40 protein-coding genes and 1 pseudogene are annotated in these 49,305 nt (G+C 59.4%); 24 read left to right on the forward strand and 17 right to left on the reverse strand.

Annotated features, from left to right (window positions below; translation table 11 throughout):
• A partial coding sequence (nadD, locus tag ACIOU6_RS07065; protein WP_401135037.1) for a nicotinate-nucleotide adenylyltransferase occupies positions 1–540 on the reverse strand: 540 nt, incomplete at its 3' end.
• A gap of 25 nt (positions 541–565) precedes the next feature.
• Positions 566–1,837, reverse strand: coding sequence for a glutamate-5-semialdehyde dehydrogenase (locus tag ACIOU6_RS07070; RefSeq protein ID WP_401134949.1), 1,272 nt, complete (start codon positions 1,835–1,837; stop codon positions 566–568).
• A 177-nt stretch (positions 1,838–2,014) separates the two neighbouring features.
• Between ACIOU6_RS07070 and ACIOU6_RS07075 the strand changes: the two genes are divergently transcribed.
• From ACIOU6_RS07075 to ACIOU6_RS07100, 6 genes are all read left to right on the forward strand, one after another.
• Positions 2,015–2,713: a DNA-3-methyladenine glycosylase gene (locus ACIOU6_RS07075; RefSeq protein ID WP_221730192.1), complete on the forward strand. Its 699-nt coding sequence runs from the start codon at positions 2,015–2,017 to the stop codon at positions 2,711–2,713.
• 81 nt (positions 2,714–2,794) lie between these two features.
• Complete coding sequence (locus ACIOU6_RS07080) at positions 2,795–4,111, forward strand: bifunctional DedA family/phosphatase PAP2 family protein (RefSeq protein WP_401134952.1); 1,317 nt, start codon at positions 2,795–2,797, stop codon at positions 4,109–4,111.
• A 679-nt stretch (positions 4,112–4,790) separates the two neighbouring features.
• Entirely contained in the window at positions 4,791–6,485 is a 1,695-nt protein-coding gene (locus ACIOU6_RS07085) for a hypothetical protein (RefSeq protein ID WP_401134955.1), read from the forward strand.
• Positions 6,486–6,565: 80 nt separating this feature from the next.
• Positions 6,566–10,063 carry a calcium-binding protein gene (locus ACIOU6_RS07090; RefSeq protein ID WP_401134957.1) on the forward strand — a complete coding sequence of 1,166 codons (3,498 nt, stop codon included), beginning with the start codon at positions 6,566–6,568 and terminating at the stop codon, positions 10,061–10,063.
• Positions 10,064–10,171: 108 nt separating this feature from the next.
• Complete coding sequence (locus ACIOU6_RS07095) at positions 10,172–12,136, forward strand: hypothetical protein (RefSeq protein WP_401134960.1); 1,965 nt, start codon at positions 10,172–10,174, stop codon at positions 12,134–12,136.
• Between the two features lie 131 nt (positions 12,137–12,267).
• The gene (locus tag ACIOU6_RS07100) at positions 12,268–14,217 is read left to right on the forward strand and encodes a hypothetical protein (RefSeq protein ID WP_401134962.1); all 1,950 of its coding nucleotides are present in this window, start codon (positions 12,268–12,270) and stop codon (positions 14,215–14,217) included.
• Between the two features lie 66 nt (positions 14,218–14,283).
• On the opposite strand, the gene ACIOU6_RS07105 is transcribed toward ACIOU6_RS07100, so the two are convergent.
• The 5 genes from ACIOU6_RS07105 to ACIOU6_RS07125 all read right to left on the reverse strand — a co-directional run bounded on the left by ACIOU6_RS07105 (position 14,284) and on the right by ACIOU6_RS07125 (position 16,953).
• Positions 14,284–14,862 (reverse strand): hypothetical protein, encoded by a 579-nt coding sequence (locus ACIOU6_RS07105; RefSeq protein WP_401134964.1) that lies wholly within the window; start codon positions 14,860–14,862, stop codon positions 14,284–14,286.
• A gap of 66 nt (positions 14,863–14,928) precedes the next feature.
• A complete protein-coding gene (locus ACIOU6_RS07110; protein WP_401134966.1) occupies positions 14,929–15,183 on the reverse strand; it encodes a hypothetical protein in 255 nt (84 codons plus the stop codon).
• Positions 15,184–15,273: 90 nt separating this feature from the next.
• A complete protein-coding gene (locus ACIOU6_RS07115) occupies positions 15,274–15,864 on the reverse strand; it encodes an LON peptidase substrate-binding domain-containing protein (protein ID WP_221730199.1) in 591 nt (196 codons plus the stop codon).
• Between the two features lie 10 nt (positions 15,865–15,874).
• Positions 15,875–16,591, reverse strand: a complete 717-nt coding sequence (locus ACIOU6_RS07120) for an LrgB family protein (protein ID WP_221730200.1) — start codon at positions 16,589–16,591, stop codon at positions 15,875–15,877.
• Positions 16,591–16,953 (reverse strand): CidA/LrgA family protein, encoded by a 363-nt coding sequence (locus tag ACIOU6_RS07125; protein WP_221730201.1) that lies wholly within the window; start codon positions 16,951–16,953, stop codon positions 16,591–16,593. Before ACIOU6_RS07125 ends, ACIOU6_RS07120 begins: the two co-directional genes overlap by 1 nt.
• A 193-nt stretch (positions 16,954–17,146) precedes the next feature.
• Between ACIOU6_RS07125 and ACIOU6_RS07130 the strand changes: the two genes are divergently transcribed.
• From ACIOU6_RS07130 to ACIOU6_RS07140, 3 genes are all read left to right on the forward strand, one after another.
• Positions 17,147–17,602 carry a MaoC family dehydratase gene (locus tag ACIOU6_RS07130; RefSeq protein WP_401134971.1) on the forward strand — a complete coding sequence of 152 codons (456 nt, stop codon included), beginning with the start codon at positions 17,147–17,149 and terminating at the stop codon, positions 17,600–17,602.
• A gap of 111 nt (positions 17,603–17,713) precedes the next feature.
• Entirely contained in the window at positions 17,714–19,441 is a 1,728-nt protein-coding gene (locus ACIOU6_RS07135) for a C13 family peptidase (RefSeq protein WP_221730202.1), read from the forward strand.
• A gap of 27 nt (positions 19,442–19,468) precedes the next feature.
• Positions 19,469–20,110 (forward strand): oxidoreductase, encoded by a 642-nt coding sequence (locus ACIOU6_RS07140; RefSeq protein WP_401134973.1) that lies wholly within the window; start codon positions 19,469–19,471, stop codon positions 20,108–20,110.
• Positions 20,111–20,243: 133 nt separating this feature from the next.
• Here ACIOU6_RS07140 and ACIOU6_RS07145 read toward each other — a convergent pair whose 3' ends face one another.
• From ACIOU6_RS07145 to ACIOU6_RS07160, 4 genes are all read right to left on the reverse strand, one after another.
• A complete protein-coding gene (locus tag ACIOU6_RS07145) occupies positions 20,244–20,528 on the reverse strand; it encodes a YceK/YidQ family lipoprotein (protein WP_221730204.1) in 285 nt (94 codons plus the stop codon).
• A complete protein-coding gene (ubiX, locus tag ACIOU6_RS07150; protein ID WP_221730205.1) occupies positions 20,521–21,168 on the reverse strand; it encodes a flavin prenyltransferase UbiX in 648 nt (215 codons plus the stop codon). Before ubiX ends, ACIOU6_RS07145 begins: the two co-directional genes overlap by 8 nt.
• Positions 21,165–22,514: a UDP-N-acetylmuramate:L-alanyl-gamma-D-glutamyl-meso-diaminopimelate ligase gene (mpl, locus tag ACIOU6_RS07155; protein WP_221730206.1), complete on the reverse strand. Its 1,350-nt coding sequence runs from the start codon at positions 22,512–22,514 to the stop codon at positions 21,165–21,167. The genes ubiX and mpl overlap by 4 nt, the downstream gene beginning before the upstream one ends.
• A 146-nt stretch (positions 22,515–22,660) precedes the next feature.
• Positions 22,661–24,568, reverse strand: a complete 1,908-nt coding sequence (locus ACIOU6_RS07160) for a sigma-54-dependent Fis family transcriptional regulator (RefSeq protein WP_401134978.1) — start codon at positions 24,566–24,568, stop codon at positions 22,661–22,663.
• A gap of 302 nt (positions 24,569–24,870) precedes the next feature.
• Between ACIOU6_RS07160 and ACIOU6_RS07165 the strand changes: the two genes are divergently transcribed.
• The 11 genes and pseudogenes from ACIOU6_RS07165 to ACIOU6_RS07215 all read left to right on the forward strand — a co-directional run bounded on the left by ACIOU6_RS07165 (position 24,871) and on the right by ACIOU6_RS07215 (position 35,368).
• On the forward strand, positions 24,871–26,391 hold the full coding sequence (locus ACIOU6_RS07165; protein ID WP_401134981.1) for an aldehyde dehydrogenase family protein: 1,521 nt from the start codon (positions 24,871–24,873) through the stop codon (positions 26,389–26,391).
• A 305-nt stretch (positions 26,392–26,696) separates the two neighbouring features.
• Positions 26,697–28,067, forward strand: a complete 1,371-nt coding sequence (gene eat / locus ACIOU6_RS07170) for an ethanolamine permease (protein ID WP_401134984.1) — start codon at positions 26,697–26,699, stop codon at positions 28,065–28,067.
• Between the two features lie 190 nt (positions 28,068–28,257).
• A complete protein-coding gene (locus ACIOU6_RS07175; protein ID WP_221730210.1) occupies positions 28,258–29,652 on the forward strand; it encodes an ethanolamine ammonia-lyase subunit EutB in 1,395 nt (464 codons plus the stop codon).
• Between the two features lie 5 nt (positions 29,653–29,657).
• Positions 29,658–30,482 (forward strand): ethanolamine ammonia-lyase subunit EutC, encoded by an 825-nt coding sequence (gene eutC, locus ACIOU6_RS07180; RefSeq protein ID WP_401134986.1) that lies wholly within the window; start codon positions 29,658–29,660, stop codon positions 30,480–30,482.
• Positions 30,483–30,597: 115 nt separating this feature from the next.
• Positions 30,598–31,059, forward strand: coding sequence for an N-acetyltransferase (locus ACIOU6_RS07185; RefSeq protein ID WP_221730212.1), 462 nt, complete (start codon positions 30,598–30,600; stop codon positions 31,057–31,059).
• 276 nt (positions 31,060–31,335) lie between these two features.
• The gene (locus ACIOU6_RS07190) at positions 31,336–31,986 is read left to right on the forward strand and encodes a DedA family protein (RefSeq protein ID WP_339431325.1); all 651 of its coding nucleotides are present in this window, start codon (positions 31,336–31,338) and stop codon (positions 31,984–31,986) included.
• Between the two features lie 4 nt (positions 31,987–31,990).
• Positions 31,991–32,803 carry a zinc-dependent peptidase gene (locus tag ACIOU6_RS07195; RefSeq protein WP_221730214.1) on the forward strand — a complete coding sequence of 271 codons (813 nt, stop codon included), beginning with the start codon at positions 31,991–31,993 and terminating at the stop codon, positions 32,801–32,803.
• Between the two features lie 112 nt (positions 32,804–32,915).
• The gene (gene ppa, locus ACIOU6_RS07200; RefSeq protein ID WP_003205933.1) at positions 32,916–33,443 is read left to right on the forward strand and encodes an inorganic diphosphatase; all 528 of its coding nucleotides are present in this window, start codon (positions 32,916–32,918) and stop codon (positions 33,441–33,443) included.
• Between the two features lie 222 nt (positions 33,444–33,665).
• Positions 33,666–34,412 carry a S24 family peptidase gene (locus tag ACIOU6_RS07205; protein ID WP_339493924.1) on the forward strand — a complete coding sequence of 249 codons (747 nt, stop codon included), beginning with the start codon at positions 33,666–33,668 and terminating at the stop codon, positions 34,410–34,412.
• A gap of 429 nt (positions 34,413–34,841) precedes the next feature.
• A complete protein-coding gene (locus ACIOU6_RS07210; protein WP_401135039.1) occupies positions 34,842–35,081 on the forward strand; it encodes a type II toxin-antitoxin system RelB/DinJ family antitoxin in 240 nt (79 codons plus the stop codon).
• Positions 35,071–35,368: pseudogene (locus tag ACIOU6_RS07215) on the forward strand (type II toxin-antitoxin system RelE/ParE family toxin). The gene ACIOU6_RS07210 and the pseudogene ACIOU6_RS07215 overlap by 11 nt, the downstream one beginning before the upstream one ends.
• A gap of 60 nt (positions 35,369–35,428) precedes the next feature.
• Here ACIOU6_RS07215 and ACIOU6_RS07220 read toward each other — a convergent pair.
• The 6 genes from ACIOU6_RS07220 to ACIOU6_RS07245 are packed head-to-tail and all read right to left on the reverse strand — an operon-like array spanning position 35,429 to position 45,614.
• Positions 35,429–36,241: a YfaP family protein gene (locus tag ACIOU6_RS07220; protein ID WP_221730231.1), complete on the reverse strand. Its 813-nt coding sequence runs from the start codon at positions 36,239–36,241 to the stop codon at positions 35,429–35,431.
• 3 nt (positions 36,242–36,244) lie between these two features.
• Positions 36,245–37,864 (reverse strand): DUF2300 domain-containing protein, encoded by a 1,620-nt coding sequence (locus tag ACIOU6_RS07225; protein ID WP_401134992.1) that lies wholly within the window; start codon positions 37,862–37,864, stop codon positions 36,245–36,247.
• A gap of 1 nt (position 37,865) precedes the next feature.
• Positions 37,866–42,440: an alpha-2-macroglobulin family protein gene (locus ACIOU6_RS07230; protein ID WP_401134994.1), complete on the reverse strand. Its 4,575-nt coding sequence runs from the start codon at positions 42,438–42,440 to the stop codon at positions 37,866–37,868.
• Entirely contained in the window at positions 42,437–43,087 is a 651-nt protein-coding gene (locus ACIOU6_RS07235; protein ID WP_401135041.1) for a DUF1175 domain-containing protein, read from the reverse strand. Before ACIOU6_RS07235 ends, ACIOU6_RS07230 begins: the two co-directional genes overlap by 4 nt.
• Positions 43,072–44,784: a DUF2138 domain-containing protein gene (locus tag ACIOU6_RS07240; RefSeq protein WP_221730233.1), complete on the reverse strand. Its 1,713-nt coding sequence runs from the start codon at positions 44,782–44,784 to the stop codon at positions 43,072–43,074. The genes ACIOU6_RS07235 and ACIOU6_RS07240 overlap by 16 nt, the downstream gene beginning before the upstream one ends.
• 38 nt (positions 44,785–44,822) lie before the next feature.
• A complete protein-coding gene (locus tag ACIOU6_RS07245; RefSeq protein WP_401134997.1) occupies positions 44,823–45,614 on the reverse strand; it encodes a YfaP family protein in 792 nt (263 codons plus the stop codon).
• A gap of 428 nt (positions 45,615–46,042) precedes the next feature.
• Between ACIOU6_RS07245 and ACIOU6_RS07250 the strand changes: the two genes are divergently transcribed.
• The 4 genes from ACIOU6_RS07250 to ispA all read left to right on the forward strand — a co-directional run bounded on the left by ACIOU6_RS07250 (position 46,043) and on the right by ispA (position 49,163).
• Positions 46,043–47,350, forward strand: a complete 1,308-nt coding sequence (locus ACIOU6_RS07250; protein ID WP_339464748.1) for an AAA family ATPase — start codon at positions 46,043–46,045, stop codon at positions 47,348–47,350.
• Entirely contained in the window at positions 47,343–47,933 is a 591-nt protein-coding gene (locus ACIOU6_RS07255) for a retron system putative HNH endonuclease (protein ID WP_339431313.1), read from the forward strand. The genes ACIOU6_RS07250 and ACIOU6_RS07255 overlap by 8 nt, the downstream gene beginning before the upstream one ends.
• Positions 47,934–48,036: 103 nt before the next feature.
• Positions 48,037–48,279 carry an exodeoxyribonuclease VII small subunit gene (locus ACIOU6_RS07260; RefSeq protein ID WP_003228627.1) on the forward strand — a complete coding sequence of 81 codons (243 nt, stop codon included), beginning with the start codon at positions 48,037–48,039 and terminating at the stop codon, positions 48,277–48,279.
• Entirely contained in the window at positions 48,276–49,163 is an 888-nt protein-coding gene (gene ispA / locus ACIOU6_RS07265) for a (2E,6E)-farnesyl diphosphate synthase (protein WP_401135001.1), read from the forward strand. Before ACIOU6_RS07260 ends, ispA begins: the two co-directional genes overlap by 4 nt.
• Positions 49,164–49,305 lie beyond the last annotated feature (142 nt).

The following is a 49,305-nucleotide window of genomic DNA, read 5'->3' on the forward strand; positions in this document are numbered from 1 at the left end:
TCTCTGCAATACGAATTCACTCTGTCCGCTGTGCCCTTTCTGTGCCAGCGGGTCGCTCACCGAACGCGCTGCCAGCAGGTTGCGCAAGGCATCCGGCGGTTCGCTGTCGGCGTCCGGGCGCTGTAGCACCAGGATGTGGCAATGCTGGAGCAACTCTTCCCAGCGATGCCAAGTGGGCAGGCCGCAAAATGCGTCCCAGCCCAAAAGCAGAAAAACCTGGGTCTCGGCGGCCATTTCGGCACGCATCAACTCCAGGGTATCAATGGTGTAGGACGGTTTGTCCCGCTGCAATTCGCGGGCGTCCACCACCAGCGGCGGCACTCCGGCCACCGCGCACTCGACCATCGCCAAGCGATCCTGCGCCGACACCTGCGGTGTATCGCGATGCGGCGGCCGCGCGCTCGGCGTCAGACGCAACTCATCCAGCGCCAGCGCTTCGGCCACTTCCAGCCCGCCGCGCAAATGGCCAATGTGCACCGGATCGAAGGTGCCGCCCAATATGCCAATGCGCAGTGGGCGGGGCTCGTTGCCCGATTGCATCGCGGTCAGGTCGAGGTCGGCCAAGTCAGACCGTCGCCTGGCCGCGTAACTGGCCATCACCGACCACGATGTACTTCTCGCAGGTCAATCCCTCGAGGCCCACCGGGCCGCGGGCGTGCAGCTTATCAGTAGAAATGCCGATCTCGGCACCCAATCCGTATTCAAATCCATCGGCGAAGCAGGTCGGCGTGTTGATCATCACCGACGCCGAATCGACTTCAGCCACAAACCGCCGCGTGTCTGCAAGGTTTTCGCTGACGATCGAGTCGGTGTGATGGGAGCCGTAATGGTTGATGTGTTCAATGGCCTGATCAAGCCCGTCGACCACACGAATCGACAGGATCGGCGCCAGATACTCGGTGTTCCAGTCGTCGTCACTGGCCGGCACGGCGTCGATGATCGCCCGGGTGCGCTCGCAACCGCGCAGTTCGACGCCTTTTTCGCGGAACTGGGCAGCCATCGATGGCAGAAAATCCTTGGCAACGGTTTGATCGACCAGCAAGGTCTCCATCGCGCCGCAGATGCCATACCGATAGGTCTTGGCGTTGAAGGCGATGCGCTGGGCTTTGGCCAGGTCGGCGTGTTCGCTGACATAGACGTGGCAGATGCCGTCCAGATGCTTGATCACCGGCACGCGTGCATCGCGGCTGATGCGCTCGATCAGACCACGGCCGCCGCGCGGCACGATCACGTCGACGTACTCGGGCATGGTGATCATCGCGCCAACGGCAGCGCGGTCAGTGGTTTCGACCACTTGCACCACGCCAGCAGGCAATTGCGCCTCGGCCAGACCGCGCTGGATGCACGCGGCAATCGCACGGTTGGAATGAATCGCTTCGGAGCCGCCGCGCAGGATGGTCGCATTGCCGGACTTCAGGCACAGGCTGGCGGCGTCGATGGTCACGTTGGGACGGGATTCGTAGATGATCCCGATCACGCCCAGCGGCACGCGCATCTTGCCGACCTGAATGCCCGACGGGCGAAAGCTCATGTCACGGATGGCGCCGACCGGGTCTGGCAGCGCAGCAACCTGACGCAGGCCGACGATCATGCCGTCAATGCGTGCTGGGGTGAGTTCCAGGCGCTCCAGCAATGCGGGCTCCAGACCATTGGCGCGACCGGCAGCCAGATCCTGTTCGTTGGCTGCCGCCAGCTCGGCGCGTGCGGCGTCCAAAGCATTGGCAGCAGCCTGCAGGGCGCGGTTTTTCTGCGCGGTGCTGGCACGGCCGATGACCCGGGAAGCTTCGCGGGCGGCGCGACCCAATCGGGTCATGTAGTCAAGAACGGACTCAGTCATGGTCTGCTGGGGTCTTGGCGAAGAGGAAAGCGGCAGATTATAGCTGTCGCGTCCCGGGACTAACAGCGGTGACGGGCGGATGGTCGAAATGAACAGTGATTGGCCGATGTTCAGGCGTAATTAAGCCTTGGATTGTTATCATCACGACCCCCTCTGCCTGGATAAATATCGCCTGTCATGCCCAACCAGACCGCTCGTACCCGCGCCGAACACCTGCCGCAGGGACTCCCGGACGCTTTTTTCGACCGCGATGCCCAAGTACTGGCCAAGGATCTGCTCGGCAAAGTCATCCGCCATCGCGTTGGTGATTTGTGGCTGAGCGCGCGCATCATTGAAACCGAAGCGTATTACTGCGCGGAAAAAGGCAGTCATGCATCGCTCGGCTACACAGAAAAGCGTAAGGCTTTGTTTCTGGATGGCGGGCACATTTATATGTATTACGCACGCGGGGGCGATTCGCTGAACTTCAGCGCGCAAGGGCCGGGCAATGCGGTATTGATCAAATCGGCCTATCCGTGGGTCGATGAAATCAGTGGCCCGGCGAGTCTGGCGCAGATGCTGCTGAACAACCCTGATGCTCAGGGTCATGCGCGACCGTCGCAAAAGCTCTGCGCCGGACAGACGTTGCTGTGCAAAGCGCTGGGATTGAAGGTGCCGGTGTGGGACGCCAAGCGTTTCGATCATCAGGTGCTGCTGGTGGAGGACACGGGGCCTGCGCCCTCGCACGTTATTCAAACCACGAGATTGGGCATTCCCCATGGCCGTGACGAACACCTGATGTACCGCTTCGTCGACGCGACGTATGCGCAATGGTGTACGCGCAACCCGCTGCGACGGGGTCAGGTCGAAGGCCGGGATTATTTTGTATTGCCCTGAACACGCTCCCGCATTGAGCGGTGCGCAGTTGAAGGTTGAGCGCCCCATGGGCTATTTGAAGATTTGATGGAGTTTGTCTGTATGGGCCCATGGCTCGATAGCGTGACCGGTTGGCTGGCGGCCAATCCACAGTGGCTGGCCGCAGCGGTGTTCATTGTTGCCTTTGCCGAATGCCTGGCAATTGTCGGGCTGATCGTGCCCGGCACGGTGTTGCTGTTTGCCGTGACCGTTCTGGCCGGCAGCGGCGCGCTGTCGTTGAGCGAAACCTTGTTGCTGGGTTTCCTCGGCGGGATATCAGGTGATCTGGTCTCGTACTTCCTCGGCCGACACTTCCATCAGAACATCCGGCGACTGCCCGGGTTGCGCCATCACCCGGAATGGATGGCCGGCGCCGAAACCTATTTTCAGCGCTACGGTATCGCCAGCCTGCTGGTCGGACGTTTCATCGGCCCGTTGCGGCCCATGCTGCCGATGGTTGCCGGGATGTGCGACATGCCCTTCCCGCGCTTCGCCGCCGTCAGCCTTCTGGCCGCCGCCGGCTGGAGTCTGGCCTACCTGCTGCCAGGTTGGGCCACCGGAGCAGCGATCCGCCTGCCATTGCCCGAAGGCTTCTGGCTTGAGGCCGGGATAGTCGCCGGCTGTATCGCAGCCATGGTCGGCCTCAGTGTAAACAGCAGCCTGCGCCGCCATCGCCGCGCAACGGTCTGGGTCAGCAGCATGAACCTGATGATTCTGATCGGCCTGTTCATCGGCTATCCGCACCTGACAGCCCTCGACCAGGGCGTGATGACGCTGGTACAGGAACATCGTCAACCCGTGCTGGATGAAGTCGCGGTCACGCTCACTCTGATCGGCGAGTTCCGCAATATGCTGATGTTCAGCATCCTGCTGACCGTCCTGCTGTTGCTTTGTCGGCAGTGGCGTCAGGCGATTTTTGTCGGCAGCACCCTTCTCTGCACCGCGCTGGCCAACACCGCGACCAAACAGTTTTTCGCCCGGGTACGCCCGGACGTGCTGACCGACCCACTCACCAGTTACAGCATGCCCAGCGGCCACGCCTCGGGTTCGTTTGCCTTGTTCCTGGCCCTGGCCGTCCTCGCCGGACGCGGGCAGCCGTCACGCATGCGCCTGACGTGGCTGATGATCGGTTGCATTCCGGCCTCGGCAATTGCTCTGTCGCGCGTCTATCTGGGAGCGCACTGGCCGACGGATATTCTCGCCGGCGCCATGCTGGCCGCTGGCGTGTGTGCGGCGAGTCTGTGGCTGAGCCAGCGCAAATTACCGCTCAATGCAATGCCGGTCAAAGTCTGGTGGCTGATTCTGCCGGCCATGGTGACACTGTTCGGTTTTTTCGTACTGCGTCATTTGCCACATACCCTGTTGCGCTACGCCTACTAATAAATCGATTTACAACTATCACGCCCTCCACACTGCTCTTCAAGGAAACTTCCGACGAGAGCAGTGTTATCCCCCTACTCCAACTTACCGACGCCAAGTGAATATTCTTAATTCACAGCGCAATAACAGCGTCACACTTATAACCCAACAATCAAAGTTACATATTTTGCTTGCGAACAAGGCAATGGCGCCTTTCATATCTCTGGAATTCAGTTAAATTCGACTCAACAACTTATTCAGCACAAACCCCCGTTTATCTTTTAAATAAATAAAAACAATCAAATACTTTCATATATTTAGCACTGAGTAATTCATGAGTCCGAAGTTACCTCGAAAACCCCCAAAATCAAACGTGGAAACGCCAGATTCAATGACGCCACCATCACGACGCCCCGACGTAGCGTTCGATCCTTTTGTACCCCATAGAGCCGGGTTCACTGATTCAACGAATTCATCTATAGAACCGGTCACAAGCACCGATCTTGCCCGGCAACCTGCTGTTGAAGTCATTCCCGCGCCGCGGCAAGGCTTTGCGCCCCGCACAAACGACGGTTCCGTGGGTGATTATTGGCTCTCAGAGAATTTTCTGCGCGGCATGAAACCCGCAGATGCAGAAGGTTTTCGCTGGGTCGTCGGGCGCAGGTTTGTCGACGTGGAATACGAGGGAACGTTGCAAACCATGCATGCCGCCCTTGACGAGTCTGGCAACTATCGCGGCAAGTTTCTGACAGAGCGAACACCGTCGGGTCCAATCCTCTATAAAAACGACGGACACCCCACCTGGCGCCTGACGCAACAGGTCAGCGAAAGTCCCGTGGTCAGCCATGAGCGTCAGACGGAAAACATCGCCTTGCCCAAAAGGCCCGCGCCGCCAACCAGCGACCTGCCAGATCTGACTTCCACCGCCAAGAGACCTCGCCCACTCGACACACCGACATACATTGATCAAAGCCGTTACTCGCCAACAGGCCGCTCTCCGGATTCGCAGGGTTATTACGAACTCAGGCCCGTCTTCGGTTCGAAGGACACCAACATGCTTTTTGCATTCAGGGATCAGTTCGCCAATTGGGTTCAGGTCGAACCGCCCGCCAACGGTTTCGGCTCACAACCCACTCACTTGAAGCAGTGGACCGATCACCAGCTATGGGAGGTCTACGGGATTCAAGGTCAGGACATCGCGCGTTTCAGGGCCCAAGCCCAGTCCAGTGGAAGACCTGCGCAATGGGCCGAGCCTCGCCCTACCCATAACCCGGTGACAGACTTACTGCGCAACTCCCTGCGCTGGATGCTGGCGGACTCAAGCCTCACGCAACGCGAGACGTTCCTGCAATCGTTCAACCTGCTGCCGAGCCAACTGATCCGTTTGCAGCGACACCTGCAGACCGAGCTGACAATGCCCCAATGGGCGCTGGCGCACAAACGCCTGACCGAAGACATCGACAATCCCCACCGACTCGATCTGCTGAGCCGCGATGCCGTCGAGGAGTTGAATCTCAAACGCAACGCACGTCACGACTGGTACAACCCCGAAACCAGCATGACATTCGAACTGCGTGAAGCACTCTTGAGCAAACTGGGTTATCTGCGCAACAAGTACAACTGCCTGTACCGGACCGACATTCCAGCGCTCTTTCGAGGCGACGAGCGTACGCCGTTCGAACTCGCCAATGACGACACCATGCTGCCTCGTTACCACCACGAACCCGGCGCTACCACTCACAAGCCGATGAGCGCGACCTTCAGCCTGAAAGAAGGCCAGATGTACGCCAGCGCGCCCGATCCCGAGTACTTGCAGTTCAACAGCCAGACCAACAAGTACCCGGGACGGGACGCCGACGCCAGCGACTCGGACAGTAATGCCAGTGACGCCAGCGACATAGAAAACGCCGACTCGTCAGACTGGTCCGAGGCCGAGAGCCCGATCGCCTGGGATTACGACCGCGATTACGAGCCCATCCGAACGCGGCAAAAGGAAATGTTTCTGTATGCCCTGGACACCCGCAACCTGGAAGTCGTCCCGCATGAAGAAAATTACCTGTTCAACTCCGCGGCGCGCCAGACGCCTCCGACCTGGTTTCCTTCCGACGATTTCGAGGGTTTGATTTCGGTCACCAGAAGCGGGCTTGAGGCGGACCGTATCTGGCTGTTGAACTCGACACTGACCAAGGGCGCCAAGGTCGAGGACATCACGCTACAAGCAGGCGCACGTGCCGAGCGCATCGAAGCTGCCACCCATGCGGGTCACCGCAATTACCCGGAATATGACCAACTGATCGACAAGGTCGAGGCGGCTGGCCTGCCGATACTCCGCCTGTCGGGCAACAAAAACGAGTTCGGTCATGACATCACCTGGCCCGGAGTCACGGGCACCTGAGGAATCATCAGTCACTCAAGTTCAGCGGCACACCGGTACGGAAACCGGACGTCATCGGTTCATCATTAAAGGATTAATACGTGTCAAAAATCATTGCTCCACCCCTGCACATTTCAAATGTCCAACCCATTGAGGTAACGCCCATTGATGCCTCGGCCAACCTCCATGCGCCACCGGCCGGCCGGGTGGACAGCGCAGCAACACTGGCAGTAACCGCACCGATACCCGACGCCGACGCGCCCTATCGACGCACACTCAAGTCCCTCGACAAACACTTCGGCCCACTGCGCATTGGTGAAGTGCTGACCAGTCGCGTCGAGCTCCAGGCCTTGGGTGCGATGGTCAATGGCCAGCCCATCAGCCCCGCCAACGCCGGGATGCAGGTAGCTGATCAAACCTTTCTGGACGGACTCAACTTCCACTCGGCGTCCGTCGAGAGCCGATTGAAGTCAGTCGATATTCCAGACAGCGGCGTGGTGGCGATGCTTTTCTATGAAATTGCCTGCAAGCGCTCGCCCGATGCCATGCCGCTGTTCGTCAGCGATACACCGCTGGCCTCCGGCAGTGCGATGGCGCAGCTCAATCAGCTGGGCCAGGCCGCGCAGAATCTGGATATTCACCGGGCCGATTCGTTTGACAACGCTCCTGGCTGGGTCAACGGGAGGGCAAGCTACCTGATGAATGGCTTCGGCGTGGGCCTGCAAGCATTCGGCATCTACAGCGGATTCATGGGGGTAATGGACGGAATCAAGAAAGGTGACGCAGGGGAAGCGATATTCCAGGGCGCGTCGATCGCCGCCGAGTTCGGCTCACTGATCATCGAACAGGGGTTTAACAAGGGTGGCGAAGCGATGCTCAGGCACGGCTCGACCACCTTCAAGCTTTTTCCTGGCACCTCGGCAGGCAAATACCTGAGTCGAGGTGCCGGACTGTTTGCCAGTGCGATCACCCTGCCCTTCGACATCATCAATGCCGTCAATTCCTTCAATGCGGCGGCGCAAGCAAAAGGCAAGGAAGCGCAGGATCATTACGTCAACGCGGGTGTGAGTGTAGCGGGCGCAGGTATCAGCCTGGTGCTGGGCGTGGCGGCGATCGCGGGGTTCGGCAGTACCGCCGGACCTGTCGGCCTCGTTGCCGCTGCGGTGCTTATATTCGGCTCGATGATTTACTCGGCGGCCCGAGTCGTGGACGACATCGATGACTACATCGAACTGAGCACCCGCGAACGCTTGCGCTCCGGCTGGTTCGCTTTTACCGGCAAGGATCTGGACAAGGAAGTCATGGATCGCTTCAAGCTCTCCAAAGGCTATCGTGACCATCAGGAACAGCTGGAGATGTCAGCCAAAGAGTTGCTCGACGGCGCCTACAAAAACGCCATCGAACACATTGTCGACGGCGCTTTCAAGGCTGAATTGAAGACAGTGGAACTCTGGCGCTATCAGTGGGACGAAAGCGCCGGCGAAAAACCGTTCAAACTCGACAGTCAGGCCGTCATCGTTGGTGCAGACGACGTGATTGATGCGGGCAACGGTCTGCCCGAGGATCTGAAAGGCAAAGTCAGCGGGACTGCTGGCGATGACAAAGGGGTTTTCTGGCGCCTGGGCGACGGCAATGACCGGGTCATCGGCGTCAAGGCCAAACCCAACCTGTTTGCCTATCGCGAGGGTCACAAGGCGCTGACCGGGGGCGACAAGAATGACGCGTTTTACCAGGAGGTCACCGAACAGGAACTTGATCGTCTGACCAAACCGGCTCATCTCAGCGTGCTGGATGGCGGCGCAGGCTCTGACACCCTGGCCTTCGAAGGCAGCCGTCCGCTCAGTGATACCCGCCACGTCGGCCACGACATCGACCTGCAAAGCGGCCAGGTGAAATTGCGCAGACTCGACGCGGCTGGCGATGCCGTCGAAGTCGCGCATCTCACCTCGATCGAGAACATCTCGACCTTGCGCAAAGGCACAAGCCACGTCACCGGAAACAACGACGCCAATCGAGTGGCGGCCAACGGTTACGACCGCATCAGCACGGGCGGCGGAAACGACAGAATCGACATCTTTGGCCCCGATTGTCATGTCGATGGCGGCAGCGGCACCGACCACTATTACATCGCCGACACCAACGCACGAACGACAATTGTCGAGGACGGCGAACAATCGAGCGTCATCGAATTCGGCTGGCCGAGAGAAATCATTCAGCGCTGGGAGATCGTCGGTACCTCGCTGATCGTCAGCTCGTTGCGCGACAGGGATGGGCGCGATCCCGAGCACGTACTGACCATCAAAGACATCTACGAATCGATCGACGGACAGCGCCAGTTGAAAAATGGACGGTGGCTGTTCAGAACCCAGGACGGGTATGAACTGTTGCCGCTCCTGCCCCAGCAATTAGGTGAGTCGTTGAGCCAAGCGATTGAAGTCGCGCAGACCGTCAAGGGCCGACCCGCTCCCGCTGCCGACATTGTCAATCACGGTACCGTACTGATCACGGAGCAGGGTTCAAAACGGCATTTTGTGTCACGCGCAGACGGCAGGGTCGAATTTCTAGCCACGCGTCACACGCCGCTAACCTCCCGAGAGATTTATCTCGACTTCAAGGATTCGGAAATTGTCAAAGTGGTCGTCAGTTATGACGTCGAAACGCTTAAAGGCGTATCGGGCAACACCCACTTGATCTACAAGGACATCAACCTCTCGATTTTGCTGCCATCAAAAGTGGTGGTGTTCAAAGGGATTATTCAGCCGATTACCGCCGCCACCGGCTACGGCGGCAGAAACAGCCTGAAAGTCACGACACCGCGCCTGATGCAAGACATTGCCGTGATCCTGCAGGACCAAGTGTCGTATCGACTTCAAGTTCCCTCACTGAACTACGAAGATGATGCCAAAAATCCCGGCAACAGGATTTACGCCACCCGTAGTTGCCTCAAGCGCCGCAATGGCAACTATCTGTGTATCCAGCCACGACTCGCAAAGGCCATTGCGCTGCCCCCGGCCCCCAGAAAGATTGTCATCGAACCCCGGCCCCACACCGGCATCTATCTGCTGGAAGGCCAGAGCTCAATTTACGATGTCTACCTGGCCAGCAACTCGATCATTCGCCTGTCCACCCCGCAAGCAGCGGCTGGAACTGCCGACGCCTCGACCTGGACTCTCTACAGCGAAACATTGACGGAAACGGTCACACGCGACGATATACGACTGGACTCCAACCGCTTGCGCGTCGGCAGTTGCGTCATCGAACTGCCAGGCATCGAGGGCAATATTGCGGTGGAGTCGATCAGCGTAGCGACCTCATCCGGCAATATTTATGAAGTGTCACTTCTGTTTGAAGTCATCCAGCTCTACGTTATCGACGCCCGACACTATTCCAGTATTGAAGCGCTGCAAGCCGATATCCGTGCGCATCAACAGCGCAGCGAACTGGCCGTAAAAGTTTACATAACAAATATCGGTTTAAAGACGGGAACCATCGGCACTGTGTATTACAGCTCGTTGAGGAACTACTGGGGTGTCGATACTGACCCACATGAGCCCATCAAACCCGAAGAGCTGACAATCGCGCCGGTCAGCCAGGCCTGAGCGCTCTCTTCTCAAATTTAAGGGCGCGCCGGTATGGATCTGATGGCCATGCCGGCCAACCCGATTCAGCCAATGGATGGCTGATTCACTGACATGGAGTCAAACCTTATGCGCAATAAACCCAAAGCCCCTCAACGCTCCCCAGCGGTTGATACAGCCCAACCGCCGCTCTCCCGCCCGAGTTCGCCCGAGGCCGGGGGGGACTATCTGGATTTCGGGCTACCTCCCCGTGTCAGGCCCCACGGATCGGTCGATTGGAACGTGTCGTCAGACGTGAGAACCGGCAATCCCACGCCTGAGACTTCGCAAACACAAGCCCGCCTGTCGGTGACGCAGAGGGATGATCTTGCCCCGACGCAACCCAAGATCAGCCAATCTCCGCTGCAGGACTATGTCCAGCGCCCGCCGGCCAATCTCGCCGTCGATCACGATGCAGCTGGCCTGAGACTCTTCAAGGGCAGGTCTTTTGCCGACGTTGTCGGCGATAACGCGCAAAGCGACATCAAGACCGTGATGGTAGGGTTCGATGACAAAATGAAAGCCTACCGGGCCCAGCTGCCCAGTGAGCGAACCCCCTCCGGACCACCGCTTTATCGCATCGTCGAGAGCAATACCTGGAGCTTGCAAAAGCCGATTGATTACTACGACACCGAAAGGCTCGCGTTCTCCCATCTACCGGACGCCCAAGGCTATTACGCCGTTTCCTTTCGCGATTTTTTTGACCGGAACAAAATGCACGATGGTTACGGGTTCGCCCTTCGCGATGAGCATGACAATTGGTTCAAGGTCGATCCGCTCGAAGCTCGGGGAGAGGCGTCCATTCCCTTGAAATTTGAACACTTGACCGATGGCGACATCTGGAACATGTATCGCCTGCGAGGGGCAGAAACACTGGTCTTTCGGGACGAAGCGCAAGCCAGCGGCAAAGTGCCTGACTGGGTCCGACGCGTCCAGGAGCCAGACACGTTCAAATACGTGACAGGTTCATTGCGATTGCTCTATCCGCAAAAGTCCGCCATAGAATGCGAGCGACTGCTCAGAAGCTACAACCTGAGCGTCACTCAGCAGGTTCGTCTGAGGAAGGATCTGGACATCGGCCCGATCCCCGAATGGGCAGAACAGCACAAGCGACTGACCAACAGCGATGATGATCGGCGATTCGAGCAGATCGCGCAGGAACTTGACCCCTACATTGTCAGATTGAGAACCGAAGGCGAGCTCCCTTCCCGCGATTTACCCGACGTCAGGCAGCGCTATGAAGCCGAATTCCTGAACGGGTATTTAAAGCGTGCAGGCTATAAACAAAACCTGCACGGCTTCCTATACCGAACCGACATCCCTGCAATGTTCCGGGCCGATCTGCGCACGCCTTTTGAACTGGCGCGGGACAAACGCCTGTTGAGATTGAGGGGCAACCCCTCCGACTCCACGACCCGATGGGCTTTTAGCGTGACATTCAGCCTGGCCGGTGTGTTGGACTACATGGGCTTTGGTTACTACTCCAACCCTCGAAATTACAACAGCCAGGCCAACCGGTATCCAGGACATATCAGTTCTGACAGCGATTCGCCGAGCGACCATCGATTTGAATCGGCAGGGGAATCTGATACGTCGTTTGAAATGGACCTCTCGCGTGACTATCGATTGCTGCGGCGCAAACAGACACTTGGCTTCCTTTATGTCATCGACACTCGCGGTATCGAGGTGGTGCCCGGAGCGGAAAACGTTTACCTGAACAACAAGGATTTTGAAGCGGATCACATGGAAGGCCGCCTATCAATGCCTACGCGGGGTATCAGCGCAGAGAGGATCTGGCTGGTGCACTCGAATCGGAACAAGGCAGCAAGGGTTGAAGATGTCTTCCGGCAGGCCGGTGATGACGCGAAGGCTATCGAGAAAGCCACGTGGGACGGAACCGACGGCAACTCAGTGTGGTATTCGGGCGAAACACCTTATGACCGCTTGATCAATCGGGTTGCCGATTCCGGCGGCGTGATCCTGCATTTGCCGAAAGGCGAATTCACGCTCTCCGGCGACGTTGTCTGGCCCGTTCCCGAGCACTCCAGGCCTTGACCGTATAGCGAACCAACACACATACGCGCCAGCCATCTCAGTTGTGACTGGCGCTGCTTTCGCGCAAAAGAACGCTACAAACCCGGCAGCCTATGGACAGGCAGCTTTATCCAAAAAAGGAGTTTTATTGCATGCGACCCAAACCGGGCTCACCCCCAAAATCAAAGATGGATACACCCGGCCCCTCGGCCCCCCGCCCAATCACACCTGGCAACAGGCCAAACGATCCGGATTTCCACCTGCCCGGTCGACTCAGCCCTGGCAGCTCGAACGAGTTCTCGGCCGCAGTGAGAGCCGACCGCCCGACCGCAGGGACCGCGCACCAAGGGATCACTGTCACCGTCACGCCGATGCCCGATGTCGTTGCGCCCCGGCCTGCTGTCACGACCTCTCCTCTGGAGCCCTACGTATTGAACGTCGGGAGCCATCTACCCGCGCCGGCTGCAGACGGACTGAGAACCTACAATGGCAGACAATTTGCGGACGTCAGCAGCGATGATCCAGACACCGGCATCCAGACGGTCATGGTGATGTACCACGCCCCCATGAAAGCCTATCGGGCAAAGTCGCTGAACAAACGTGATCTATGGGGCCCACCGCTTTACCGAATGGCCGACAGCAATGCCTGGAGTCTGAAAAAACCGAGTGAGTACTATGACCTCCGTCAGCACACCATTTCCCAGCTTCCAGATCACCAAGGCTACTATTCGGTTCGGCGCCACAGTGAGGCTGACCCCAATCTTTTTTATCCGGGAACCGGTTACGCCTTCAGGGATGAAAAACAAAGGTGGGTCAAGGTCGACCCGCTTGAAGCTCGGGGAGATCGTTCTGTAACCGTGAAACTTGAGCAATGGACCGACGGCGATATCTGGCGCATGTATCGCTTGCAGGGTGCAGAGGCGTGGGTGTTTCGTAATGAGGCGCAAGTCAGCGGCACGGCGCCTGACTGGGCCCGCCGCTTCAAGGGCGTGAAAGCGCACGACTATCTGGTTGATTCGCTAAGGTGGCTCCATCCACAAATGTCTGCCACTGAGCGTGCGCAATGGCTGCGCAGCTACAACTTGACCGTGGCACAGCAGATCCGCCTGCGTCAGGAGCTGGAAAGCGGACCGTTTCCCGAATGGGCGGAACAACACAAACGCTTGACTCAAAACAAGGATGACAACCAGCGGTTTAGCCTGATCGCACAAGAATTGGAGCCCTACCTTCTCAAGTTGAGAAATCATGGCTTCGAGTATGTGAAGGATCTACCTCCCGCACAGCAACGATATGAAGCCGAGTTTCTGAAAAACTACACAGACCATGCGGGGTATCAGCGCAATGTGCATCTCGCTTTGTATCGAACCGACATCCCCGCCATGTTCCGGGGCGACCACCGCACGCCTTTCGAGTTGGCACGGGATAAACGCATGGTCAGGCTCAAGGGCAATCCCTCTGGCGTCACCACAAAATGGGCTTTGAGTGCGACATTCAGTCTGGGCAAGGCCTTGTGGTACAAAACCGAGTTGGGTGGATACTCCCACCCCCTGCATTACAACTCCCAGGCCAATCGGTATCCGGGCAAGATTTCTGATGGCGATATCTCACCCGGTAGTCGCGATGGTTCGGATGCAGAATCTGACACCTCGTTTGAACTGGATTACTCCAAAGACTACCCACTGGTTCGGCGCCAGCAGACCCAAGGCTTCCTTTATGTCATCGATACCCGCGGCATCGAAGTCGTACCCGGCGCGGAAAACCGCTACCTGAACGATCTGGATTTTGAAGCCGATCCGACAGAGGGGCGCCTGTCGATGCCGACACGGGGCATCAGTGCGCAGAGGCTCTGGCTGGTGAACTCGCAACTGACCCGTGCAGCGTGCGTCGAGGATGTATTCAAATGTGCCGGCGGCAGTGTCAGCGCTATCGAGAAAGCAACCTGGAACGGAACGCTCACTTACAGCGAGCAAGGCACCACGGTTTATGACGCGCTGATAGACCGAGTAGGCGCCGATGGCGCGAAGGTACTGTTCTTGCCCAAAGGACGCGACACATTTGCAGGTGACATCACCTGGCCGACACCCGAGCATGAAAAACCATGAACTGAAGCCAACGGTTTGACCGAATGAATCGCGCCATACCTCTAATCGAGGCATGGCGCTTTTTTATCAGGTAACGGCAGAAAGTTTTTCAACAACTTTAATTACAAACACGGCAGAACTGTAATTAAAAGCATCATGCTTCGACGGATTGGGGTTTACATTCAGGAACGTGCTCATCCCCTTGACCACACGGTGATACAAAGGCCTGTTATTCGACTCACTGCCCAAACCAATATAGGCCGCCCCGGATTCGATATCGCTGAAAGTAGTGCTCGACGCCCCAAGCTTATTGATCGAAAAATAATCCGTTTTATCAGCAGTGCTGGCCAATAGATTATGTGTTTTGTTTTCGAAGGTTAATCTGGCGTTATCAAACTCGCCTCGCTGCACTACGTGGATCGCGTATCGGTCGTCCTGTGCAACAAACTTCAACAGTAAAGGCTCGTCGTGTTCGTGATCAGCAAGGGTGAGCAAACTGGCGACACGCGAATCTGCCAGGCTAACTTCGGCATCCAGTTGCTCGCGTTTGGTAAGACGCGGCCTGCGTAAACGTTGTTGGAGGCATTGTTGATTAAGTACTACCGGCAAACCGTCAAGGTAAAGGTTTGCAGTAAATGTGATGTCGGTGTTTATCGATACAGTCATAAAATTTCCATCCATGGACGCACTGGCGCCGTGATTATCACGGCGCCAGGCCATCTGAAAAAACAGTCAGGCGGTAGCCGCTGCCACTACGGCTTTCGCGGTTGCAGACATACGCGGAACTTCACTGACAGGAATCTTTTCAGATTTTCGCTTACGCCGCGCAACCACCATCAAATCTGCATAGACGGAGGCCGCTTCAATCACATTGGCAACATTATGATCAGCCCCTGCATGTTTCAAAATATACTTGCCAGCGATGTCATCCCAAAACGCCCACTCATCTTCATATACCGTCATGACGTCTTCCTTATTATTGTTCATGTCACCCGCTTCCTGCGGGGAACTTGAACTTAAAATAAAGACAAGTGCAAAACAATACTGGCAGGCATTGTGAGTTGATTCAAAGTACAACTAGGCGAACAGTGCTCCCTGTAATTCATCGAGCAACGCCTGGATAGCATCCAGACGTTGTTGTGGATCATCGAGTTGCAGCAGATCGATCTTGTCTTCCTCGGCGAACGGCAGCAGATAGGCCAGCTGATTGGCGAGCGACTGCTGACCCGGCGCATCAGTGCCCATGTTCAACGCCTCGACCATCGGGTGTTCGGCCAAAGCCTTGAGCAAGGCAACCAGGTCGGCGTCCTCGTCCTGCAACGGTTGCTCGGGATCGTCGTCCAGCCACTCGACGTCGGCGAGGATCAACTGATCGCGCTGCACGTCGGTGCGCAGCACATTGAAACGCCGTCCACCCTGTACACGAATGCCCAACAGCCCATTGTCCTGCTGCTGGAAATCGGTGATCCGCGCCTCGCACCCGACCAAGGCAAAACCTTGCGGCGCAACGCCGACTTCATGGCCGTCGAGGATGCACACCACGCCAAAGCCACCGCCCTGTTTCATGCAGCGACCGATCATGTCCAGGTAGCGCGCCTCGAAGATCTGCAAGTCGAGGTTGCAGCCAGGAAACAGCACTGTGTTCAGCGGGAAAAGCGGCAGACTCATAGACATTTCCTTACACCACCATCGACACCGCCAACGGCAGGAACACCGCCGTGGCCACGCCCATCAGACTCATCGCCAGCGCCGCGAAGGCGCCGCACTCATCACTTTCCTGCAACGCCACCGAAGTGCCGACCGCATGCGCGGTCATGCCCAGCGCCATGCCGCGCGCCTCGGGGCTGTGCACACCGAGCCGGGTCAACAACGCCGGGCCGAAGATTGCACCGATCACCCCGGTGATCAACACAAATACCGCCGCCAATGCGGCGACACCGCCGATCTGCTCGGCAACCAGCATGGCGATCGGCGAAGTCACCGACTTGGGTGCCATGGTCATCAGGATCATGTGATCGGCGCCGAACCACCAGCCCAGCAAAACGCCCATCCCCGTGGCAACCACCCCACCTATCACCAGCGTAGTAAAAATCGGCCAGAACAATTGGCGAATGCGTTTGAGGTTCAGATACAGCGGCACCGCCAGCGCCACGGTCGCCGGCCCCAGCAGAATGCTGAGGATCTCGGTGCTCTTGCGGTATTCGGCGTACGTCAGGCCACAGCCCACCAGCACACCGATCACCAACAGCATGGAGACCAGCACCGGTTGCAAAAAGATCCAGCGGGTTTTCTCGAACGCCGCCAGCACGAGTTGATAGGCACCGAGGGTGATGCCAATGCCGAACAGCGGATGGTGGATCACGGAATCCCAGGCACCTTGCCAGTCGAAAAGCATCAGGACTCCTCCGAGCGGTGCGTGTGACGCCTGACCATGCGCTGCATCAGCACCCCGGCGAAGGCCATCGACAGAATCAACGACACCACCAGTGCGCCGACAATCGCCCAGAAGTCGGCGGCAATCGCCGCGGCGTAAACCATCACGCCCACTGCCGGTGGCACCAGCAGCAACGGCAGATAACGCAGCAGGCTAGCGGCCGCGAGGTTCAGCGGTTCGTCGACCTCACCACGCATGATCAGGAACACCAGCAACAGCAGCAGGCCGATGATCGGCCCCGGCAACACCGGCAACAGCAAGTGATTGAGCGCCGTGCCGAGCAATTGAAACAGCACCAGCAGGGTCAGGCCACGTAGCAACATCCGACATCTCCGTCTTACTTTCCACCCAGCAGGGGCTCGGCATTATAAGCACGCCTGCGCTATGGATCGGCATTCGCCAAAAGCATGGTCAGTTGACCTGAGCAAATCGCCATGATGATCTACAGTGGTTCGCAGGGCGGTCAAATCCCCCACCTGAAAAACTATAAAACCGATGAACCCAAGGAGAGTCACAATGCCCTATGATCCCGTTGCAGAGCTCAAAGATTATGTCGGCAAGGAACTCGGACGTTCCGAATGGCTCACCATCGATAAGGAGCGCATCAACCTGTTCGCCGAAGCCACCGGGGATTATCAGTTCATTCACGTCGACCCGGTCAAAGCCGCGCAAACGCCATTTGGCAGCACCATTGCCCACGGTTTCCTGTCGTTGTCGCTGATCCCCAAATTGATGGAAGACATCCTCGTGCTGCCGCAAGGCGTGAAGATGGTGGTCAACTATGGCCTCGACAGCGTGCGTTTCATCCAGCCAGTGAAGGTCAATTCCAAAGTTCGCCTGAAGGTCGATCTGGGCGAAGTGACCGAGAAAAAACCCGGTCAATGGCTGCTCAAAGCCACCGCGACACTGGAGATAGAAGGCTCGGACAAACCGGCCTACATCGCCGAACCCCTGTCGCTCTGCTTCGTTTAAGCGCCGGGATGCGAAGCAGCGCACGCTGTTTCGCATCCACTGTCTTACCGGCGGCTGTATAAGGTCACATAGCTGCGGCATACTCGGTCGCCTAATTGCCCGGATCCCGCTATGCGCTCACTCGCGACTCTTGCCCCCCTTGCCTTGACCCTGTTGCTTGCCGCTTGCGGCGACGGCGAATCGCTGTTGCCTCCCGATGCGCGGCTGCCGGATGGCGGACGCTATCGCGGTGAACTGGTCGACGGCTTGCTGCAAGGCCAAGGGCGCGTCGACTACCCCAACGGCAGTTGGTACGCCGGGCAGTTCGACAAGGGTCAGTGGCATGGTCAGGGCGAATGGCATGGCAGCAATGGCGAGGTCTATCGCGGCCAGTTCCAGCAAGGTCTGTTCGACGGCCAGGGCAGCCTGACCACCAACGCCAGCAGTTACACCGGGGGCTTCAAGCAGGGCCGACGGGACGGCGAAGGCACCCTGAAAGAAAACGCCATGACCTACCGTGGCGAGTTCAAGACTGATCAATATTCCGGGCTCGGCCGTCTCGAAATGGACGATGGCAGTTCCTATCAAGGCCAGTTCTCCCACGGCAAACCCAACGGCGAAGGCCAGCGTGGCGACTCCAGTGGCAACTCGTTCACCGGCCATTTCGTCAATGGTCAACTGGAAGGCAACGGCACCTTCAACAGCGCCGACGGTGACGTCTACGTCGGTGGTTTCAAGAACAACCAGTTGCACGGCAAGGGCCGCTACGAAAACGCCGACGGCGACGTGTGGCTCGGCCAGTTCAAGGAAGGCGCGCTGACCGGCAAGGGTGAACTGATCGGCGCCGACGGCAGCCATTACGTGGGCGAATTCAACGACTGGCGCTTCAGCGGTCAGGGACGCTTGAATCTGTCTGATGGCAGCTTTTACATCGGTGGTTTCGACAGCGACAGTTATTCCGGGCGCGGCACCCTGGTGCTGACCGATGGCAGCGTGATGAGCGGCACCTGGGTCAATGGCCAGCGAGTACGCGATGCCGACGGCAAGTTGCTGCCCGACATCCTCGAACTCGGCTTGCTGGCCCAGGGCCGCTTGCTTGATGACGCCTTGGCGGCCATCCCGGCCTCAACGCCAGCGGTTGAGCTGTACTCCCTGACCTTGGGCGGCGACGGCAAGCAAAGCGTGTTCCTGCGCGAATCCGATTACGTCGCCAACATGCTCAAAACGCGATTTGGGGCTTATGGCCAGATCCGTCTGGTCAACCACCGCGACCACCTCGCCGACCGACCGATGGCGACCCGGGAAAATCTGCGCCGCGCCGCGCAAACCCTCGCCGAACGCAGCGGCCCGGAAGACCTGCTGTTTATCTACCTGACCAGCCACGGCACCGCCGAACACGAACTGGTACTCGACCAGCCGCGCATGGAACTGGCCGACCTGCCCGCCGACGAACTCGCCGCAGTGCTGGCACCGCTGAAAAACCGCGACAAGATCATCGTGATTTCAGCGTGCTACTCCGGCGGTTTCATCCCGGCCCTCAAAGACGAACGCACGCTGATCATGACGGCTTCGCGCGCCGATCGCGTGTCCTTTGGCTGCTCCGAAGAAGCCAACTTCACCTACTTTGGCGATGCGCTGTTCGCCCAGGCGCTGAACCAGACCGACGATCTCGAACACGCCTTCAAACTGGCCAAAGCCACCGTCGCCGAGCGTGAACTGGCGGACAATTTCGAAGCCTCGGAGCCACAAATCTGGGCGCCGAAAACCGTGCTGTCACATTGGCAACTGCTGCGTAAACAGCAAGCCAGGAAAGCGTTGCAAAGTGCTGCATTGAACGACGCAGCGATAAAGAGCAACTAAGCTGAACAGTATCAAGGGAGAGACACTATGTACTTGACGCCTCAGCACGTATTGCTTGCCGGAGCCACCGGTTTGACCGGTGAACACCTACTCGACCGTTTGCTCAACGAGCCAACGATTTCTCGCGTGCTCGCCCCTTCCCGTCGACCATTGGCGGAACACCCGCATCTGGAAAACCCGGTCGGCGACCCGCAGGTTTTTCTGCCGCAACTCAGCGGCCGTGTCGACATCGCCTATTGCTGCCTCGGCACCACCATCAAACAGGCCGGCTCCGAAGCAGCCTTTCGTGCGGTCGACCTGGACATGGTGGTGGCGTTCGCCAAACGCGCACGGGAGATGGGCGCACGGCACCTGATCGTGATCAGCGCACTGGGCGCCGATCCGAAATCATCGATTTTCTACAATCGGGTCAAGGGTGAAATGGAACAGACATTGCGCGCGCAAGGCTGGCCGCAGCTGACCATTTGCCGGCCATCGCTGCTGCTCGGTGAACGCACCGAACCGCGTCTGGGCGAGCAACTGGCGGCGCCGTTTTCGAAACTGATCCCCGGTAAATACCGTGGCATCGAGGCCTGCCAACTGGCCAGAGCCATGTGGCGCCTGGCGCTGGAAGAACAGGATGGGGTGCGGGTGATTGAGTCAGATGAGTTGCGCAAGCTTGGCAAGTAGTTTTGTGGTGTCTGGGCTGACCTCTTCGCGAGCAAGCCCGCTCCCACAGTAATCTTCCGCGGACAAAAACTTGGCGTACGACTCTATCCCTGTGGGAGCGTGGCTTGCCCGCAAATGGAGTGCGAGCACTCCCCTACAATCCACCAGTCGCCTGAAACCCCACGCCAATCACCGTGAGCAACGACAACGGCAGTAACAGAGTATCGAGCAAAGCGCTGACTGGCAGATCCACGCCCGGATAGCTCGGCGCCTCAGCCCCGAATCGATCCATCGCGCAACACCCGCCATTGATCGCATACAAGTCCAGCCGCGTACCGGCATACACCACCGGCGCCCCCGGCTTGGCGGCATCGAGCGTGCGCGCCGTAGCACAACCGGCCAGTTGCAGCGCCAGCACAACGATCAGCAGCTTATTCATCGCTGCTCAGATGATGCTCGCCCCAACGCGGCAGCATGTCTTGGGGAATGCCCAGCAGATTGAGAATCCGCGCCACGACGAAGTCGATCAGGTCATCGATGGTCTGCGGCTGATGATAGAAACCCGGCGACGCCGGCAGGATGGTCACGCCCATGTTCGACAACTTGAGCATGTGCTCCAGATGAATGCTCGAATACGGCGCCTCACGCGGGACCAGAATCAACTGGCGGCGCTCCTTTAGCGTCACGTCGGCGGCGCGCTCGATCAGGTTGTTGCAGGCACCGGTGGCAATCGCCGACAGCGTGCCGGTGGAGCATGGCACGACGACCATCGCCGCAGGTGCACCGGAGCCGGAGGCCACTGGCGACATCCAGTCCTCCTTGCCATACACGCGAATCTGCCCGGCGGCCGCTCCGGTGTATTCGGTGAGAAATGCCTGCATCGTCTGCGGTTTGGGCGGCAGCGACACATCGGTCTCGGTGGCCATCACCAGTTGCGCAGCCTTGGAGATCAGGAAGTGCACTTCGCGATCTTCACGCACCAGACAATCGAGCAGGCGCAAACCGTACTGCGCGCCTGAAGCGCCGGTCATTGCCAGCGTGATGCGTTCGGGGCCATTGCTCTCCAAACGAGTGTTCATTGCAGCGCCTCGGCGAGTTTGCCGTGCAGGCCGCCGAAGCCGCCGTTGCTCATGATCACGACGTGAGTGCCGGGCTGAGCCTGGCTCTTCACCCGTTCGATAATGCCTTCCAGTGAATCGCTGACAATCGACGGCACCGTGCACAACGCAGCGGTGGCGGCCAGATCCCAGCCGAGGTTGGCCGGCGCGTACCAGATCACCTGATCGGCATCGACCACGCTGTCCGGCAAGCCGTCACGGTGAGCGCCGAGCTTCATCGAGTTGGAACGCGGCTCGATGATCGCGATCAAGGGCGCATCACCGATGCGCTTGCGCAAGCCGTCGAGGGTGGTGGCAATCGCCGTCGGATGGTGGGCGAAGTCGTCATAGATGGTGATACCGCGCACCTCAGCGACTTTTTCCATCCGCCGTTTGACGTTCTTGAAGGCGCTCAGCCCGGCAATGCCCATCGTCGGCACCACGCCAACATGACGCGCCGCCGCCAGCGCGGCCAAGGCGTTGGCCACGTTGTGCTGACCGGTCAGCTCCCACTCGACGGTGCCTTGGGACACGCCTTCGAACATGACTTCGAACGCCGAACCGTCGTCCTTCAGCAACTTGACCTGCCACTGCCCGCCGACACCGGTGGTTTGCACCGGGGTCCAGCAGCCCATCTCGATCACACGCTGCAAGGCAGGTTCGGTGGTCGGATGAATGACCAGGCCTTCACTCGGGATCGTGCGCACCAGATGGTGGAATTGCCGCTCGATCGCTGGCAGATCCGGGAAGATGTCCGCGTGATCGAACTCAAGGTTATTGAGGATCGCCGTACGCGGGCGGTAGTGAACGAACTTCGAGCGTTTGTCGAAGAAGGCGCTGTCGTACTCGTCAGCCTCGATCACAAAGAACGGCGTGCCACCCAAGCGTGCGGACACCGAGAAGTTCTGCGGCACGCCGCCGATCAGGAAACCCGGGCTCATGCCGGCGTGTTCCAGCACCCAGGCAAGCATGCTGCTGGTGGTGGTTTTGCCATGGGTACCGGCGACGGCCAGCACCCAGCGACCTTGCAGCACATGATCGGCCAGCCACTGCGGGCCGGACACGTACGGCAGGCCTTTGTTCAGCACATATTCCACCGCCGGATTGCCGCGGGACATGGCGTTGCCGATCACCACCAGATCCGGTGCCGGATCGAGCTGGGCCGGGTCGTAGCCCTGAGTCAGCACAATGCCTTGGGCCTCAAGCTGCGTGCTCATCGGCGGATAGACGTTGGCGTCGGAGCCGGTCACATGATGGCCCAGCTCTTTGGCCAGAACCGCCATCGAGCCCATGAAAGTCCCGCAGATACCCAGAATATGAATGTGCATAGTCGACCTCGTAAAACATGGCCGCAGGTTAGCGTAGGGAGGGGGAAATCGCACCTTGTGTTTCGCGCCTTCGCGAGCAAGCCCGCTCCCACAAACTCAGCGCCGTCCTCGTGACAGCGGGCTGCTCGCGAATGGCGCGACTCGGTTTAGCGGGCGATAGCGTGTTTGCGCAGCTTTCTGTAAAGCGTATTGCGACTGACCCCAAGCTGTTGCGCCGTTTGTGTCATGTGCCACCGCGTCTGTTCCAGCGCAGCGAGCAAGGCCAAGCGTTCGGCATCTTCAAGTGGATGCTCGGCCGCACAAACCTCCACAGCCACCCTCGATCGCATTTGTCGAATCATCGCCGGCAAATCCTCCAGCCCGACCCGCCCGTCATCACACAACGCCGCCAACGTGCGTAGCACGTTGCGTAACTGCCGCACATTGCCCGGCCAGTTGAACGCCAGCAACGCCGCACGCGCCGGCTCTTCGATCAGGATTGTTTCGCCACTCGCCTCTTCGGCCAGCAGAAAATCCAGCAATTGCGACTTGTCACTGCGATCACACAATGCCGGCAACGCCACTTCCAACCCATTGAGCCGGTAATACAGATCCTCACGGAAACTGCCGTCCTCGACCCGTCCCAGCAGATTGCGGTGGGTCGCGCTGATGATCCGCACGTTGACCGCTTCGGGCTCACCGCCAATCGGCACCACCTGCCGATCTTCCAGCACCCGCAACAAGCGAGTCTGCAAGGCCAGCGGCATGTCGCCGATTTCATCAAGGAACAACGTACCGCCATCGGCCTGCTGCAACTTGCCGCGCATACCGTCCTTGCGGGCGCCGGTGAAGCTGCCGCCGCGATAGCCGAACAGTTCGCTCTCGATCAGGCTCTCGGGGATTGCCGCACAGTTGAGCGCGACAAACGCCCTGTTCGATCGTTGACTGGCCTGATGCACAGCCTTTGCGAAAGCCTCTTTGCCGGAGCCGGTTTCACCGTTGATCAGCAGCGGTACATCGCGCTCGAACACGCGCAGGGCTTTACGAAAGTCCGCTTGCAGCGCCGCATCACCGAGGCAGATCCCCGACAGGCGCGCAGGCTCGGGTTTGATGGGGGCCGGGATGATCGGCATCGGTTTACGCGACTCGCCACGCAACACGGCAAACAAATGTCGCCCGTCACGGGTGCGCAGCGGCCAACTGGCGCTGGCGTTGGCACTCGCGCGGCCCAGCAACTCATCCAGCGAACAATCGAAAAACGCCTCGACCGGTTGGCCGAGCAACCTACCGCGAATATGCCCGAGCAGGTTCAGCGCACTCTGGTTGACCGCACTGATCCGCCCTTCCCCGTCAAACGCCAGCAAGCCTTCGCTGAACAGTCCGACGGACTCGGCCTGCAAATGAAAACGCAGCAACCATTGGTTATCGAAACAGCGCAGGAAGTAGCAACTCTCGATCATCTTCGCCGACAGATTGACCAGCGCCATGGTGTGGAACTGGCTCTGGCGCGAGACGTCGTGGCGCGCGGAAGACACGTCGAGCACCGCCAACAGTTCGCCGTGCGGGTCGAACACCGGGCTCGCCGAGCAGGTCAGGCCGGTGTGACGGCCGCGAAAGTGTTCATCTTGATGGATGGTCAGCGCCTGACGCTCGACCAGGCAAGTGCCGATGCCGTTGGTGCCTTCACAGGCTTCGCTCCAGTCAGCCCCCAGCCAGAGGCCGGCGCGCTCGAAAATCCTGCGCTCGGCGGGCGCGGTGACGCAGTTGAGGATCACCCCACGCGCATCGGTCAGCAACACCGCATGACCGGCGCCGGACAGTTGTTGATGCAGGCTGCTCATTTCATTGCCGGCGATCTGCAGAACCTGTTGCAGACGCTCGCGGCTTTCAAGCACGCGCCCGTGTTCGAGCACGGTGGGCGCCATGGCCAGGGCCGGGTCGAGGTGATAGTCCTCAAGACAACGCAGCCACGAGCGGGCAATCGAAGGATCGGCACCGGGCCCGTGCAGGTGCGGTTTGCCCTGGGTGGCCGTGAGAACCTGCTGGGCATGGCGACTCAAATGGTTGTCGTGCATTTCTTATTGTTCTCCCCGAGGCTCGACGGCCCAATGCTTGAGGTGACGCCCAGCATCCTCCAGCCACCGACGCATTGCAATGCTGGCGAGACTGCCCGGTCACTGGCTGTGCCGATAACAGTACAAACTGTCACCCCCGCTGTACCGAAACCGTCACAGGTGCGCTCCGCCCGTCCGACAAAAACCACGCAAGGCCTTGATTTACCTGACCTGCACGGCAGTGGCCCAACCTTTGCTCTACGCTTATAGCAAGCGCACTTGCGCGTTTCTCTAATAAGTACAAAGCCAAGGAGAACATCATCATGCGTTACGCTCACCCCGGTACTGAAGGCGCCAAAGTCTCGTTCAAGAGCAAGTACGGTAACTACATCGGCGGCGAGTTCGTCGCGCCTGTCAAAGGTCAGTACTTCACCAACACCTCGCCAGTGAATGGCCAACCGATTGCCGAATTCCCGCGCTCCACTGCCGAAGACATCGACAAGGCACTGGACGCTGCCCACGCCGCAGCCGATGCGTGGGGCGCGACCTCCGTGCAGGCGCGCTCGCTGATCCTGCTGAAAATTGCCGACCGCATCGAACAGAACCTCGAACTGCTGGCAATCACCGAAACCTGGGACAACGGCAAAGCCATCCGCGAAACCCTCAACGCCGACATCCCGCTGGCGGCCGACCATTTCCGTTACTTCGCTGGCTGCCTGCGTGCCCAGGAAGGCAGCGCTGCCGAAATCGACGGCAACACCGTGGCGTATCACATTCATGAACCGCTGGGCGTGGTCGGTCAGATCATCCCGTGGAACTTCCCGCTGCTGATGGCCGCGTGGAAACTCGCCCCGGCGCTGGCCGCCGGCAACTGCGTGGTGCTCAAACCGGCCGAGCAAACGCCACTGGGCATCTGTGTGCTGATGGAAGTGATCGGCGACCTGCTGCCACCGGGCGTACTCAACGTGGTGCAAGGCTTCGGCAAAGAAGCCGGCGAAGCCCTCGCCACCAGCAAACGCATCGCCAAGATCGCCTTCACCGGTTCGACCCCGGTCGGCTCGCACATCATGAAGTGCGCCGCCGAGAACATCATTCCGTCCACCGTCGAACTGGGTGGCAAGTCGCCGAACATCTTCTTCGAAGACATCATGCAGGCCGAGCCGACCTTCATTGAGAAGGCCGCTGAAGGTCTGGTGCTGGCGTTCTTCAATCAGGGCGAAGTCTGCACCTGCCCTTCCCGCGCGCTGGTACAGGAATCGATCTACGACGAATTCATGAAAGTGGTGATGAAGAAGGTCCTGTCGATCAAACGTGGCGACCCGCTGGACACCGACACCATGGTCGGTGCCCAAGCGTCCGAGCAACAATTCGACAAGATCCTTTCGTACCTGGAAATCGCCAAGGGCGAAGGCGCCGAACTGCTGACGGGCGGCAAGGTGGAAAAACTCGAGGGCAATCTGTCGACCGGGTATTACATCCAGCCGACCCTGCTCAAGGGCACCAACAAAATGCGCGTGTTCCAGGAAGAAATCTTCGGCCCAGTGGTGAGCATCACCACGTTCAAGGACGAAGCCGAAGCCTTGGCCATCGCCAACGACACCGAGTTCGGCCTCGGTGCGGGCCTGTGGACCCGCGACATCAACCGCGCCTACCGCATGGGCCGGGCGATCAAGGCCGGTCGCGTGTGGACCAACTGCTACCACCTGTACCCGGCGCATGCCGCGTTCGGCGGGTACAAGAAGTCCGGCGTTGGCCGTGAAACCCACAAGATGATGCTCGACCACTATCAGCAGACCAAAAACCTGCTGGTGAGCTACGACATCAATCCGCTGGGCTTCTTCTAAAACCCGGGGCGACACAGATGATTCTGTGTCGCCCTATCGACCGCTATCGCTGGCAAGCCAGCTCCCACAGGGTTGTGGGTGAATCCACTTTTTGAGTTCGACTCAGATCACTGTGGGAGCTGGCTTGCCAGCGATGGCGCCCTGACTGACACACCACCAAAGGCTGGCCGCTCTGGCACGGCCCTTGCGTACCCGTCATTCAGGATTTGCAGAAAAACTGCCGCTGCGTGAACAGCACTCATCCACCCCAACCGCCACACCCGAAAGTCCAACAGATCAAACAATAAAAAAGACAGCGAGGACTTATGACTACCACCACACAACTCAAACCCACACTCGGCACCCTGCACCTATGGGGCATTGCTGTCGGCCTGGTGATTTCCGGCGAATACTTCGGCTGGAGTTACGGCTGGGGCACCGCAGGCACCTTGGGTTTTCTGGTCACGGCCCTGATGGTCGCGACCATGTACACCTGCTTCATCTTCAGTTTCACCGAATTGACCACCGCGATTCCTCACGCCGGCGGGCCGTTTGCCTACAGCCGTCGGGCGTTCGGCGAAAAAGGCGGGTTGATCGCCGGCATCGCCACGCTGATCGAGTTCGTCTTCGCACCACCGGCCATCGCGATGGCCATCGGCGCCTACCTCAATGTGCAATACCCCGAGCTTGATCCGAAGATCGCTGCAGTCGGCGCCTATTTCGTGTTCATGACCCTGAACATTCTCGGCGTAAGCATCGCCGCGACCTTTGAGTTGGTGGTCACTGTGCTGGCCGTCGCCGAATTGCTGGTGTTCATGGGCGTGGTCGCGCCGGGCTTCAGTTTCAGCAATTTCGTGCTCAACGGCTGGTCGGGCTCCAACGAGTTCACCCTGGGTTCGATCCCCGGGATCTTTGCCGCGATACCGTTCGCGATCTGGTTCTTCCTCGCCATCGAAGGTGCGGCCATGGCGGCCGAGGAAGCCAAAGACCCGAAACGCACCATTCCCAAGGCTTATGTCAGCGGCATCCTGACTTTGGTGTTCCTCGCCATCGGCGTGATGGTGATGGCCGGCGGCGTTGGCGACTGGCGCCAACTGTCGAACATCAACGATCCGCTGCCGCAGGCCATGAAAGCGGTGGTCGGCAACAATTCGTCATGGATGCACATGCTGGTCTGGATCGGCCTGTTCGGTCTGGTGGCGAGTTTCCACGGCATCATTCTTGGCTACTCGCGTCAGTTCTTCGCCCTCGCCCGCGCCGGTTACCTGCCGAAAAGTCTGGCCAAACTCTCGCGGTTCCAGACGCCCCATCGCGCGATTCTGGCCGGTGGCGTGATCGGCATCGCTGCGATCTACAGCGACGGCCTGGTCAATCTGCAAGGCATGACGCTGACCGCGGCGATGATCACCATGTCGGTATTCGGCGCGATCGTGATGTACATCATCAGCATGCTCAGCCTGTTCAAACTGCGCAAAACCGAGCCGAACCTGGAACGCACCTTCCGCGCCCCGGGCTATCCGGTGGTGCCGGCCATCGCGCTGTTTCTGGCCGTGGTGTGCCTGGTGGCGATGGCGTGGTTCAACACGCTGATCGGCTGTGTGTTCCTTGGTTTCATGGCCATTGGGTATCTGTATTTCCAGTTGACCGCCAAGCAACGCGCCGACGCACCGACAGACGCTATGCTCGAAGGTATCTAGTTGCACCGGTACCGGGCCTTGCGCCCGGTGCCCGCATTATTGAAGTGCATGGAGATCCAATGTGGGAGGGGGCTTGCTCGCGAATGCGGCGTGTCATTCAACAATGATGTCGCCTGACACTACGTATTCGCGAGCAAGCCCGCGCCCACAGGGGATTGAGTTATCCACAGAATCAGGAGGACACCGCCCCATGGCCGCATTTGCCCATTCCGTCGGCGCCCAGACCTATCGCTTCGACAGCCTCAAGGACGTCATGGCCAAGGCCAGCCCGGCACGTTCCGGGGACTTTCTCGCCGGTGTCGCCGCGCTCAACGACGGTGAGCGCGTGGCCGCGCAAATGGCGCTGGCCGATATCCCGCTCACGCACTTTCTGCAAGAAGTGCTGATTCCCTATGAGTCCGATGAAGTCACCCGCCTGATCATCGACACCCATGACAAACAGGCCTTCGCCGTGGTCAGCCACCTCACCGTCGGCGGTTTTCGCGACTGGCTGCTCAGCGAGGCCGCCGATGAAACCAGCCTGCGTAATCTCGCGCCCGGCCTGACCCCGGAAATGGTCGCCGCCGTGTCGAAGATCATGCGCGTGCAGGATCTGGTGTTGGTGGCGCAGAAAATCCGCGTAGTGACCAAGTTTCGCGGCACCCTCGGCCTGCGCGGGCGCCTGTCAACTCGCCTGCAACCCAACCACCCGACCGACGAGCCGTCCGGCATTGCCGCAAGCATTCTTGACGGTCTGCTGTACGGCAACGGCGACGCGATGATCGGCATCAACCCGGCCACCGACAGCATCGCCTCAATCTGCGCGATGCTGGAAATGCTCGACGCGATCATCCAGCGCTACGACATTCCGACCCAAGCCTGCGTGCTGACCCACGTCACCACCTCCATCGAAGCGATCAACCGTGGCGTGCCGTTGGACCTGGTGTTCCAGTCGATCGCCGGCACCGAAGCGGCCAACGCCAGTTTCGGTATCAACCTGAATGTGTTGCAGGAAGGCTACGACGCCGGTTTAAGCCTGAACCGCGGCACCCTTGGGCAAAACCTGATGTATTTCGAAACCGGTCAGGGCAGCGCCCTGTCGGCCAACGCCCACCATGGCGTCGATCAACAGACCTGCGAGACCCGAGCCTACGCTGTGGCCCGCCATTTCAAGCCGTTTCTGGTGAACACCGTCGTAGGATTTATCGGCCCGGAATACCTCTACAACGGCAAACAGATCATTCGCGCCGGCCTCGAAGACCACTTCTGTGGCAAGTTGCTCGGCGTGCCGATGGGTTGCGACATCTGCTACACCAACCACGCCGAGGCCGATCAGGACGACATGGACACCCTGCTGACCCTCTTGGGTGTCGCCGGGATCAACTTCATCATGGGCATCCCCGGCTCCGACGACATCATGCTCAACTACCAGACCACCTCGTTCCACGACGCGCTCTACGCCCGCCAGACCCTGGGCCTGAAACCGGCGCCGGAATTCGAGCAATGGCTGGCGAACATGGGCATTTTCACTCAGGCGGACGGCAAGGTTCGCTTCGGCAACAACCTGCCGCCGGCCTTCCGCCAGGCCTTGGCGCAACTGGGATGAGTCTTATGGAAAACCCGCCCGTCGACCCGCAAAACCCATGGCTGGAACTGCGTCGCCTGACCCCCGCGCGGATCGCCCTCGGCCGCACCGGCACCAGCCTGCCGACCCGCGCACAACTGGATTTCCAGTTCGCCCACGCCCAGGCGCGGGATGCGGTGCATCTGCCGTTCGATCATGCCGGGCTCAGCGCCCAACTCAATGAGCGCGGGCGCCAGACGTTGCTGCTGCACAGCGCGGCGGTGGATCGCAACAGCTACCTGCAACGCCCCGATCTGGGGCGCAAGTTGAGTGATGACTCAGCCCAGGCTCTGCGCGACTATGCGGCGACCAATCCCGGCGGCGTGGATCTGGCGATTGTCGTCGCCGATGGTTTGTCGGCGCTGGCCGTGCATCGCCACACGCTGCCACTGCTGACCCGACTGGAAGAGCAAATGAGCGCCGATGGCTGGTCCGCTGCGCCGGTCATCCTCGTGGAACAGGGCCGCGTCGCGGTCGGCGATGAAATAGGTGAACGGCTGGGTGCAAAAATGCTGGTGATGCTGATTGGCGAACGCCCGGGCCTCAGTTCGCCCGACAGCCTGGGGGTGTATTTCACCTACAATCCAAAGATCGGGCTGACCGATGCCTACCGCAACTGCATTTCCAATGTGCGGCTTGAGGGCTTGAGCTACGGCATGGCGGCACATCGCTTGCTGTACCTGATGCGCGAAGCCTGCCGACGGCAACTGTCGGGGGTCAATCTGAAGGACGAAGCACAGGTTCAGACGCTGGAGTCGGACGCCGGTGCGGACATGAAAGGAAACTTCCTACTCGGCCCGTCGACAACCTGAACCGATTCCGCATTGCGTTTCTGCGCCGGTATCAGGCAGGATCGACGCACGGCCGCCAGGGTTTCCCATCGCCGTCAGAGCAGTTGAAGACAGCCACTTGAAGACGAGACCTATCATGCGGATTATTCAAGCGACCCTCGAACACCTGGATTTACTGACTCCGATGTTCGTCACCTATCGTGAGTTCTACGGTTCACTGCCTTACCCGGATTCCTCCCGCGCGTTTCTCGAAAAACGCCTGCGCCGCAAGGAATCGGTGATCTATCTGGCCCTCGCCGACGATGACGACAAGAAGCTGATGGGCTTCTGTCAGCTCTATCCAAGTTTCTCTTCGTTGTCGCTCAAGCGCGTGTGGATCCTCAACGACATCTATGTCGCCGAAGACGCCCGCCGCCAACTGGTCGCCGACAACCTGATCCGCACCGCGAAGAAAATGGCCAAGGAAACCCAGGCCGTGCGCATGCGCGTTTCCACCAGTGCCGATAACGAAGTGGCACAGAAAACCTACGAGTCCATCGGGTTCAAGGAAGACACCGAGTTCAAGAACTACGTGCTGCCGATCAGCGACGAGCTCTGAACCCAAAAGATCGCAGCCTTCGGCAGTGCCTACAGAACAACTCATTGCAATGTAGGCGCCGCCGAAGGGCGCGATCTTTTAGCGTCACGCCCCCCCATCGTCCCTGACAATTGTTCACACCCGGACATCCCTCGCTACAAAACCAACGCGCTTTTCACCTCTCAGACCGTATAATCCCGAGCTTTCCGGCTTGTAAGAAAAACTACACCTCGATGTAGGCTTACACGAAGTCATCCGCACAGGCCTGCAGAGTCGGGCCGCCACACTGGTGCCCCCATGGATTTCAACCCGCTCGACCTTATCCTGCATCTCGACGTTTACCTCGACTTGCTGGTGAACAACTATGGGCCCTGGATCTACGCCATTCTGTTTCTGGTGATTTTCTGTGAAACCGGTCTGGTGGTGATGCCCTTCCTGCCAGGTGATTCGCTGTTGTTCATCGCCGGTGCTGTAGCGGCAGGCGGTGGCATGGACCCAGTCCTGTTGGGCGGTCTGCTGATGCTGGCAGCGATCATGGGCGACAGCACCAATTACGTGATCGGACGAACAGTCGGCGAAAAACTGTTCAGTAACCCCAACTCGAAAATCTTCCGTCGCGACTACCTGCAACAAACCCACGACTTCTACGACAAGCACGGTGGCAAAACCGTGACCCTGGCGCGCTTCCTGCCCATCATTCGCACCTTCGCGCCATTCGTCGCCGGTGTGGCGAAGATGCCTTACCCGCGCTTCTTCGGCTTCAGTGTGTTCGGCACGGTGCTGTGGGTCGGTGGTCTGGTGACCTTGGGTTACTTCTTCGGCAACGTGCCATTCATCAAGAAAAACCTGTCGTTGCTGGTGCTCGGCATCATCCTGCTGTCGCTGGTGCCGATGATCATTGGCGTGGTACGCAGCCGACTCGGCAGCGCCAAAGCCCAATCGCACTAAGCCGATGTGGTCACTGAGCGCCTGGCGTCGCCGGCGCATCCTGGCCAGGCACCCGATTGCCGACGACCTGTGGCAACGGGTGCGCCATCACCTGAGCTTTCTCGACGGCATCAGTGCAGCCCAAGACCAATGGCTGCGTGAAGCCTGCGTGCTGTTTCTCGAAGAAAAACACCTGACCGCCCTGCCCGGCGTTGAACTGCACCAGGAACAACGCCTGCTGCTTGCCGCTCAAGCCCAGTTGCCATTGCTCAATCTGGGCGATCTGAACTGGTACCAGGGTTTTCACGAGATCGTCCTCTATCCCGATGACTTCCTCAGCCCGCAGCGCCATCGCGATGCCAGCGGCGTCGAACATGAATGGGATGGCGAACACAGCGGCGAGGCCTGGCAACAGGGGCCGATCATCCTGGCCTGGCCGGGCGTAATGGCCAGTGGTGGCTGGGAAGGTTACAACCTGGTCATCCACGAACTGGCGCACAAACTCGACATGCTCAACGGCGATGCCAACGGCCTGCCGCCGCTGCACGCCGACATGCGCGTCAGCGACTGGGCCGAGGTGATGCAAAAGGCCTACGACGACCTCAACCGCCAACTAGACCGCAATCCGGACGCCGAAACCGCCATCGATCCCTACGCGGCCGAAAATCCTGCCGAGTTCTTCGCCGTCACCAGCGAATACTTCTTCAGCGCACCCGATCTGCTGCACAAGGCTTATCCACAGGTCTACTTGCAACTGAAGCTTTTCTACCGGCAGGATCCACTGGGCAGGCTGCGGCAACTTCAGGCCCAAGACCCGGTCTATCAGGCTCACGACTAAGGTCTGCACGACTTTCGGTGCGTGGCATCGGCGGCGGAATATGCCTATAATCGCCGCCACTTTTTGGTCAATCCGGCCAAGTGTTTTTGGTCAACTACGGGGGCAACGCCCAATGAGCTACAGCAAGATTCCGGCTGGCAAAGACCTGCCGAACGACATCTACGTCGCGATCGAGATCCCGGCCAACCACGCGCCGATCAAATACGAAATCGACAAAGACAGCGATTGCCTGTTCGTTGACCGTTTCATGGCCACCCCAATGTTCTACCCGGCCAACTACGGTTACATCCCGAACACCCTGGCTGACGACGGTGATCCCCTCGACGTGCTGGTCGTGACCCCTTACCCGGTTGCGCCAGGCTCGGTGATCCGCGCCCGTCCAGTCGGCATCCTGAACATGACCGACGACGGCGGCGGCGATGCCAAAGTCATCGCAGTGCCACACGACAAGCTGTCCCAGTTGTACGTGGACGTGAAGGAATACACCGACCTGCCGCCACTGCTGATCCAGCAGATCGAGCACTTCTTCGCGAACTACAAAGATCTCGAAAAAGGCAAATGGGTCAAGATCGAAGGCTGGGCCGGTGCAGACGCCGCCCGCGAAGCGATCACCAAGTCGGTTGCTGCCTACAAAGGCTAAGCGCCTGCAACCTGCGTGATGCTTGAAGAAGACCCCGTTTGATACGGGGTTTTTTATGCGCGAGAACATCCTGCTTAAACGCAACGTTTAAAGCAGACGTAACAAAGTTTTAACCTGTTTAATTTCCCACAAGACGGGCTTACATCCCGTCGCAAAATTCAGCCTTTTTTTGAACGCCAAGTTTATTCAAACCGCTCTAGCACGGCCGTAGACTCCGTGTTTATGAGAAAGAACACTAGCGGTCCAAGATTCAAGGCACTCCTGGAAGCAGCGAACATCACCACCACGGGATTCGCAAAGTTCTGGGGCACGGAAGCCCAAAATGTCCACAACTGGTACACCCGGGGCGTCCCGGCGTATCGCATGGAAGAAGTCTCACGCCTGCTGTCCGTTAACAGCGAATGGCTGAAGACCGGCGAAGGCATAAAGGAGTTGCCGAGCCTGACGCCGCCCGCCAGCAATGGCGACACCTTCGACGCCCATGCCATCCGCGGCGTCTACACCGTCATCGATCCCAACGACATCGATCTGGTGTTCTTCAAGGAAACGCCCCTCACCGACGGCTCCGGCAAAACCCACGTCATCCACGACACAGACCAATCCATCCGCCTGCTGCGCGCGCACCTCGATCAACTGGAAATCCGTCACTCCGACGCCATCTGCGCGCACATGATCGGCAACAGCATGGCCGACCGCATCGAAGACGGCTCCATCGTCGCCATCGACCGCGGCCTCACTCAAGTGGTGGATGGCGAGATCTACGCCATCGAACACGACGGCATGCTGCGCATCAAATACCTGCACCGCATGCCCGGCAACGGCCTGCGAATGCGCAGCCACAACAGCGCCGAATACCCGGACGAAGTGTTCCGCCCCGCGCAGATAGAAGAGCAACGGATTCATATATTGGGCTGGGTGTTCTGGTGGTCGACGCTGAGCAAACGCCGGCCGGTGGTACCGTTTCTCTAAACCGAAGGCTTGCTCCTCCCCTGTAGGAGTGAGCCTGCTCGCGATGAGGCCCGGATAGACAGTACAAATCTCGGATTTTGGTCAGTCAGATCGCTCTAACTCGCACTTCCCACTGGGAATCCAAAGCAAAACTCAGTATCCTGCGCCCCACATTCGCGCATCGACCCGCTCCCGCGGCTCAGATGACGCCCGACGCGGCAGACCAACGTCTACCAAGTCCCACAGCCGGACGCAGATCCGGGTGTACGTTTTGAAGGCTGGCGCGGTTTACCAAAAATAAACCAAGCCAGTCCCCGAGAAGCCGGCCACAAGCCGGCTTTTTAATGCCTGAAAGAAACCCAACCTACCGTCTGGAACGTAAATTCGCGCTTGTCGAATATGCAAGCTGCTTGCCACCGTAACGACAAACGTCATTACAGGTATGTCACCATCGCTTCCATCTATATTCGCATTGACGATGAACTGAAGCAGCGCTCCTTCGCCGAGTTGGAAAAGCTCGGCGTAACCCCCTCAGAGCTTTTGCGCCAGACACTCCAATACGTCGCCGAGCGGGGCAAGCTGCCGTTCAAAGCGGCCTTGCTCAGCGAGGAAGATGACGCACTCATCACCGAAGTCACCGAACGTCTCGCCGCTCCTCAGCGAGTCAAGGTAAGTCTGGATGACCTATAACCTTGAGTTCGATCGTCGTGCTCTAAAAGGAGTGGAACAATCTGGGCGATACGATTCGCCAGCAGTTCAAAAAGAAGCTCGCTGAGGTGTTAGAGAATCCTCGAATAGAAGCTAATTGACTTCGCGAGCTACCAGACTGTCACAAAGTGAAGCTGAAGAGCGCTGGCTATCGCTTGATCTATCAGGTGCTTGATCAAGATATCGTGGTGTTCGTAGTCGCTATCGGGAAGCGTGAGCGAGAGGCCGCTTACGAGATTGCGCAAGACCGGCTGTCACCTCAGTCCTGAGCCGGTTCAATGCCTGCGATCCTCCGAAATCAGGCAGAAACTTGCAGCGCAATATATCCCTCACGGATAACTAAACGCCTTCACCAACGTCAACTCCCCCACCGCCCGCATCGGGATCAGAAACGTCTCCATCTTCTCGTTTGGTGTGCCTTCCTCAGTGATCACCGTTACCTGCGCAGTCGTCAGCGGTTGCGCGGCTTCATCCCCGCCATCTTCATCGCTGCGATACCCGCCACCGTAGTAGTTCACATACACCAGATACTGCCCCTTGATCGGCGCCGGCATGGCGAAGATTTCCGGGCCGTAGCCGGTGGTGACGTCGACGTCGAGGGCGCCGCCGTTGGGGGCGACGCGGTTGCCGTACCAGATGTGGGCGCCGTCGGGGGTGACGAGGTGCAGGTCGAGGTCGGTGCCGTCGCTGTCCCAGGCCAGCAGCACGCGCAGTTTTGGCGGGGTGGCGCCGCCACTGGTGTTGAGGAATTGGGTGCGGCGGCGTTGTTGGCCGTCGGGGCTGCGCACTTCGACGCTGTTGCTGCCGTTGGGGAAGGAGAACGGACGGTCGAAGCGGCCGGCGGCGTCGATTTTCAGCGGCATGCTGACGCCGTTGACGATCAGTCGACCGGGTTCATTGCTCTTCGGGCTGGCGTTGATCTGGCCGCTGATGCGCGCTGTGTTGGCTTGGCCGACCGGGGTGTTCACCGAGGAGGCCGGGTAGTTGACGGTCTGACGAAAGCTCTCGCCCTCGCCGCCCGGCGCGCCGGTGCGCCAGCCGCCAACCGGGGTGTCGAGTTTGATGCTGTCGGCGGCCATAGTCGGCGATAACGCGGTCAGCGTGCAGAGCAGCAACAAGACCTGTGGATAACGGAGTGTCATGGTCTATTCCAGCAAAAGGTGACGGGCGAGCCCTTCGATGTAGGTTTCATCCTGGCCGTTGGGATGTGCTTCAAAGGCCAGGTGCAGATATTCGTGGGTCAGGTCGAGGCGGTCCTGCAAGGTCAGTACGCCGCGCACATAGATGCGCTGGCGTTCGCGGTCGACGAAGGGGCGGCCGAACGCGAGTTTGCACACGGCGAACGTGCTGACTTCGTTGTAGCCGGTTTCGCTTTCCAGCTTCGGGCGCCAGCCGCGTCGCTGTTTTTGCAGCCAGTCTTGCGCGGCGGGCAGTGCTTCGCAGGAGGCGACCGGGTTATCCCAGCGGCTGAGGCTGGCGCGGGGATAGGCGTGCAGCAGGATTGCGTCGTAGCGCTGGCCGGCGTTGGCTTGTTCGACGGCTTGCTGCCAGGCCAATTTGTCCGGGCCAGGTTGGTCAGAGTGATAGGTGACGGTGCTGCCGGCCAACACCAGATCGGCCGTCCAGGCGGCGATGTTGCGCGATTGCACCGATGCCGGGCGCGGGGCGACCCGCTGGCGATTGCTGCTGTCGTCGATGCTCAGGCAATCGCCGTGGCGTGTGGCGTTTTGCAGCAAATAGGTACGGATCGCCACGGCCAGTGCTTTGGCGGCTTCGCCAGGTTCGGGTTTGGCTTCGCGATCAAGGACACGGGCAACGTATTCTTCGCGATCCAGCCTTGCGACGAGTTTGTCATTGAGCAGAAACAGTTCGCCGTCGCTGTGGATATCCAACGCGTTGCCGTTGGCGAAATCAACACGGTAGTCGCCCTGCAACGGGCCAGAAGTCACGACCCGTTCGCCAGCCAGAACCCGCACAACGGGATAGCGCGAGAACAGTCCGACTTCGACACAACGTCTCGTCTCTGCCGGCCACACAACTGGCAACACCGTCGCCAGTGCAGCACCGTAATGCCGTAAAACCATCTGACTGGTGCCGCGCCCACCGGCCCAAACCGGCGAGCCGTCCGCTGTCCATCCGGCAAATCCGCCCTGTCGCGACTGCCGGTCATGATCGCCGAGCCAGCTCCAGGTTTTCACCCGCAAGCGCCCGCCGAGCTCACCGACGACATTGCCGTCGGCAGCATTGAGCACCACGTCGAGCAATACGCGGCGCATCTGTTCTTGAGCTGGCAGCAACGCCAGAACGCCCAGCAGCTCACTCACCGAAACCCGCGTGGCCGGTTGCACCGACGGCAAATCCAGCAACCACAATGGCGCCTTTCGCGCCTGCCAGTAGGTTCGCCAATCGCTGGAAGAAATCCCCAACCGCGCCGGCTCGAAATACAGCCCACACGACTTCACCAACGCCTGATCCCGCTCGATCTTGCCGCCCGCCGAGCAGCAATAGACTTCCTCTTTCGACTGCCCGCGACATTCATATGCCGGCTCCCGAGCGCCGGTATCCACCAGCCACGCGTAGACAAACAGCTTCCAAAGACTGCCCAGCGGCGCATCCAGGGTCGAAGGCAACGGTTCACGAGCAATCAGTTGCGTCGTACTCAGCGACAACAGCTCACCTTTGTAAGCCACGCGCAGCGGCTCATCCTGCGCCGTCGCCAGCGCAGGAATCACACACATCAGCAGCCACAGCAACGGCCGGCTCATGTCAGTTGACCGTGACCTGACCAAGGGCAGCTTTCGCTTCCTGGGCCTGATGCTGTGGCGCGTAGACCTGAGTGAAACGCACCGGCGGCAGGTTGAACCGGCCCTTCTGCGAGAAGCGCACCAAATGGCGCAGACGCAACTCGCCGCTCAGGGCATCCACTGGCACCGCGTAGGCCAGTTGTCCCGGCTCGAAACGCGCCTTCTCCAGCGAGGTCGGTTCGGTGCCGTCCTTGCCCTGCAACTTGATGCCCCAGGTGGTGCGCTCGACATCGGCGCCCGGTGGCAGCGGCACTTCGAGCATGCCGTAGCGCAGCGGTTTGGGGGCTTTGCTGGTGAGGATCACTTCGTCCAGATACAGGCTGTCGCTGGACAGCGGTTTAGTGCCGACCGGCTCCAGTTTGAAAGTGAACGCTTCGTCGCCCGGCACCAATCGCGACAGGCGACGGGTGATGGTCACGGCCATCGGATCGACGGCCGGTTGCTGGGTCTGGAAGCTCAGCGCCGCACGCAGCGGACGCTCTTGAGTGCCAGACACCGACAACACACTCGGCACCGGCGTCGCGCCCTGCCACGTCCAGAACATCTCGCCGGTTGCGCCGTAGTTTTTCTTCCAGCCTTCACCCGGCATCAGCGCGATGGTCGGCGACGCCTGGGCGATGCTGCGCTGCAACCAGCTCAGCGCCAGCGCACGTTCGAGGGTCGATTGCTGTGGCAGCAGACGTTGCAACAACGCCGTGGCACGGGCCTGATCAAACGCTTGCAGCGACAGGTTCAGCGCTTCGGCAAACGGCTGCGAGCTCACGGCCAGACGCTGTTGTGCCGCACCCACCTGTCGACTGAAGGTTTCAGGCAAGGAGACTTTCGATTGCGTGGCCAGCGAGGCGGTCAAGACCCGCGCCGCCGCCAGACCCAAAGCCGAATCCGGATCGCTCATCACCAGGCTGTCCTGGCCGTCGTCCATCAGCGTCTCGGCATTACCTTCACCGGCCTTTGCCAGATCCTCCATCAAACCGCTGAGCAACGTGTTGACCGGCAAGCGCATTTGCTTGGCGAACGACAATATCAGCGCCCGTTTCAGCAACGGTGTGTTCGGCGCCTGTTTGGCGTAAACCTCCAACACTCGCTGCCAGTGCTCTGGCGGCAAGGTCAGTTCCAGCACCTGGCTGGCGTTCCAGTCAGCGTAGTAGGCGTACGCGGTGAGGAATGCATCGGGCTCACCGGCATAGCCCCACCAAGTGAAGCTCGCTGACGGCCCGGCCATTTGCACCAGACGTAGACGGCTGTTCTGCATGATCAGGCGCAAGCGATCACGGATCTGCGGGCTCGAGGCCAGCGACGGATAGGCGATGCTCAGCGGCAGCAAACGGCTGGCCGTCTGCTCGACGCCGCCGTACGGGTAGCTCAGCAGATCGTCGAGGGCGGAACGGAACAGCGCTTGCGGGCTGTCATCCAGGCGCAGGCGAATATCGGTGGCGTCCGCCGGCAGGCTCAACGCCGTGTCGCCGCTGGCTACATCAAGGCTTTGCGTCTGCGTCACTTGCCAGCCATCGCCGGTCGCGCTCAAGCGCACGGCCAAGGCATCAGCGATTTTGCCGTCCTGCACCAGTTCCGCTGTCCACTCGCCCGAAGCCAACGCAAATGCCGGCAGCGGCACATAGTTGATGCCGTTATTCAGGGTCACCGGCAGGCGTTGTTCGGCGCCGGCGTAATGGGTCACCAGCTCAGCCTTGACCGGTTTCTCGGCCTGACTGAAAGCGAATACACCGAGTTGCGGCTGATCGCCCTTACGGAATTTGCTCGGCCCGCTCCACTTCAGGTACAGCGGTTTTTCCGAACGGACGAACTGTTTCTTCTGCCCGACCTGACCGTCATCGGCAATCGCCCGGGCCGTGATGCGCCAGCGGGTCAGCGAGTCCGGCATTTTGAAAGTGAAACGGGTTTTGCCGTCGGCGCCGGTCAGCAACTCTGGTTGCCATGCGGCGGTGTCGACGTCTTCGCGACGCGGACGCTCCAGCACTTTCACGCCACGCTCACTGCGGTTGGCCTTGCCCGGCGCGCCAGGACTGCCCGGCAACGCCACGTCGTAACTGATGAACGACAGGCTGGCGCTGGTGCGCACGTTGTTGCGGCGCGGGTGGTAGAAGAACTGGTCGATGGTCGGCGCGACTTCCGGTTGCAGCGCGTAGACCATTTCATCGACGACGCTGACGGTCAGGTGCGCCGGTACGGCTTTGCCGGCGAACTGCGTGGTCAGGTCGACGGTGACGGTGTCGCCCGGCAGATACACCGTTTTGTCGGTGCTGATCGCCACGTCGATTTGCGGCGCGACCACTTTGATCCCGGCATTCTGGAAGCTGTACTGACCGCCCTTGGTGTACAGCACGGAGAAGGTCAGGTTCGGCGCAAAGTTGTCCTTCACCGGGATGCGTGCGCGGTATTGGGTGTCGCTGAGTTTTTCCAGTTTCAGCCAGTCGCCGCCCTTGGCCAACAGCGCGGTGGCTTCGACCTTGTCGCGCTCCAGCGACAGCAAGGCATCGCTGACCGGTTCCGGGAAGGTGATCAGCGCCAACGCTTCATCGCCAGCCTTGTACTCGGGTTTATCGAGGACAATTTCCACGGTGCCCGGCACGGCTTTGACGCCGTCGCCGGTGACCGAATGCGCAGTAGCGCCGAGGACGCGACCGTGCTGATCTTTCAAGGTCAGGTTGTAGGTGCCCGGACGTTCAAAAGCGAGGCTGAAGCCTTTATCGCTGGCCGCCAGTTTACCTTCGCCCGTGCTCTGATCCTCCAGACGCACCCAGCCATAAGTGCTCGGCGTCACGGCTTTGCTTTGCTCGCTGCCACCTTCGTTGGCGTAGCTGAACGCGACTTTGTCGTTGACCGCACTGAAGCGTTGCGGCGCGCTCAAGCGAAAACTCGCGGCGCCACGGTCGATAAGGATTTCCTTGGTGGTCTTGACCCGATACGCCGCTCCATCGCTGGCAAACACGGTGAGCATGTAGCGGCTCGGTTTGTCGGCGGCCGGCAGGTCGAGGCTGGCGTTGCCCTTGCTGTCGGTGGTCAATTCGGTGCTGGTCAATTCCACCGGGAATTGCCCCAGGTATTGCAGTTCGTTGTCGACCATCGACAGTTGCTGGGCGCGCAGGCTCAGGGTCAGTTTGGCGTTGGCCACCGGTTTGCCGTCCGGGTACAGCAACACCAGACTGCCTTTGACCGGTTCGCCGGTGCGGTAATCCTGCTTGGCCAGATTCAGCGAGATTTCGAAGTGCGGCTTGATGTACTCCGCCACACGGAACGCACTGCTGTACGCCTGGTCCTTGTAGTTGAAACGGAGCTCATAACCACCGGCCACGGCGTTGTCCGGCAACTGGAAACGGCCCTGAGTGCCGGCCTTCGAATCGAGCTTCAGATCCATTCGTTGCAGTTCGGTGCCGGTGGCGTCGAGCACGCTGACATTGACGTCCGCCGCACCCGGCAGCACCGAATCCCGTGCGTTCTTGAACTCACGACCGACGATCTTCAGCGACACCCAGTCGCCCGGGCGATACAACGGGCGGTCGGTGAACGCATAGAGCTTGGTGTCGTAGATTTCGCTGTCGTAATAGAAGTTTTCCGAGACGAACACCCCGCCCTCTTCGTCCTCGCCGATCACGAATGAACGCTCAGGGCTGACGTGTTTCAGGCGCAGCAAACCATCCGCATCAGTAGCACCGCTGCTCATCACGCCGAGGCCGTCAGTCCACAGCACATTGACCTTCGGCACCGAACTGCCTTCATGTTTGCGCGCAGCCCAGACCAGTAATTCATCACCGGCAATTTTGCTCACAGCCACGGTGTTGGAGACGAAAACCATGGTGGTCGCGCGGTACTTGCCGATCAGCGCTTCGACCAGGTACAGACCGGGTTTCAGGTTGCCCAGCGGAATGTAGACGTTGCCCGGCGCGACGCTGACGAAATCGCTCGAAGACCCGGCCAGATTGACCCCGGCCGGCGGCTGGATCGGCTTGGCCTGCCACAGCGGATAACGGAACTGGCTGACCACCGGCAGACCCGGAATCAGCGCGAATTGCGGTTGCGCGTCATACGGGGTCGGTGCGGCGATGGCGTTGCCCATCTTCAGTTCCGGCACTTCCTCGGTGACCTGTTTGCGCGACTCGTAAGAGAACGCGCGCTGCATCACCCGCCGCGATTTGCGGTACCAGTTGTCCCACAGGTACGCGAGGGTATTGGACAGACCTTCGCCCTTGAACTGGCCGTCGCTGACCACGCGGTGCAGGTTCTTCTGGCGCTTGAGGAAATCCAGTGGTTTGTCGATGCGGTACACGCGAATGTCGGCGCCGCCGTAAGGTTCCATGCGGAAACGACGGTAGTCACGGCCCGGTGCTTCGAGGCGCACCATCGCCTGTTCGTCCGCCGCAAAACTGCTGTCGGCCAGCAGGAAGAAGCTTTCACCGGACACCGGCGTGTAGCCGCTCGGCTCCACCGAATCGTCGGCATTAACAGTCGCCAGCGGCAGCAGCAGTGCCAGCAACAGAGGAATTTTTGCGCAGAGTCGCAACATGCGGGCACCGGTCATTGGGAGAGAAAGTTCAGTCGATAGACGCCGATGAAGTTGGGGTTGGCTGCGTCGGGTATCCATCGGGTGTCCTTCCATGTCATGAGTTGCTGCAGGCTTGCCGAACGCATGCCGTTGTCAGTAGGGGTGGTGGTGCCAGTGTGATAGGCGATGTAGCGGCCCATCCAGATCATCAGGTGCTGGTCGTCGCCCTGATCGAAAAACATCAGGTCGCCGGGGCGTGCCTGAGACACGTCGCGGCTGACCAGATGACTGTTGAACTGAATCAGTTTGATCGCGTTGACGTACGGCCCGACCTTGCCGCCGCCCTGTTGCCATTGCTGGGCGAGCTTGCGCTGGTCATCGTTCAGCGACAGCTCCGGCGGCAGATAGCGGTTGGACAGGCCGTTGCTGCGCAGCCATTTGTTGTCATGGACTTTCAGCGCTTCGTTGGCAGCAAAACGCACCAGGCCGGCGCAGTCCTGCTGGTACCAACGCGGGCTCGGGCCCTGGCTCAGTTGCTCTTGGGCGATGCGTACGAACCAGGCACGAAAGACCTGGGACTGCGCCGGATCAAGCGCCGGTGCCTCCATGGCGCGGGCACCCGCGCTGAGCAACAGCGCGAGCAAGCCGAGGCTGCGGATCAGTGTCGTCACAGCGCTTTCCATTCCAGCGGCAGCCATTGCCAGTGGCCATCGGGCTCGCTGCCTTCGGGCAACGTCAGGGCATATTTGCCGTAACCGCCGAGGGTGCGCAGTTTCGGGATCAGGTAGGTTTGCGCGGCGTTGTAGAACACCGGTTCCATGTCCTGCGGCAGGCTGTCGAGGGTTTCCTGCTGCATCAGTTGCGCCATCGAGTCAGGGCCGAAATAGATCGGCATCAGTACGTCTTTGGGCAGCACATCGGCCATCGGCGGGAAGCGTTTGTCGAGGGTGCCGAGCGCTTTGTCGACCAGTTTGTCGTCGAGGGAAAACAGCAGCGTCGAACCGTGGCGGGCGAGGCTGACGTTCATGAACGCCCGGCCACTGATCGCGTCCGGGTTCTCGGCGGTTTTTGCTGCGTATGGGCCGAAATTCGAGCTGACCTGACGCCGCCAGACGTGGCTTTGGCCTTCTTGCTTCTCGATCACCGGGAAGACACTTTCTTCGACGTTTGGCTCGAAGGCGCCGACCATCGAGCCAAACAGTTTGCCGAGATCGCCGTCGAGTTTGCTGTTGTCCTCATCCTTCAAACTGGCGACCAACAATGGCGTGTACAGCCGCGAATCGGCGTACCAGCAAAGGCCCGCCGCGCCAGCCACGTGCTCGGTGAGTGTCTGCGCTACCGCCTCTTCGGCGCCGAGTTTCACCAGCAGCGGTTTCTGCGGTTCGGCCGCCACCGGCAAGGTCACACAGGCACTGGCGCCCAGCGGCATGGCTCGCCACACCGGTTTGAAATCGAAGTCCGGCTGGTTGTCCAGCTCGTCCATGGCCAGGTAGCTGTGCCAGCCCTTGTCGTCCATGTCGAAACGCAGCCCGGCGAAGTTCGGGATAAAGCGCTGATACCCCATGGCGAGCACGCTGGAATTCACCGACAGGCGTTGTTTGATCTCTGGCGCCTTGGCCGGCAAGCCGAACGCTTGCGGGAACAGTTTGTCGCCATTGAGCAGTGCCGCCAGCGCTTGAGGCGAAACGTGCCCCCACTCTTCGGACGGGCCGTTTTCTGCCTCGTAGTATTTCGAAGGGTTGGACAGCACCACCAGTTTGTCGCCGTGCGAGGCGAACAACAGGGATTTACTGGCGTTGTAGCTGAGCTGATAAAGCGGCACCTCGTCGCTGCCGACTTCAAGTTTGCCGAACACGCTGAGTTGCGTGTCATCCAGCGCCACTTTCGCCAGCGGCTCCAGCATTTTCGCCAGCCCGCCGCGATCCATCACCAACAGGAAATCCTTCAACCGGCCATCAGCCCCGCGCCATAGCGCTACGTCCGCCGGTTGATCAAAAAGCTGTTCGATCAGGCTGTCCTGCAATTTCAGATCATGCTCGTAGATGATCCGGCGCAGGCTGCCGATCAGCCCGAGTCGGTCGCCGTGGGTTTCGTAATAGAAGACGAAATCTTCGGTGAGCGTGGCTTTGAGGAACGGCACCGTCAGCAGGTCTTTGGGCAACTGGCTCAGGGAGCGGGTTTCCAGCAGCGCATCGGGACGGCTCAGGCCGAGCTTGTCACTGGCAAGCTCGGCCGGCGGTGTTTTGGGCTTGAGCAGCAGCCAGCCAAAACCACCCGCCACGCCGGCCACCAGGCATAGCCCGATCAGCAGCGCCGGCCAGCGTCGGGAAGGTTTGCCGGCCGGTGTCGGGACGGCCGGAGAAGCAGCGTTATCACTCATATTCACAAAACCCGAAGTTCATCCGTGTTGCGGGATGCTTAATAGTTGAAAGTCTTGACCAGCAGCAGATCACCGATCGCCCTCAGGGGCACGATGAACGTCTCGCGTTTTTCGTCGACAGTGTTTTCGTTGAGTACCAGCGTGATTTGCGAGGTGATCACCTCGTTCTGGTTGCTGGTCTCCTCGAAGTTATAGCCGCCGTTGCCGAAGTTGCCCCAATAGTTGACGTAAACCAGATAGGTACCGTGCAACGGAGCCGTCATGGTGAACATTTCCGGGCCGGGGCCATCGACGCCATCCGGGTCCAGACCGCCGCCATTGCTCAGCGCCGGCCGCGCCCAGAACGCATGTTGGCCGTCGGGTGTGACAATGTGCAGATCGAGTTCGGCTTTCGGATCGTCCCACCCCAAGACAAGACGAATTCTCGCCGGCGTGCGCAGGTTATTTGCTTCATAAAATTGCACGCGCTTGAGCGACTGGCCCTCGGCGCTGATCACTTCGACACTGTTGGAACCGGCGCCGAACGCGTACGGCCGGGCGAAACGGCCCTGGTCATCGGTGTACAAATTCAGCGGATTGCCATTCACGGCGAGACTGTGCGGCGGGCGCATGTGGCCGACGGCCTTGAGCTGGCCTTGAATCATCGTGCGATTGCGCTGGATACCGCGATCGATCGGCGGCGTCGGATAGGCGACTTGCGGGTTTTCGCTGCGATCAAGCAACCCGTGATAGCGCCAGCCGCCCACCGGTTCCGACAACTCGGCACTCGGCGCAGCCCACAGCGCAGGCGCACAGGCCAACCCGATCAGCAGCCAAAGAAATGAACGCATGTAACGCCTCCTGCCATGCCTGAACGAAACCTTGCACCCGATCCTCGGTACTTCACAGCGGTGGAAACTGCGTTTCGTCTGAAAGACCCGTGACTGCCAGGTCGTAGAAGGCGCGAAGAGTAGCGATTTAGTAGTTTTTTAACAATCGGATACATCTGCTTTTGCGGTGGGAATCACGCACATTTATTGGGTGTGAGCCGAATAGCGGGCTTATTCGGCTCACGAAATGAGCCGAATAAGCAGCCTGATCCAATCACCCCACGCGAAATGGCCAATCCTGGCTGGCAAGACCTCCGGTTTTGCCTTGGCCAGAGGCATGACTGGCGCGAACTCAAAGCACTATTTCAACTGGAGCTCAAGGTCATCTCATGGTCAACTACTGCCAGAAAAACCGTCGGCAAGGACGGTAGGAGACCAGAGGTGGACCTGTGAAGCTGCGCAAACTGAAATTAAAGGATTTCCGTCGATTCGAAGAGATCGAAATCGATTTCCATCCTGAACTGACGGTCATTGCCGCACGTAACGGGCAAGGTAAAACTACAATTCTTGAGGCCATCGCAACCGCTCTTGGACCATTTGTCGGTGCTTTTGATATGGGAAAATCCAAACATATCGAGCGGACAGACGCTCGTTATGTGCGTCTGGGCAACAGTTTCGAAAATGAACAAAACTTTCCTGTCATTATCGATGCAGCGCTTGAGGAGCCAGATATCGAGTGGCAAAGAGCATTGCATGGCCCCAAAAGCCGTACTACGACAAAAGAAGCATCCGCTCTGGCGAACTGGGGCAAAAAACTCCAGGACTCGCTGCGTTCCAAAGTAGCAACAGCCTTGCCGCTGGTTAGCTATTACCCTGCCGGACGATTGTGGATAACCCATAACAATAGCTCGCGTAAAGCCGTGGTTAGCGCCAGCCGAACCATGGGCTATGAAGACTGCCTGTCCTCTGCTTCCAACTTTGTACAAATGCAGCAATGGATGCGCAAGGCGACAATGGCACTTCTCCAGCAGCGGGAATTACCGGGGTATGAAGAGTCAGATCTACAACCCAGAATCGCCGGGATTCAAAATGCCGTGAATCTGGTTCTGGAGAATGAAGGGTGGAGTAACTTTCATTACAGCCTCAGTTTCGAAGATCTCGCAATGTCCCACCCAGATCATGGACTGTTACCTATCAGCCTGCTCAGCGATGGTGTTCGAGCCATGATTTCGCTTACCGCCGACATGGCCTTTCGTTGTGCACGCTTGAATGGTCAGTTTCAAGATCAGGCGCCTTTGCTGACAGAAGGCATTGTTCTCATTGATGAAGTCGACCTGCATCTGCATCCTGCCTGGCAACAACAAGTTCTGGCAGCCTTACGCAGGGCATTTCCCAAGATCCAGTTCATCGTGAGCACGCATAGTCCTCAAGTACTGACCACCGTGAACCGTGAACAGATCCGTGTGATTCATAGAGACGAACAAGGATGGATCTCGGAACAACCGGCAATGAGTCCTTTGGCACAGAAGTCAGGAGATGCCCTGGCCGGGGTCATGAATGTGAGCACCCGTCCACCGATGCCGATAGTCGAAACAGCGCACGCCTATGAACAGCTATTTCGAGATGGCGCGGGCATGACTCCGCAAGCGCAACAGTTGAAACAGGAACTGGACGAAGCGGGTTATGAAATCTCCGAAGCCGATATGACGCTCTGGACATTCCTTGCGGCGCAAGTCAGGAAGACGCGCAATGATTGAGTTGGCTCACAACCCCGTAATGCCGCAAGCGCTTCTGGACTTCAATGCTGCCTATCCACAAGCAGGGCCAAATGAATTCGATGGCGCTGCTTTTCACTTGGTGAAAAAAATCGTGAAGGCAAGTCTCCATCACGATCAGGGTGGGCTTTGTGCCTACTGCGAAACGCCATTGGAAGCCGATACCGGACAAATCGACCACATCAAGCCCAAGCGCGGCAATGATGGGCATCCTCACTTGACGTTCACCTATACCAACTATGCACACGGATGTATTCGGTCAGATGGATGCGGCCAACGAAAGGGTGACCGGCTCCTTCCGATTGAGCCTGCACCCGGCTGTAACGAACAGTTCTCACTGTCGTCGGATGGCTCACTGGAGCCTATGCCTACTCTCAGCAGAAGGGAGAAGCATGTGGTTCGTCAAACGAGAGACATGCTTGGCCTTCAAAGCGCTGCGCTCGTTCTTGAACGGGAAAAATGGATAAAAGCCTTTGTTAGCCTGCTGCAAGAACAACCTCTGGTCGCGAATGATTTTTTGAAGGAGGCACCTTTCCGCTACATATTGCTTCGTTTGATCAGCTAGATATTTCGTCATACCCGATCATTAACGCGTCCCCGCTCATTTGCCCATAAACCCCCTATCTGCTAGTGTCGCGCCGGTTTAACGTCAACCGGAAATAGCCGCCATGGCCCGCAAAAAAGCTGCACTGGATTTCGAACAGTCCCTCGCCGACCTGCAAACATTGGTCGAGCGTCTGGAGAACGGTGAATTGTCGCTGGAAGACTCGCTGACCGCTTTCGAGCAGGGCATCGGGCTGACCCGTGACTGCCAGGCAGCGCTGGCCCAAGCCGAGCAAAAGGTGCAAGTGCTGCTGGAGCGTGATGGCGAACTCGCCGAGGAACCCTTCGACGCGGAACAGCCAGAATGATTGCAGCGTATTCGGCGACCAGCCAGGCCCGGGTCAACGCGGCACTGCAAAGCCTGTTCGACGCCCCTTTGCCGGAACTGGCGCGCCTTTACGAAGCGATGCGCTACAGCGTGATGAACGGCGGCAAACGCGTGCGTCCACTGTTGGCCTACGCCGCGTGTGAAGCGCTCGGTGGCAAGGCTGAGCAGGCCAACGGCGCAGCGTGCGCCGTTGAACTGATCCACGCTTACTCGCTGGTGCACGACGATTTGCCGGCAATGGACGATGACGATCTGCGTCGCGGCCAGCCGACCACGCACAAAAAATTCGATGAAGCCTGCGCGATACTCGCCGGTGACGGCTTGCAAAGCCTGGCGTTCAGCGCCCTGCTCGCCCCCCACCTGAGCGATCTGAGTGCCGACATTCGCCTGCAAATGGTCACTGCGCTGGCTCACGCCGCAGGCCCAGCGGGCATGGTCGGTGGCCAAGCCATCGACCTCGGCTCGGTGGGGCTGAAGCTCGATCAGCAAGCCCTCGAACAAATGCACCGGCACAAGACCGGCGCGCTGATCGAAGTCAGCATCAAACTCGGCGCCCTGGCCAGCGGCCGTGCCGAGCCGGATGAACTCAAGGCCCTGCAGACTTATGCACAAGCCATCGGTCTGGCCTTTCAGGTGCAGGACGACATCCTCGACGTCGAAAGCGATACCGCCACCCTCGGCAAGCGCCAGGGCGCCGACATTGCCCGTGACAAGCCGACCTACCCGGCCCTGCTGGGTCTGGACGCGGCCAAGGCCTATGCCCTGGAGTTGCGCGATCAGGCTCTGCACGCCCTGCGACCGTTTGACGCGGCAGCCGAGCCTTTGCGCGAGCTGGCCCGGTATATCGTCGAGCGCCGCCACTGACGGCATATCCGCCAAAGAAGACCAACGCGTGGGCAGGGGGCGATGCATCAGGTAAACTGCCGCCTCTTCTATACCTATAACGATTCGCCTGATGCCCACGACGTTTCATGAGATTCCCCGCAAGCGCCCGACCACGCCCCTG

The organism is Pseudomonas sp. NPDC087615 (assembly GCF_044743445.1).
GTDB classification, from domain to species: domain Bacteria; phylum Pseudomonadota; class Gammaproteobacteria; order Pseudomonadales; family Pseudomonadaceae; genus Aquipseudomonas; species Aquipseudomonas baetica_A.

Bases quoted from the DNA above. Each gene is read 5' to 3' on its own strand.
- ACIOU6_RS07070 (WP_401134949.1), bottom strand. From the start codon at position 1,837: ATGACTGAGTCCGTTCTTGACTACATGACCCGATTGGGTCGCGCCGCC.
- ACIOU6_RS07075 (WP_221730192.1), top strand. From the start codon at position 2,015: ATGCCCAACCAGACCGCTCGTACCCGCGCCGAACACCTGCCGCAGGGA.
- ACIOU6_RS07080 (WP_401134952.1), top strand. From the start codon at position 2,795: ATGGGCCCATGGCTCGATAGCGTGACCGGTTGGCTGGCGGCCAATCCA.
- ACIOU6_RS07085 (WP_401134955.1), top strand. From the start codon at position 4,791: ATGCATGCCGCCCTTGACGAGTCTGGCAACTATCGCGGCAAGTTTCTG.
- ACIOU6_RS07095 (WP_401134960.1), top strand. From the start codon at position 10,172: ATGCGCAATAAACCCAAAGCCCCTCAACGCTCCCCAGCGGTTGATACA.
- ACIOU6_RS07100 (WP_401134962.1), top strand. From the start codon at position 12,268: ATGCGACCCAAACCGGGCTCACCCCCAAAATCAAAGATGGATACACCC.
- ACIOU6_RS07105 (WP_401134964.1), bottom strand. From the start codon at position 14,862: ATGACTGTATCGATAAACACCGACATCACATTTACTGCAAACCTTTAC.
- ACIOU6_RS07110 (WP_401134966.1), bottom strand. From the start codon at position 15,183: ATGAACAATAATAAGGAAGACGTCATGACGGTATATGAAGATGAGTGG.
- ACIOU6_RS07115 (WP_221730199.1), bottom strand. From the start codon at position 15,864: ATGAGTCTGCCGCTTTTCCCGCTGAACACAGTGCTGTTTCCTGGCTGC.
- ACIOU6_RS07120 (WP_221730200.1), bottom strand. From the start codon at position 16,591: ATGCTTTTCGACTGGCAAGGTGCCTGGGATTCCGTGATCCACCATCCG.
- ACIOU6_RS07125 (WP_221730201.1), bottom strand. From the start codon at position 16,953: ATGTTGCTACGTGGCCTGACCCTGCTGGTGCTGTTTCAATTGCTCGGC.
- ACIOU6_RS07130 (WP_401134971.1), top strand. From the start codon at position 17,147: ATGCCCTATGATCCCGTTGCAGAGCTCAAAGATTATGTCGGCAAGGAA.
- ACIOU6_RS07135 (WP_221730202.1), top strand. From the start codon at position 17,714: ATGCGCTCACTCGCGACTCTTGCCCCCCTTGCCTTGACCCTGTTGCTT.
- ACIOU6_RS07140 (WP_401134973.1), top strand. From the start codon at position 19,469: ATGTACTTGACGCCTCAGCACGTATTGCTTGCCGGAGCCACCGGTTTG.
- ACIOU6_RS07145 (WP_221730204.1), bottom strand. From the start codon at position 20,528: ATGAATAAGCTGCTGATCGTTGTGCTGGCGCTGCAACTGGCCGGTTGT.
- ubiX (WP_221730205.1), bottom strand. From the start codon at position 21,168: ATGAACACTCGTTTGGAGAGCAATGGCCCCGAACGCATCACGCTGGCA.
- mpl (WP_221730206.1), bottom strand. From the start codon at position 22,514: ATGCACATTCATATTCTGGGTATCTGCGGGACTTTCATGGGCTCGATG.
- ACIOU6_RS07160 (WP_401134978.1), bottom strand. From the start codon at position 24,568: ATGCACGACAACCATTTGAGTCGCCATGCCCAGCAGGTTCTCACGGCC.
- ACIOU6_RS07165 (WP_401134981.1), top strand. From the start codon at position 24,871: ATGCGTTACGCTCACCCCGGTACTGAAGGCGCCAAAGTCTCGTTCAAG.
- eat (WP_401134984.1), top strand. From the start codon at position 26,697: ATGACTACCACCACACAACTCAAACCCACACTCGGCACCCTGCACCTA.
- ACIOU6_RS07175 (WP_221730210.1), top strand. From the start codon at position 28,258: ATGGCCGCATTTGCCCATTCCGTCGGCGCCCAGACCTATCGCTTCGAC.
- eutC (WP_401134986.1), top strand. From the start codon at position 29,658: ATGGAAAACCCGCCCGTCGACCCGCAAAACCCATGGCTGGAACTGCGT.
- ACIOU6_RS07185 (WP_221730212.1), top strand. From the start codon at position 30,598: ATGCGGATTATTCAAGCGACCCTCGAACACCTGGATTTACTGACTCCG.
- ACIOU6_RS07190 (WP_339431325.1), top strand. From the start codon at position 31,336: ATGGATTTCAACCCGCTCGACCTTATCCTGCATCTCGACGTTTACCTC.
- ACIOU6_RS07195 (WP_221730214.1), top strand. From the start codon at position 31,991: ATGTGGTCACTGAGCGCCTGGCGTCGCCGGCGCATCCTGGCCAGGCAC.
- ppa (WP_003205933.1), top strand. From the start codon at position 32,916: ATGAGCTACAGCAAGATTCCGGCTGGCAAAGACCTGCCGAACGACATC.
- ACIOU6_RS07205 (WP_339493924.1), top strand. From the start codon at position 33,666: ATGAGAAAGAACACTAGCGGTCCAAGATTCAAGGCACTCCTGGAAGCA.
- ACIOU6_RS07220 (WP_221730231.1), bottom strand. From the start codon at position 36,241: ATGACACTCCGTTATCCACAGGTCTTGTTGCTGCTCTGCACGCTGACC.
- ACIOU6_RS07225 (WP_401134992.1), bottom strand. From the start codon at position 37,864: ATGAGCCGGCCGTTGCTGTGGCTGCTGATGTGTGTGATTCCTGCGCTG.
- ACIOU6_RS07230 (WP_401134994.1), bottom strand. From the start codon at position 42,440: ATGACCGGTGCCCGCATGTTGCGACTCTGCGCAAAAATTCCTCTGTTG.
- ACIOU6_RS07235 (WP_401135041.1), bottom strand. From the start codon at position 43,087: ATGGAAAGCGCTGTGACGACACTGATCCGCAGCCTCGGCTTGCTCGCG.
- ACIOU6_RS07240 (WP_221730233.1), bottom strand. From the start codon at position 44,784: ATGAGTGATAACGCTGCTTCTCCGGCCGTCCCGACACCGGCCGGCAAA.
- ACIOU6_RS07245 (WP_401134997.1), bottom strand. From the start codon at position 45,614: ATGCGTTCATTTCTTTGGCTGCTGATCGGGTTGGCCTGTGCGCCTGCG.
- ACIOU6_RS07255 (WP_339431313.1), top strand. From the start codon at position 47,343: ATGATTGAGTTGGCTCACAACCCCGTAATGCCGCAAGCGCTTCTGGAC.
- ACIOU6_RS07260 (WP_003228627.1), top strand. From the start codon at position 48,037: ATGGCCCGCAAAAAAGCTGCACTGGATTTCGAACAGTCCCTCGCCGAC.
- ispA (WP_401135001.1), top strand. From the start codon at position 48,276: ATGATTGCAGCGTATTCGGCGACCAGCCAGGCCCGGGTCAACGCGGCA.